Origin of the sequence: Micromonospora sp. NPDC047527 (assembly GCF_040643015.1) — a bacterium.
Lineage (GTDB): Bacteria > Actinomycetota > Actinomycetes > Mycobacteriales > Micromonosporaceae > Micromonospora.
This window is the reverse complement of sequence record NZ_JBEYTK010000005.1, coordinates 459,728-514,104: the sequence shown is the minus strand read 5'-3', so window position 1 is coordinate 514,104 and position 54,377 is coordinate 459,728. Positions and strand designations below refer to the sequence as shown.

The following is a 54,377-nucleotide window of genomic DNA, read 5'->3' as shown; positions in this document are numbered from 1 at the left end:
GCCGATGAAATCCTTGTTGGAGAGCGCCACCAGCACCGGCCAACCGGTTCCGGTCAACTCGTCCAGCCGACGGGTGATCTCCAGGGAGTGCCGGGTGTTCTTGCCGAAGTCGTGGGCCGGGTCGATGAGGATGCCGTCCGGACGTACCCCTGCCGCCACCGCACGCTCGGCGAGCCCGGTCACCGTCGCGACCACGTCGGCGACCACGTCGTCGAAGGCGGCCCGGTGTGGCCGGGTCCGCGGGACCAGCCCTCCGGCGTGTGAGCAGACCAGCCCGGCGCCGGTGCTCGCCGCCACCCGGGCCAGCGCCGGGTCAGCGCCCGACCAGGTGTCGTTGAGCAGGTCCGCGCCGGCCGCCACCGCCTCCGTCGCCACCTCGGCCCGCCAGGTGTCGATGGAGATCACCACCTCGGGGAACGCGGCTCGTACGGCGGCGATGGTGTCCACCGTGCGTCGGATCTCCTCGGCGACGTCCACCTCGGCGCCGGGGCCGGCCTTCACCCCGCCGATATCGATGATCTCCGCGCCCTCGTCCACCGCCCGCTCGACCGCGCGCAGCGCGCTGTCGAGGGCGAAGGTGGCGCCACGGTCGTAGAACGAGTCCGGCGTGCGGTTGACGATGGCCATCACGACCAGCTCACCGGGGGCGAACGTCCGCCCACCCAGCCGAAGTGCCCCGGCCATGCCGCCTCCTGAGATTCCGCACCACCGCCGCCGCGCCGGCCGCTCCCGACGCTAGCCGGTCGATCGACCGGTACGCGGGGCGGGCGTGGGCGTCGATTGTGATCGGGGTGTGGGGTCGCTCCGGGCCGGCGGTCGTGCCACGATCAGTGCATGGGTCAGCTTCTGCTCTACCTGGTTGTCGCGTTGACCGTCGCGGCGGTGGTGTTCGGCGTGACGGTGCTGGTCAGCGGCCGCGATCCCGGCCTGGTGCCCGCCGAGCCGGATTCGCAGGCCATGCCGCTGCCAGGCACCCGGCCGCTGCGCGAATCCGATGTGGGCGCGGTCCGCTTCGACACCGCGCTGCGCGGGTACCGGATGGCCCAGGTCGATCAGGTGCTGCACCGTGCCGCCTACGACATCGGCTACAAGTCCGAGCTGATCGGCGTGTTGGAGTCGGAGGTCGCCGCGTTGCGTGAGGGGCGCACCGACGACGCGGACGTGCTGCGCCAGGCCCGGGAGCAATCCGCCGCGGCGGTGCCGGGCACGGCCGAGGCGAGCGCTGACCTGACCCCGGTCGACGACGCGCCGTTGGCCGGCTCGACCGTGGCGGGCGCGGCGCCCGCCGCCACCTCGTCCACGGCGGAGGCCGACGGCGTGGCCCCCGCCGACGGGGTGGCCCCGGCCGGCTCGACCGAGGCGGGCCAGCCGCCCGCCGCCACCTCCTCGATGGCGGATGCCGACGGCGTGGCCCCGGCCGGCGACGGGACCCCGGCCGACGGCACCGAGCAGCGCGGCGCGGTGGTCCGGTCGGAGTCGGCGTGACCGACCCGCGGGGCGGTGGCGATCTTGGTGAGGTGGCCCAACCCGGTGCCGGTGAGGTCACGGCCACGGTGATCGTCGACGCCCCGGCGGCCCGGGTCTTCACCGCGTTGCTCGCCTGGGAACGGCAGTCCGACTGGATCCCGTTCACCCGGGTGCGGGTGATCGAGGGCGACGGGCGGGAGGGCAGCCGGATCGAGGCGGTGACCGCGCTCGGCCCGGCCGTGCTGCGTGACGAGATGCGGGTCGTCCGGGTCGACGAGCCCTACGAGATCGGCGTGGTGCACTGCGGCCAACTGCTGCGCGGCCCGGGCGTGCTGCGCTGCACCCAGCTCGACCGGTCCCGTACCCAGGTCGTCTGGCACGAGTGGTTCCACCTGCCCGGCGGCCGGGCCGGTCGGCTGGCCTGGCCGGTGCTCTGGCCCGGCTCCAAGTTCAGCCTCACCCAGGCGCTGAAGAGGTTCGCCCGTCTGGTCGAGCAGGGCCGGCTGCCCTGACCACACCCGGCGCGGGGGGCCTGGCCGGTGGCAAAGGGCTGTCGGTGTGATGCCCTAGCGTGTACGAGGTGACTGACCTGGTGATCGGTGCCGACGGGCTGGTTCGCTGCGCCTGGGGGTCGAGCACCCCCGACTACGCCACCTACCACGACACCGAGTGGGGTCGGCCGGTGCGCGGTGACGACGCGCTCTACGAGCGAATGACGCTGGAAGCGTTCCAGTCCGGCCTGTCCTGGCTGACCATCCTGCGCAAGCGCCCGGCGTTCCGGCTGGCCTTCGACGAGTTCCGGATTCCGACCGTCGCCAGCTACGACGACGGCGACGTGGCCCGGCTGCTCGCCGACGCGGGCATCGTCCGCAACCGGGCCAAGATCGAGGCGGCGATCGCCAACGCCCGCGCCGCGCTGGAGCTGCCCGACGGGCTGTCCGCGCTGCTCTGGTCGTTCGCCCCGGCACCCCGGTCGACCCGCCCCGCCTCGTTCGCCGAGGTCGCGGCGATCACCCCCGAGTCGACGGCGATGGCCAAGGCGCTCAAGAAGCGCGGCTTCCGGTTCGTCGGCCCGACCACCGCGTACGCGCTCATGCAGGCCACCGGGATGGTCGACGATCACATCGTCGGCTGTCACGTCCCGCTCGCAACGGCGGCGTGATGGGATGGCAGGCATGACGACCGAGACCGTGCACCGGGCCGGCGGGACGGGCCACGCTGACGGGGCTGGCACCTGGGCCGTGCTCCTGCCCGCCGAGCGTTACGAGGCCGAGCGACTCGTGCACCACGACACGCTGGAGCTGACCGGGCTGACCGACGTGGGCCGGCCGCGCCCGGGTGACCAGGTGGCGGTGCTGGCCGACGAGCCGCCCCGACTGGTGGCCCTCGGCCGGGTCACCGCGCCCGCCCAGCGGCACCGGGAGGACCCGGACGACCCGCAGTCCCCGGTCGAGCCCGGGACGCTCGTCGTGGCGTACACCCGGCGATCTTTCGACGAGCCGGTGCCGGCCGACCTGCTGGCGTTCGACGGGCCACTCACCGCCCTGGACCCGGCGGCCTTCCGGGCGCTGGCCGACCAGCTCGGCCCGCCCCCGGCGCGGCGCACCTGGCTGGTCAGCCTCGACCTGCCGATCGAGGCCGGCACGCCAGCCGAGGCGGTCCGGCTGTTCTGGTCCTACGTGCAGGACCTGGGGCCGCGTGAGCTGCCCGCGTTCGTGTCACCGTCCGGCGACGAGCTGGCCATGCAGGCGTTCGTGCTGGGCGCGGAGGCCAACCAGGACCCGGAGGAGGACGACTGACCGACGGGTTCAGCGTCCTTCGAAGACCGGCTTCTGCTTGGCCACGAACGCCAGGGTCGCCGCCCGGTGGTCCGCCGTGGCGCCGCAGATCGCCTGTGCCTGCGCCTCCGCCGCCAGGGCGTCGTCGAGGGTGCCGGCGTCGGCGATGGAGAGCTGCCGCTTGATGGCCCCGTACGCGACGGTGGGGCCGGCGGCGAGGCGGGCGGCCAGCTCCTGCGCGGCCGGCAGCACCTGCTCGTCGTCGTCCGTGAGGCGCGTGATCAGCCCCAGCCGGCAGGCCTCCTCGGCGCGGACCGGCTCGGCCAGCATCAGCAGCTCCACCGCCTTCGCGTGGCCGACCAGCCGGGGCAGCGTCCAGGATGCGCCGGTGTCGGCGGCGAGGCCGACCTTGGCGAAGGCCATCAGGAAGCTGGTGCTCGGGCCGCCGATCCTGATGTCGGCGAGGAAGGCCAGCGACGCGCCCGCCCCGGCGGCCATCCCCCGGACCGCGGCCACCACCGGCTTGGGCAGATTGGCCAACCGGGCGGCGATCGGGTTGTAGTGCATCCGTACGGTGTCCAGCGGCGGGCCGGCGGACTTCTCCAGGGTCGACACGTGCTCGCGCAGGTCCTGGCCGGCGCTGAACGCCCCACCCGCCCCGGCCAGCACGACCGCCCGGCAGGAGCGGTCGGTCTCCAGCTCGGCCAGCGTGTCCCGCAGGGCCTCCTTGAGCGCCAGGTCGAGCGCGTTCATGGCGTGCGGCCGGTTCAGCGTGAGGGTGACGACGGCGTCGGTCCGGTCGACGAGCAACGGTTCGGTCACTGTCTAACGACCCTTCTGTCGAACGATGCGGCTGCCGGCGTCGAGGCACTGCTCGACGTACCGGTCGGCGGCCGGACGCAGGCGGGCCGCGTGCCGGTCGAAGAAGCTGGCTGCGGCGGTGCCGGGCCAGCGCTCGGGGAGCAGCGCCGGGGGCAGCTGCGGGTCCCGGAACAGGAAGGTACGCCACGCGTGCACGAGCCGGAACCGGGCCGCGTACGCCTCCTCGTCGCTGCTGCGCACGGTGACCGTGGCGAGCAGAGGGCGCTGGTCGGCGACGAACCGTTCGTAGGCGTGGCCGATCTCGGTCAGGTTCCAGGCGCGGCGGACCACACCCATCGCGCCCGGGGTGCCGGAGAAGTGCGCGGCGGTGAACCGTTCGAACCGGATGCCGGCCTCGGCGAGCAGCAGGTCGACGTCCTCGGCGGGCCGGGTGGCCACCCAGGTCTGTTCGTCGAGGGTGCCGTAGCCGAGGAAGCTGAGGTTCGCCGCGAGGCGCTGTCGGTCCCGGCGGGAGCCCGGCGCCTCCAGGACGAGCAGATCGAACCGGCCGTCCCAGGTGACCCGGCCCGTCCGGTAGATCCGGGCCGCCGCCTCGTCGAGTCGCCGGGCGGCTTTTGGTGTGATCGAATATCCCGGTCCGGAGGCCAGTCGGAGCGGGTCGAGCCAGCCTTGACGCACCATCCGGGACACGGCGGTGCGAACGGCGGGCGGCGCGATTCCCAACGGTGCCAGTAGCTTGACCAGGGCGGCGACCGGTGCGCGGCCACCTCTCGGTCGGAGATGGTCGCCGTACAGGTCGAAGAGTGCCGACCGTGCCTGCATGACCGCACATTGTGACAGGCCTTCTCAAGATAAGCTAGATGCTGTTACATCAATGCTGCTCCGGTTTGGGTCCGGCGGTGTTCATCAGGGAAAATCGTTGGTCGACACCCCCGCGACCTTTGCGGGTGGCGTGACGAAGTGGCTGTGGGGCAACCCACCGACCCTGGTGTAGGTCTGAGGGGAGACAACATGGCGGCGATGAAGCCGCGGACGGGCGACGGTCCGCTGGAAGTCACCAAGGAGGGCCGGGGCATCGTCATGCGAGTCCCGCTGGAGGGCGGTGGCCGGCTCGTCGTCGAGATGACTCCCGACGAGGCCAATGCGCTCGGTGACGCGTTGAAGGCAGCCGCCGGCTGAGTGAGGAGCGCCCCGGGCGGCGTATGCCGCCCGGAACGCTCCCTGACCCTGAGCCACCGGCACCGCCGGTGGCTCAGGGTCTTCATCCGTGCGGACAGGCGGGTCCGGCTCCCGCTCCGCGACACTCCCTGGAGGTACGGTTCCGCGTGCTCGTCATCCGTCCGATCGCCGAGCCCGACGGGCTCGACGTCCTCGTTCTGCCCGTCCGCCCCTCCGATGCGGCGCCGGAGGGCGATGCCTCCGCAGTGCCGGTGCCCACCGCCGTGTCGCCACCGGACGGCACCGCCGAGGAGGCCGCCGCGCTGGTGCCGGTCGCCCGGCTGAGTGGCCGGGCCGGCGAGATCCGTACGCAACTGCGCCCCGGTCGCAGCCCTGGCCGGCTGCTCCTGCTCGGCATCGGTGACGGCAGCGAGTCGGCGTGGCGGTCCGCCGGCGCGGCCCTGGCCCGCTCCGCGGCAGATGAGACGCACATCACTATCGCGCTGCCGGCCGACGTGACGGCCGACGTGATTCGCGGGTTGACCGAGGGGCTGCTGCTCGCCTCGTACCGCTTCCGGCTGACCGACGCCGGCGACCCGCCCGCGCTGAGCGGCGTCGACCTGCTGCTCGCCGACCCGGCCGCGCACGACAGCACCGTGGCCACGGCCCGGACCACCGCGGCGATGACCTGCCTCGCCCGCGACCTCACCAACGCCCCCTCGTCGCAGAAGAACCCGCAGTGGTTCGTCGATCAGGTGATCTCCGCCACAGCCGATCTGCCCGACCTGCGCCTACGCGTTCGTGGCCCGGCCGAACTCGCTGCCGAGGGCTTCGGCGGGATCCTCGCGGTGGGCGGCGGCTCCGCCAGCGGCCCGCGCCTGGTCGAGCTGGACTGGCACCCGGCGGACGCGCGTACCCACGTGGTGCTGATCGGCAAGGGCATCACCTTCGACACCGGCGGCATCTCGATCAAGCCGGTGCCGGCGATGAAGCTCATGCGCAAGGACATGGCCGGTGCGGCCGCGGTCATCGCTGCCACCCTCGGCGCCGCTGCGCTGCGCCTGCCGGTCCGGGTCACCACCCTGACCCCGCTCGCCGAGAACATGGTCAGCGGCTCGGCGTTCCGCCCGGGTGACGTCATCCGGCATTACGGCGGCATGACCAGCGAGACGACCAACTCCGACGCCGAGGGCCGCCTGGTCCTCGCCGACGCGCTGACGTACGCGGTGCAGCAGCTCAAACCCGACCTGCTGATCGACCTGGCCACCCTCACCGGAGCCAACGCCGTCGCGTTGGGCAAGCGCACCGCCGCCCTGTACAGCGAGAACGACGAACTGGCCGTCGACGTGCTGGCCGCGATCGACGCGGCCGGCGAGGCGGCCTGGCGGATGCCCCTGCACACCGACTACGTCGAGTACCTGGGCAGCGAGATCGCCGACCTCTACAGCGCGCCCACCCAGGGCGCCGGATCGGTGCTCGCCGCGCTCTACCTGCGCGAGTTCACCGGTGAGCTGCGGGACCGCTGGCTACACCTGGACATGTCGGCCCCATCCTGGGCGGACGGCGATCACGCCGAGCTCACCCGAGGGGCGACCGGCTGGGGCGTACGTTCGCTGCTGCGCTGGCTGGCCAGCATCGACTGACCGCAGGGTCAGCAGTCAGCACTTCACGGCGGCGAGCACCCCGTGCCCGACCGGGAGCAGCGCGGGGATCCAGTGCTCCGACTCCCGGACCGCCTTGATCGTCTCGCGGACGGTCACCGTCTCCGCATCCCGGGCGGCCGGGTCAGCGATCCGGCCGCCGGCCAGCATCCCGTTGAGCGCGAGCACGCCGCCGGGGCGCAGCAGCCGCAGAGCCGCCTCCACGCAGGCATGGAACCCGGTCGCCTCGGCGTCGACGAACACGAGGTCGTACGCCCCGTCGGCGAGCCGGGGCAGGACGTCCAGCGCGCGACCGGTGATGATCCGGGTGCGGCCTGCGGCGAAGCCCGCCTCGGTGAAGATCCGACGGGCGATCCGCTGGTGCTCCACCTCCAGGTCGATGGTGGTGAGCACGCCGTCGGCGCGCATGCCGCGCAGCAGCCAGACACCGCTCACCCCGGTGCCGGTGCCGATCTCCACCACCGCGCGGGCATTGCCGGCGGCGGCGAGCAGCCGCAGCGCCGCGCCTGCGCCGGGGGTGACCGCGTCCAGACCCACCTCGTGGGCCAGGCTGCGGGCGGTGCGGAGCACGAGATCCTCGGTCACGTACGACTCGGCGAACTGCTGAGCCTGGGTCGTCGAACTGCCGGAACCGGCGACCGTGGCGATGGGGCACCTCCGGGCGGTGCGTGGTGCGGGGGCGGGTGGGCACTGTGAGCGTAGAGGCGACCGCCGAGAGGCGCAGCCGCGCCTCCGTCCCTTGCGATCACCGGCCGCAACCGCTGACTCCACCGCGCGCATCCGTGCAATCCTGGAAGCGGTATTCCGTGGGCCTCGACCGCGCCGAACCGTGGCCGGGCGACGCCGCGCGGGATCCGGGGACGGGACTGGGAGGCACCGACGTGACCGACGGCTGGGATTGGCGCCGGGGCGGTGAGACTCCGGCTCCGGCGCGACCGCCCGGGGCAGGGGCCCCTCCGGCGGGGTCGCCGGCCATGCCGGGGAGCGGCAACGTGCCCACAGCCGGGTCACCGCCAGCCGGGTCATCGCCCGGGGCGGGTGTGCCGTACGCCGGGTCGGCGCCGACCTGGCCGGCGCCGACCGCGAGCGGAACCGGTGCGGCCGGTGCCTCACCCTGGTGGTCCGACGCGCTCGGCGATCCGTGGCGCGACCCGGCGGCACCGGCCGCGGTGGTGGTGCCCGGGGTGGTGGCGCCCGGCACCGAGCCCGAGCCGGTCACCGACCCGGACGCTCCGGGCCGACCGACGCTGCGCCACCTGCTGCTCATCCCGTTGATCACCGCGCTGCTGGCCGGCACGCTGGGCGGCGCGTTGGGCTACGCGTTCGCGGTGCGCGGCGGCGCCGGCCCGACGGTGCTCGGCGCCGAGCCGGCAGAGCCGCCAGCGTTGGCCCAGCGCAAGCCGGAGTCGCTGGCCGGGGTCGCCGCACGGGTCCTGCCCAGCGTGGTCACCGTGCGGGTGAGCAGTCTCGGCGGCACCAGCGAGGGCTCGGGCTTCATCGCCAGCGCCGACGGGCACGTGATCACCAACGACCACGTGGTGGCCGGTGGCAGCGGCAAGGCCTCGGTGGTCTTCAACGACGGCACCACCGCGCCGGCGACCATCGTCGGTCAGGACCCGGAGTCGGACGTCGCGGTGATCAAGGTCAACCGGACCGGGCTGCGTCCGGTGGAGTTCGGCGACTCCGAGGCGCTGGCCGTCGGCGACCCGGTGCTGGCCATCGGCTCACCGCTCTCGCTGGCCAACACGGTCACCGCTGGCATCGTGAGCGCCCTGGACCGGACGATGCAGGCCGGTGAGCCGGGCGGCCCGGTGCGCTACTACGCGGCCATCCAGACCGACGCCGCGGTCAACCACGGCAACTCGGGCGGCCCACTGGTCGACGGCGCCGGACGGGTGGTGGGGGTCAACTCCACGATCAAGTCGTTGGTGGCCGAGGGGCAGGAGGCCGGCAACATCGGGCTCGCCTTCGCCATCCCGATCAACCAGGCCAAGCGGGTGACCCAGGACATCATCGGCACCGGCAAGGCCCGGCGTACGGTTATCGGTGCCCAGGTCGGTGGTCCGGGTGCGGGGACCGGTGGCGGCGTACGCCTGGCCGCCGTGGAACCGTCCGGGCCGGCGGCCGACGCCGGGTTGAAGGTCGGCGACGTGATCATGAAGCTCAACGGCCGGCCGATGACCGAGCCGACGGACCTGATCGCCCTGGTCCGCAAGTTCGCTCCCGGCTCGGTGGTGACGGTCGAGTACCGGCGCGGCACTGCCCGGCAGAACACCTCGGTCACCCTGGCCGCGGATGCCAAGTGAACAGCGGGTCACCCCTTACCCGAAAGTCGGCTCACGTGCGTAGTCTTGCTGCTGACGCCGATAGGAGGCCCGCGGAATGTTCGACAACCTGAACTGGTGGGAGATCGGTGCGCTGCTGCTCCTGGCGCTGTTGATCTTTGGTGACCGGTTGCCCGCTGTGATCAGCGATGGCCTGCGGATGGTCCGTAATCTGCGCAACATGGCCCGCAACGCCACCGGTGACCTCAGTCGGGAGTTGGGCACCGACATCCAGCTCGAGGATCTGCACCCGAAGGCCTTCATCCGGAAGCACCTCCTCAGCGAGGAGGACGAGGCGGCGATCCGCAAGCCGTTGCAGGGCGTCTACGACGACCTGCGCGCCGACGTCAGCGGCGTGCACAACGACTTGAAGGATGTGGCCAAGGCCGCGGACATCCGGTCGAACGGCTCCCGGCCCGGCACGGTCACCAGCACCCCGTCGGCGCCGGCCCCCCGGGTCAGCTACGACGACGCCACCTGACCCCGCCCCACGGCCCTCAGGCCAGCTGTGACGACGCGACCCTGACCCCGCCCACCGGCCCTCGGGCCGGCTGCGACGACACGGCCTGACCCGCCCCACGGCCTCGCCCACAGCCCAGCTGTGAAGATCCGGCCCCGCCGGCGCTCAGGCCAGCTATGGCGGCGCGGCCTGACACCGCCCCCCGGCCCTGGCCCTATGCCCAGCTGCGAAGGCGCGGCCTGATCCGACCCCATCGGGCCTCAGGCCAGATGCGCTGCCGCAGCCTGACCCCTCTCACCGGCTAAGGCGCCTCGGCCCGCCCCACCTAGGTCGCGTCCTTTGGAGCTGAATCGTTTGCGTCATCGTGTGTCGGTGTCGGTGTCGGTGTCGGTGCCGGTGCCGGGCGACGCTGATCGCTCCGTGTGCATCGTCACTGTCGAGGCCGGCTGACGGCCGGTGCGGTCCGCGCGAGTCCTCACCTCCGACCGAGCGAGTCCGCCTGGGTCGATCCGTTTACGACATCAGCTCCAAAGGACGACAACAAGGGGGACCCGACCCCGAGCGTGCAGGACCGGGTCCGTGCGGGACCCGGTCCGTGCGGGAGGCGGGATCGGATCCGTGCGGGACCCGGGTGAACCCGGGGCGTGGGTAATCCGGGCCGCGGGGAGCCCAGGCCATGCGGGACGGGGGCCGTAGGGAATGCGCGCGGGACCGGGGTCGTGGGAACCCGGGCGTGCCCGAACCCGGGCGTGCCCGAACCCGGGCGTGCCCGAACCCGGGCGTGCCCGAACCCCGGAGCGTGCCGGAACCCGGGCAGGCCCCTACCGAATTCGGCGGGTCGTGCTGGCTCAGCGGCCGGCGGGCTTGAGGCCGAGCGGCTTGCCGAGCAGCGACTCACGGCGCAGCGCGAGCCGGTCGGCGATTGTGCCGAGCGCCTGCGCGGCCGGGGACGTCGGCTCGGCCAGCACGATCGGGTTGCCGGCGTCGCCGCCCTCGCGGACCCGGGTGTCCAGCGGGATCTGCCCGAGCAGCGGCACCTGCGCGCCGATCGTCCGGCTCAGCGACTCGGCGACGACCGCGCCGCCGCCGGCACCGAAGACCTCCATGCGGGAGCCATCCGGCAGCTCAAGCCAGGACATGTTCTCGATGACGCCGACGACCCGCTGGTGGGTCTGCAGGGCGATCGCACCGGCCCGCTCCGCGACCTCGGCGGCTGCGGTCTGCGGGGTGGTGACGATCAGGATCTCCGAGTTGGGCAGCAACTGGGCCAGCGAGATGGCCACGTCGCCGGTGCCCGGGGGCAGGTCGAGCAGGAGCACGTCCAGGTCGCCCCAGTAGACGTCGGCCAGGAACTGCTGCAGCGCCCGGTGCAGCATCGGGCCACGCCACACCACGGCCGCGTTGCCCGAGGTGAACATGCCGATCGAGATCACCTTCACGCCGTGCGCCTGCGGCGGCATGATCATGTCTTCGACGCGGGTCGGCCGGGCGTCCGTGCCGAGCATCCGGGGCACCGAGTGGCCGTAGATGTCGGCGTCGACCACGCCGACGGAGAGCCCACGCGCGGCGAGCGCCGCCGCCAGGTTGACCGTCACGCTGGACTTGCCGACGCCACCCTTGCCGCTGGCCACCGCGTACACCCGGGTGCGAGAGCCCGGCTGGGCGAACGGGATGACCGGCTCCTCGCTGGCACCGCCGCCGCGCAGCTGCGACTGCAACGACTGCCGCTGCTCGGGGCTCATCACACCGAAGTCGATTTCCACGCCGGTGACACCGGGCACCGCGGCGACCGCGGCGGTGATGTCCGTACGCAGCTTGTCCTTGAGCGGGCAGCCGGCGACGGTGAGCAGCAGCTCGACCCGTACGACGCCGTCGGCGCCGATCGTGGCGGAGCGGACCATGCCCAACTCGGTGATGGGCCGGCGGATCTCCGGGTCGTTGACGGTGGCCAGGGCGGCCTGGATCGCGTCCTCGACGGTGCTGACGGGTGCTGACATGCCCGCAATGCTACGTCGCGGGGCATCCGTTCCGACCGCTGGCCGGGAACGGTGTGAGCCAATCGATGACCCGCCTCGACTGGCTGATCAACCGTCCTGGGAACGCGGGCCGGTGCCGTCGGACTGGGCGCCTCGGGGGAGGTCGCCGTCCAGGTCGTCGCGCGGCTCGTCGAGCCCCGCGCCGTCGGTCGCCCGCTGGGCGCGCCTCTCCTGCCGGCTGTCCTTCTCCTGCTGGCGGCGTTCCAGCCGCTGCCGGCGCTGCCCCGCCTCGTCCAGCTCCTCGGCCAGCCGGGTCAGCTCGGAGCGGAGGAAGTCGCGGGTCGCCACCTCGCCCAGCGCGATCCGCAGGGCGGCGATCTCCCGCGCCAGGTACTCGGTGTCCGCCTTCTGCGCGGTGGCCCGTCGCCGGTCCTCCTCCAGCGCCACCCGGTCCCGGTCGGCCTGCCGGTTCTGCGCCAGCAGGATCAGCGGTGCCGCGTAGCTGGCCTGCAACGACAGCACCAGCGTGAGGAACGTGAAGGTGTACGGGTCGAAGCGCATTTCGGCCGGGGCGAGGGTGTTCCAGGCGAACCAGATGGCGATCACCACCGTCATGACGACGATGAAGTTCGCGGTGCCCATGCCGCGGGCGATGCCCTCCGACCACCGGCCGAAGGCCTCCGCGTCGAACCGGGGCAGCTTGATCGCCCGGGGCTCGCGCGGCTGGTCGAGCCGCTCCGTCCGCCGCTGGTCAGCCATCGGTGCCGTCCAGCACCGCATCGGTGGCGCCCGGGACACCGAGGGCGTCCCGGTCCCGCCAGTCCCGGGGCAGCGAGTGGTCCAGCACGTCGTCGACGGTCACGGCGCCGACCAGCCGGTTGCTCCGGTCGATCACCGGCATCGCGACCAGGTCGTAGGTGGCCATCCGGCGGGTGATCTCCGGTAGTGGCGTGGTCGGGCGCAGCGGGTCGATGTCGTTGACCACCACCTTGCCCAGCAGGTCGGCAGGCGGTTCGCGCAGCAACGCCTGGAAGTGCACCATGCCCAGGTAGCGGCCGGTCGGGGTGTTCTGCGGTGCCCGGGTCACGAAGACCTGCGCGGCGACGGCGGGGGAGAGCTGCGGCTCCCGGATCCGGGCCAGCGCCTCGGCGACGGTGGCGTCCGGCGGCAGGATGACCGGCTCGGAGGTCATCACGCTGCCCGCCGTACCCGGCATGTACTTGAGCAACTGCCGCACCGGGTCGGCCTCGTCCGGCTCCATCAGGTCCAGAAGCACGTCCTGCTCCGGCGGCGGCAGTTCGTTGAGCAGGTCCGCCGCGTCGTCGGGGTCCATCTCCTCCAGCACGTCCGCGGCCCGCTCCCGGTCCAGCGCGGCGAGGATCTCCACCTGGTCGTGCTCCGGCAGTTCACTGAGTACGTCGGCCAGCCGCTCGTCGTTCAGCGCTGCCGCGACCTCGTTGCGCCGCGCGTCGGGCAGGTCCTGCAGGGCGTTGGCCAGGTCGGCCGGGCGCATGTCCTCCAGGACGGCGAGCAGATTCGCCGTACCCCGGTTGTCGGCGATGCCGCTGAGCCCGCGCACCCGGTCCCACTCGACCTGGTGCAGGTGGCCACGGCGGGTGAGCCGGCCGGTCTGCTCGCGGACCGCGACCCGGGTGAGTGACCACTCGCCGCCGCGGGCGCACTCCATCGCGACGTCCACCACCGTGCCGGGCTGGCCGCCCGGTTCGAGCTGTACCCGCCGGTCCAGCAGTTCCTGGAGCACCAGCAGCTCGTTCAGTCGCTTCTCGAAGCGCCGCAGGTTGAGGGTGCCGGAGCCGAGCACCACCGCGTCCGCGTCGATCGAGGTGATCCGGTTGATGGACAGGAAGATCCGCCGGCGCATCGGCATCTCCGCGACCAGACCCACGACCTCCGGGGGACGGGCGGTCGACCGCAGCCGGGCCACCGCGTCACGGACCCGGCCCACCTGGTCACCGTTCGGATCGAAAACGGCGACTCCGGCGAGGCGGGCGATGTAGATCCGGGTCGGCGTGCTCACGGGCACCAGCCTAAGCGCCTAGTGTTTAGCAACATGTCGACCTTGGCCTACGAGATCGTGGACGTCTTCACCGACCGCCCGTTCGCCGGCAACCCGCTGGCCGTGGTGTTCGGCGCGGAGGCGCTGGCCACCGAGCAGATGCAGGCGCTCGCGCTGGAGTTCAACCTCTCCGAAACGGTGTTCGTGCTGCCACCGACCCAGGTGGGCGCGACCTACCGGGCGCGCATCTTCACCCCGACCGAGGAGTTGCCGTTCGCCGGGCACCCCAGCGTCGGTGCGGCGGTCACCGCGAGCCGGCGCGGCATGTTCGGCGTGGGGCAGGTCACCCAGGAGTGCGGTGCCGGGGTGCTGCCGATCGAGGTGACCACCTCCGGCGCGACGCTCACCGGGGGGACTCCAACCCTCGGCCCCGAGTTGGAGCCGGAGCCGCTGTTGGAGATCGCCGGTCTGGTCGCCGGCGACCACGACCACAGCGGGCCGGCACCCCGGGTTGCCGGCTGCGGGCTGGAGTTCCCGTACCTGCCGGTGTTTCCAGATGCGGTGGCCCGGGCCCGGGTGAACCCGGCGGCTGCGGAGCGGTACGGGGTGGATCACGTGAGCGTCTTCTCCTGGGACGCCGCCACGCAAACCGCGCACGCCCGAGTTTTCGTGCCTGGGCTCGGTGTCCCGGAGGACCCGGCGACCGGTTCGGCGGCGCTCGGCCTCGGCGTCTGGTTGGTGGCGACCGGCCTGCTGCCGGGGGACGGGCTGTCCCACTACGCGGTGCGCCAGGGTGTGGAGATGAACCGTCCCTCCGCGCTGGCCTGCACGGTGACGGCGGCGAACGGCGTGGCGGTCGGCGCGACCGTCGCCGGCCAGGTGATGCCGGTGGCCCGGGGCGAGATCGCCGTACCGCCGTTCGTGGGCTGAGCGGCGCGCGGGCTTCGATGCGGGAGAATGCGGGTGTGACGGACGAGGATGCCACCGGTGGCACGCCGCTGGTCGACGAGGCGATGAAGAAGGCCGCCATGGCCTGGGTCAGCGTGTCCGGTGGGCCGGCGCTCGCGCTCTGGTGCGCCCCGCTGGAGGGCGCGCTCTTCGTGGTGAGCGGGCCGGGCGAGCAGGCCGCCCCGGGGTTGGCCGACGCCGCCGAGGCGCAGGTCACCCTGCGCGGCGACCACGGAGGTCGGATCGTCACCTGGCCGGCCCGGGTCACCAGGCTGTCGCCGGGCACCGAGGCGTGGGACACCACGGCGCCGCTGGTGGCCGGCAAGCGCCTGAACGCGCACGGCCCGACAGCCGACCTGGTGGCCCGGTGGGCCGCCGACGGCTGCGCGGTGAACCGACTCGCCCCGGCCGGTGCGCCGCTGTCCGGCGCCGATCTGCCGTCCGACGCGCAGGCCGAGCCGCCCCGGGAGACACCGGCGGTCCGCGCCACCCGCAAGCCGTTCCGCCTGCACCGGGTCCGCCGCCGCTGACCCGCCGGGCCGCTGACCATTGACCCCTGACCCGCCGGGCCGCTGACCGTTGACCTGTCGGCCCGTATCGGTCAGCCTGCCGGGCCGCCCACCCCGGCGACCCCGGTGGCGGCGCCCACACCCACGGCTTCGGTAGCGGCCCCCGCGAGGTCGGTGGCGCCCACGACGTCGAGCACCTCGCGCAGGCTGCCCAGCGTCGGGCCGCGCCAATCCCGGTCGGCGTTGAACACCATGTGCCCGGCCAGGTCGGGCGCGGCCAGCCGGACCGCGGTCATCCCGGCCCGCTCGGCGCCGGTCAGTTCCTGGCTGCCACCGTCGCCGACGTACAGGCAGTCGGCCGGTGTCAGTCCGAGCCGCTGGCAGGCGGTCAGGTAGAGCGCCGGGTCGGGCTTGCACCGTCCGACCTGCACGGAGAAGACCCGTACGTCGAGCAGTGGGGCGACCGGGAGTTGGGGCAGGAAAGCCGGCAGTTCGTGCGTACAGTCGCTGATCACGCCGGTGCGCAGGCCGCGGTGGCGCAGCGCCGCCAGCACCGGCACCGCGTCGGCCCGCAGCCGGGTGTCCGCGCGGACCGCCCGGTGCCGGGACGCCACGGCCGCCCGCACCGCATGGTCGCTGGGGTGTACGCCGGCCTGGGCGCAGACCCAGCGCATGGTCGCCTCCGCGTTGCCGAGACGACCGGTGGCCCGCTCGTAGAAGGTGCGGTTCAGCACCTCGTACAGCGTGTCGGTGGAGCAGCCGAGCAGTTTGGCGGTGCCGTGGTGCGCGGCGCCGCGCTGCACGGAGTGGGTCAGAGTGCCGAAGAAGTCGAACAGCACCGCCTGGTAGCTGGGCATGGGGTACGCCTCCGGGCGGTCTTCGGGTCGCTCGCGCGACGCTGCCTGATCGTAACGGAGCGCTGACCATCTGTATCGGTGGTGATCATGTGAAGATTGCTTCCCGTGCCCCATGCTTCGCACCGCCCGCCCCTGGACCCGCTGACCACCGGCGCGGTCGGTCTGGCCGTAGTCGCCGTGTCGTCGTCCGCGCCGCTGATCGCGTACGCGGCCGCCCCGGCGCTGGCCATCGCGTTCTGGCGCAACGTGCTGGCGGTGGCCGTGCTGAGCCCGTTCTCGCTGGCGCGACGTCGTGCCGAGTTCCGCGCACTGGTCGGGCGGGCGGGCCGACGGGAAGGGCTGTTCTGCGTCCTCTCCGGGGTCGCGCTGGCCGCGCACTTCGCCGCCTGGATGCCGAGCGTCCAGCTCACCTCGGTTGCCGCAGCCACCGCTCTGGTCGCCACCCAGCCGGTCTGGCAGGGGCTGATCGCCCGCGCCCAGGGTCGTCGGCTCCCACCGGTGGTCTGGGTCGGCATCGCGGTGACGGTGGGCGGCGCGGTGATCGCCACCGGCGCGGACGTGGGCATCTCCGCGAAGGCTGTCGTCGGCGACCTGCTGGCGGTGGCCGGTGGCGTGTTCGGCGCCGTCTACACCGCGTTCGGTGAGCGGGCTCGGGCCAGCATCAGCACCACCACCTACACGACCATCTGCTACGGCATCTGCGCGCTGATCCTGCTGATGATCTGCCTGCTCGGCGGGGTCCGGCTGACCGGCTTCGACGGACGCACCTGGCTGGCCATCCTGGCGCTGGTGGCCGGCGCCCAACTGCTCGGGCACTCGATGTTCAACTACGCCCTGCACCGGATCCCGGCGACCACGGTGAGCGTGCTGATCCTGCTGGAGGTGCCGGGCGCCGCCCTGCTGGCGTGGGTCTGGCTGGACCAGTCACCCCGCCCGTACGCGCTGCTGGGCATGTCGCTGCTGCTGGTCGGTGTGGCGGTGGTGGTGCTCGGTGGCCGCCGGAGCGCACCCACCGCGCTGCCGACCGACGCGACCCCGTTGAACGGCTGACGACGTTCCTAGACCTCGTTCACCTCGATGACTCGGGTGGTCGGGGCGGCTTGGCGGCCACGCTACCCATCGATGCCGACGGCCGTGGCGCTGGCCGCCCAGAGCCGGGCCGCGAGCTGCGGGTCGGCGGCCTTGCGGTACGGCCGGCGCAACCGACGGTTGTAGTAGTAGCCGCCGTCGACCAGCCGGGAGCGGTCCTGGTTGGCCAGCCAGACCAGCGTCTCGGCGGCCTTCTCCGGGCTGCGGAACGGCAGGACCCGCATGCCGAGGGCGACCAGCCGGCTGTCGTTGGCGAACCGTGTCCGCACCACGCCGGGGTGGAAGCTGTGCGCCGGGATGCCCGGCCAGCGACGGGCCGCCTCGGCGGTGAACAGGATGTTCGCCTGCTTGCTGGTGCCGTACGCGCCCATCGGCCGGTAGCCCCGCAGCGGCGCGTTCAGGTCGTCCGGGTCGAGCGCACCGAAGCGGTGGGCGCCGGAGGCGGTGACCACGATCCGGCCGACCCGGTCGGCGAGCAGATTGGTCAGCAGGAACGGGGCCAGGTGGTTGGCCTGGATCGACAGTTCGAAGCCGTCGACGGTGGTGAGTGGCTGGAGCGCGATCGCACCGGCGTTGTTGACCAGCACGTCGATCCGGTCGTACGCGTCGCGCAGCCCTTCGGCGAGCCGACGCACGTCGTCGAGCACCGCGAAGTCGGCCCGGAACAGCTCCGGGCGCTCACCCGAGTTTTCCCGTACCCGTTCCGCCGCAGCCTGTAGGCGGGCCGGGTCCCGCCCGACCAGCACCACCCGGTCACCACGGCACGCGAGGTGCACGGCGGCGGCCAACCCGATGCCGGAGCTGGCCCCGGTCACCACCACCAGTCGACGCTCAGTGAGATCTTCCACAGGTCCATTCACCCCGGTCATGGCGCGAGGTTACCGTGGCGTCACCACGCCCTTTGGGATCGTTAAGTTTCTCGGATCTGTCGTCAGGTGGCGTCGGCGTGCCCGCCGAACGCTGGAAGGAGTGCATCCATGGCCGTAGTCGGTCGTCCCCGCCGGTCCTGTCTCGCCGTACCGGGGTCCAGCGTCAAGATGCTCGGCAAGGCGCAGGGCCTCCCCGCCGACCAGGTCTTCCTCGACCTGGAGGACGCCGTCGCCCCGCTGGCCAAGCCGGATGCGCGCAAGAACATCGTGGCCGCGCTCAACGAGGGCGACTGGGCCGGCAAGACCCGCGTGGTGCGGGTCAACGACCTGACCACCCCGTGGACCTACCGGGATGTCATCGAGGTCGTCGAGGGTGCCGGCGCGAACCTGGACTGCATCATGCTGCCGAAGGTGCAGACCGCCGAGCAGGTGCACTGGCTGGATCTGCTGCTCACCCAGATTGAGAAGACGCTCGGCCTGGAGGTCGGCCGGATCGGCATCGAGGCGCAGATCGAGAACGCCGCCGGGCTGGTCAACGTGGACGCCATCGCGGGCGCCTCGCCCCGGGTGGAGACCATCATCTTCGGCCCGGCCGACTTCATGGCGTCGATCAACATGAAGTCGCTGGTGGTCGGCGCGCTGATCCCGGACTACCCGGGCGACCCGTACCACTACATCCTGATGCGGATCCTGATGGCCGCCCGGATGCACGACAAGCAGGCCATCGACGGCCCGTTCCTCCAGATCCGGGACGTGGACGGGTTCCGTGAGGTAGCCAAGCGCTCGGCGGCGCTGGGCTTCGACGGCAAGTGGGTGCTGCACCCGGGCCAGATCGACGCCGCCAACGAGGTCTACCAGCCGGCACAGGCCGACTACGACCACGCCGAGTTGATCCTCGACGCATACGAGCACTACACCTCGGAGGCCGGCGGCAAGCTCGGCGCGGTGATGCTCGGCGACGAGATGATCGACGAGGCGTCCCGCAAGATGGCGCTGGTGATCGCCGCAAAGGGCCGGGCCGCCGGGATGAGCCGTACCTCGTCGTTCACCCCACCGGCAGAGTGAGTGGCCGGGCCGGGTCGACCGCCGCCGGCTGTCGACCCGGCCCGACAGGCGGTGGTACGCCGACCCGCCGCCCTCTCAGTAGCTGCTGTCGCTGGCGGCGTCCATCGTGACCGCGAAGATGATGATGGCGATGTAGGCGCCGATGCCCAGCACCATCAGTGCGGTGAGGATCCAGCCGACGATGATGCCGGCCTTCGCCATGCCCTCGCCGCCCTCGCCGCTGGCACGGATCTGCTTCTGCGCCACGTGGCCCAGGATCGCCCCGATCGGGGAGGTGATGCCGCAGGATGTGACGCCGACCAGGGCCAGCACCAGCGACGCGATGGCCAACCCGTTGGTCTTGGGTGGTGCCGGGTAGCCGTAACCGGGGTACGACGGCGGATAGCCGGGCGGGGCGTACGCCATCGGCTGTCCCGGGTATGCCGGCTGCCCGGGCGGCGTCTGCCCACCGGCGTACGGGTCGACCGGCGCGTACGGGTCCGCGGGGCCGGGCTGGGTGGGCACCGGCTGACCGGCCACCAGGGTCGGGTCCGGCGGTGAACTCGACGGCTGAGCCGACCACGTGGGGTCGTTCCAGTCGCCGGGGGGCGGGGGATTGGTCATGCGTACTCTCCGTCGGCTCGGGTGCGCCGTCAGGGTAGCCAGAGGTGACCAAACCCGACGCCCCCGCTCCCGGGTGCCGCGTTGCCCGGGCCGGTCGCAACGGGCAGGATCCCTGGCATGGCAATCGACTCGCGCGCCGCGGACCGTTCCGGCAGTCGACCGAGACGGGACGTGAGCCGGCCGGGTGTGGCCCGACGCGGCCGTGCGGCCACGCCGGCCGGCGCTCCCGGCCCCGACGAGCCGGTCGCGCTACCCGACCCGGTGACCATGCGGCTCGACGGGAGGGTCGCCCTGGTGACGGGGGCGGGCAGCCCGGACGGCATCGGGTACGCGACGGCCCGGCGGCTCGCCGACCTGGGGGCGCGGGTGGCGATCGTCTCCACCACCCGGCGCATCCACGAGCGGGCCGGCGAGCTGGGGGTGACCGGCTTCGTCGCCGACCTGACCGACGAGTCGGAGGTCGGCGCGCTGGCCGACGCGGTCGCCGAGCAGTTGGGTGACGTCGAGGTGCTGGTCAACAACGCCGGCCTGGCGAGCCGGGCCAGCCAGGGGGTGCTGCGGCCGGTCGCGCAGTTGACCTACGACGAGTGGCGTGGCGAGATCGACCGCAACCTGTCGACCGCGTTCCTGTGCAGCCGGGCGTTCATCGGCGGGATGGCCGAGCGGGGCTGGGGGCGGATCGTCAACCTGGCGGCCACCGCGGGTCCGGTCAACGCCCTGCCCACCGAGGCCGCGTACGCGGCGGCGAAGGCCGGGGTGGTCGGGCTGACCCGGGCTCTGGCCATGGAGATGATCGCCGACGGGGTGACCGTGAACGCGGTGGCGCCCGGCACCATCTACACGGCGGCGTCCACGATGGCCGAGATCAAGCAGGGTCTGGGGACGCCGGTCGGTCGGCCGGGCACCCCGGACGAGGTCGCGGCGGCGATCAGTTTCCTCTGCTCACCGGCCGCCTCGTACATCACCGGGCAGATGCTGGTGGTGGACGGCGGCAACAGTGTCCGGGAGGCCCGCTTCCGCTGACCGACGCGGCCCATGCCGGTCGGTCAGTACCCGCCGCTGTTGCCGTTGCTGCCGATGATGACGAGGGCCAGCCAGCCGCAGCAGGCCAGCAGGGTCAGCCCTGTGAAGACGTACCCGAGGATCATTCCCCAGGTGGCGAGCTGGCCGCCCTCCTCGCCGCTGGTCTGGATCTGCCGCTTGGCCACGTGGCCGAGGACGGCGCCGGCCGGGGGAAACACGAAGGCGAACACCAGCGACAGGATCGCCAGCACGTTGGTAGGCCGGCCCGGTCCGGGCATCGGTGGTCCGTACTGGCCGTACGGGCCCTGCGGGGGGTACGGCGGCTGCTGACTCCAGTGCGCCGGCTGGTGCGGCCCCTGCTGCTCGTACGGTGGCGGCTCGTTCCCGGGTGGCCCGTACGGTGAGTGTTCCGGCTGCCCGAAGGCCGACTGGTCCGGTGGCGGTGGGTACGGCGTCTGGCCGGCCGGCGGCGGCGCGTACGGCGACTGGTCCCGGGGTGGCTCGTAGGGTGACGGCGGCGGTTCGTCTCCGGGCGGTCCCGACGGTGGCGGGTAGGTCACAGCCGTGCTCCTCCTGCCGGTGCCGGAAAAGTCCCTCTTGCCGGACGGTACCCGCAGCGGTGAACCTTTTCACAGCGGTTGTGTGGACTGGTCACCTTGGCCTCGCCGGCCCGGAGGCCGATACTGACCCAGCGTTCAGTTACCCACGAGTAGTGCGCTGATCCCCGGAGGCTGAGATGGCCAGACTCGCCCAGACGCCCGGCCTCACCGATGTGCAGCGGTCGATCCTGGAGACCGTCCGCGAGTTCGCCGACAAGGAGATCATCCCGCACGCCCAGCGGCTGGAGCACGCCGACGAGTACCCCACCGACATCCTCGACGGGATGCGCGAGATGGGGTTGTTCGGCCTCACCATCGACGAGGAGTACGGCGGGCTGGGCGAGTCGCTGCTCACCTACGCGCTGGTGGTGGAGCAGTTGTCCCGGGGCTGGATGTCGATCTCCGGCATCGTCAACACCCACTTCATCGTGGCGTACCTGATCTCCCAGCACGGCTCGGCCGAGCAGAAGGCCCGACTGCTGCCGAAGATGGCCACCGGCGAGGTGCGCGGCGCCTTCTCGATGTCCGAGCCGGAGACCGGCTCCGACGTGTCGGCGATCAAGTCCCGCGCGGTCCGCGACGGTGACAGTTACGTGCTCAACGGGCAGAAGATGTGGCTGACCAACGGGGCGTACTCCTCGGTGGTCGCCACCCTGGTCAAGACCGACACCGGCGCCGAGTCGGTGTACGGCAACATGAGCACCTTCCTGCTGGAGAAGGAGCCGGGCTTCGGCGAGACCGCCCCGGGTCTCACCATCCCCGGCAAGATCGACAAGATGGGCTACAAGGGCGTCGAGACCACCGAGATGGTGCTCGACGGCGTGACGGTGCCCGACTCGGCCATCCTGGGCGGCGCCGACAAGGTGGGCCGGGGCTTCTACCAGATGATGGACGGCATCGAGGTGGGCCGCGTCAACGTCGCCGCCCGCGCCTGCGGCATCTCCATCCGCGCCTTCGAGTTGGCCGTCGGCTATGCCCAGCAGCGCAAGACCTTCGGCCAGCCGCTCGCCAAGCACCAGGCGATCGCCTTCAAGCTCGCCGAGATGGGCACCAAGATCGAGGCCGCGCACGCTCTCATGGTCAACGCCGCCCGGCTCAAGGACGCCGGCCAGCGCAACGACGTCGAGGCCGGGATGGCCAAGCTGCTCGCCTCGGAATACTGCGCCGAGGTGGTGCAGGAGGCGTTCCGCATCCACGGCGGCTACGGCTACTCCAAGGAGTACGAGATCGAGCGCCTGATGCGGGAGGCCCCGTTCCTGCTCATCGGCGAAGGCACCTCGGAGATCCAGAAGACCATCATCAGCCGCGGCCTCCTCAAGGAATACAAGCTCTAACCCGCCCCACCCTCCCGCGATCTTGCACTTACTGCCCCGACATACCCGACATAAGGATCAAAGGGGTGACCGAAAGTGCAAGATCGCGGGGGTGTGTGGGGGGTGGGGGCTGGGTTAGGTGGGGCGGGTTAGGGCGTTTACGGCGCGTTCTACGGCCAGGCAGCGGTCCTCGACGTAGTCCATGCCGGCTTCCTCGGCGATTCGCCGCGCTTCGGTTGAGACGATGCCTAGCTGCAACCAGACCGCGGGGGCGCCGATCGTCGCCGCGTCGCGGACCACCTGCACGGCGTCGGCCGCTGGCCGGAACACGTTCACCAGGTCGACCGGGTGCGGGATGTCGGCGAGCGTCGGGTACGCCCGCTCTCCGAAGAGTTCGTCGACGGCCGGGTTGACCGGGATGATCCGCCAGCCGTGCCGCTGCATCTGCAACGGCACGCCATGCGCGGCCTTGTTGGGGTCTCGGGACGCGCCCACGACGGCGATCACGGCGGAGTCGGCGAGGATCTGCTGAGCGGTACGCACCCGCCGACTGTAGCTCTGGACCCGACTAGAGCAGGGTCAGCTGCTCGGCGGCCGGCGGTGCGGGCGGCTCGGGCAGGCTGCGGTTGTCGCCCTGCTCGGCGCGGTGCAGCCCGTGCCGGCGGGCCGCGATCCGCACCCGCGCGGTCAACTCCCGCTGGTACGCCTGCGGGGCGTACGCGCCGGCGCGGTAGAGCTCGCGGTATCGGGGCACGAGGTGCGGGTAGTCCCGGGCGAGCCAATGCGCGTACCACTCCCGAGCGCCGGGCCGCAGATGCAGGGCCAGCGGGGTCACGCTTGTCGCCCCGGCGGCGGCGATCGCCGACACGGTGGCGTCGATCGACTCGTCGCTGTCGCTCAGGCCGGGCAGGATCGGGGCCATCAGCACCCCGACGGAGAAGCCGGCGTCGGTGAGCGCCCGGACGGCGGCCAGCCGGCGGCGCGGGTGCGGTGTGCCCGGCTCGACGGCACGCCAGAGCTGCTCGTCGACGAAGCCCACCGAGTAGGAGATGCCGACCCTGGTCACCTCGGCGGCCTCGCGCAGCAGCGGCAGGTCGCGCAGGATCAGCGTGCCCTTGGTCAGAATCGAGAACGGGTTGGCGAAGTCCCGAAGCGCCGCGATGATCTGCGGCATCAGCCGGTAACGACCCTCGGCCCGCTGGTAGCAGTCCACGTTGGTGCCCATCGCCACGTGCGCGCCCCGCCATCTCGGCGCGGCCAACTCCCGTCGGACCAACTCGCCCGCGTTGACCTTGACGATCACCTTCCGGTCGAAGTCCGCCCCGGCGTCGAGATCGAGATAAGTGTGTGTATTTCTCGCGAAGCAGTAGACGCAAGCATGAGAGCAGCCCCGGTACGGGTTGACCGTCCACTCGAACGGGACGCGGGACTGACCGGGCACCCGGTTGAGGATGGATTTGGCCTGCACCTCGTAGAACGTCATGCCGGCGAACTCGGGGGTGTCGAAGGTGCGGACGACGGCGCCGGGCAGCGCCAGCGGCAGGGGTGGCGTCGCTGGCGCTGCCCGCTCGGGGTCTCCCTCAACCGGGGGAGCGGTGAGGTTGTCCCAGCGCATGGGCACTATTCGAACACGTGTACGAGCGCGGCGCAAGTGACCCGCCGGACACCCGTGCTCGATCTGCGGATCGGGAGGGGAGGATGGAGCCATGGAGAGGTCGACCTTCGTCTACGACGGGGACTGCGCGTTCTGCACACGGTGCGCGGAGTTCATCGAGCGCCGCATCCCCACCGGCGCGCGGGTGGTGCCCTGGCAGTTCGCCGATCTGGACGCGCTCGGCCTCACGGCCGCCGAGTGCGAGGAGGCCGTGCAATGGGTGGGCGCGGACGGCTCCCGTGCCGCCGGCCCGGACGCCATCGCGAAGCTGCTCGCCGCGAGCGGTCCGCTCTGGCGGGTGGCCGGCGCCGGGCTGCGGTTCCCTCCGGTACGCGCGGCGGCCTGGCCGACGTACCGCTGGGTGGCGCGCAACCGGCACCGGCTCCCCGGCGGCACGGCGGCCTGCTCGCTGCCGCAGGAGGCCCGGGAACGGCTCTACGGCCCGGCCGGTCGCCCGACCACCGGAGCCTGACCGCCGAGCGGCGTCGGCTCCGCACCGGCTCTTACCGGGGCCTGGTCGGGCGGCACCGGCTCGGTGTCGACGCCCGCCGGGTCCGGGGTGGCTGTCGCTGACCCGGGAGTCTCGCGGCCGACGAGCCGGCGCGCCCAGACCAGCGGGCGGACCCGCTCCAGCGGCAGGAAGCCGGTCATCGCGGCCAGGTGCGGCGCGAACGAGATGGTGATGGTCGCGATGGTCACCGCGTGGAACGAGTAGAAGAAGCCGACCATGGCGAGTCGCCAGCGGGCCGGCAGCAGGAAGATCGCCGGGCTGAGCAGCTCGAAGGCCACGATGCCGAACTGGGCGACAATCAGCAGGTACGGCACCTGGGCGATCAGGTCCGCCAGGTCGGTGCCGCGTCGGATGATGGCCCGGGCCAGCACCGAGCCGGTCAGCCAGTCCAGGCCGCCGAAGCGCAGCTTGGCAAAGGCGGCCAGGAAGTACGTGCAGATCACCGCGATCTGGGTGACCCGCAGCGCCCAGCCGCCGGCCTCGGTGCGGGTGGTGTCGCCGTGCCGGGCACGACCGGCGGTGGGCAGCACGGCGAGCGCGACGAGCAGGCCGAACCGGTCGTGGTCGACCTTTCCGTAGCTCATCGCGATGATCATCCACTCGAGGTACAGCGCGCAGACCGTCCAGCCGAGCAGCCGGGGCGCTCGACCGGTCGCGGCGAGCAGGGCCACGAGCAGCAGCACCCAGAAGACCACCGCCACCAGCGTCGGCGTCGGCGTCGGCAGCGGGAGGATCCGGCCGATCAGCAGCGGCTCGTACAACTCGCCGGGCACGCTGGCCCGGGTGCGTACCCAGGGGGTGAAGACCACCAGGTCGGCGGCGACGAAGAGGTAGATCAGAGTCCGGAAGGCGGCGATTCGGCCGCGCGGCACCGCCTCGGTCAGCCAGCGGCTCATCGGGTTGCCTGCCAGCGGACCACGGTCTCGTCGGTGTGCTTCCCGGTGGGTCGGCCGGCGTGGATGCCGTGCCAGCGGATGACGATGCGGACCTCGACCAGCGCGGGGGCGTCCGGGTGGCGTTCGGCGTACGCGTCGGCGACCTGGGTGAGCAGCGTCGGGTCGGCGACGTACCGGTCCTGCTGGCCCTCGATCTCGGCGCGGCGGATGCCTGTCGCGTTCTGGTCGAGGTCGATCACGGCGCCGGCGCTGTTCACCCCCTCGACGCGGGTGTCGGGGGCGGGCGCGTTCGGCGGGTTGGAGGTGGAGTACATCCGGAACGGGCCGAACGGGAAGTCATCGTCGCTGCCCCAGAAGGTGCCGACGATCAGCAGGACGAGGCCGAGTGCGGTCACGCCCAGCCGGGTCACGCGCCCGCGGGTGGTCAGTTTCTCCATCGGGTCGTGACGATACGGGATGTACCGACCGGGCTGGTTCCTACCGACGGCCAGTCCCGGCTGCCCGGGTGGTGATCATGGGAGGTGTGTCCGGGTACGACGAAGGCCGGGCCCGAACCGGGCCCGGCCTTTCGTGCCGTCGTAGGAGGACGACTCAGTGGTTGTGCTCGGCCAGCTGCTTACGGACGTCGTCCATGTCCAGCGCCTCGACCTGCTCGATCAGGTTCTCCAGCGCGGACTCGGGGAGGGCGCCCGGCTGGGAGAAGACGATGACGCCGTCCCGGATCGCCATGATCGTCGGGATCGAGCGAATGTCGAACTTCGCGCCCAGCTCCTGCTGAGCCTCGGTGTCGACCTTGCCGAAGACGATGTTCTGGTGCTTCTCCGAGGAGCGCTCGTACACCGGGGCGAACCGCTTGCACGGACCACACCAGTCGGCCCAGAAGTCGACCAGGACGATGCCGTCGCTGCCGGTCACCTCGTCGAAGTTCGTCGAGGTCAGCTCAACGGTTGCCATTGCACTCTCCGATCACCGCGGTTTACCTACGTCCCGTAGAACCAGGGCTGACCGTATCGAATTCCCGGGCGGTCGTACACGAAACGTGCTCCGGGGCTGCCGCAGGGGCCGTCCGGCGTCATCGACACACATCTGTTCATCTCTGTCCTGCTGATCGCAAATGCACGACGCACTTGCGTGACCTGCGGTGATGGGAGCGTTTCCAGAGAGATCCACGCGATCGAGCTCTACGAATCGGTAACTTGACCCTTGACAAGGACGTATCCGGCCTGCGGAGATCGCTGATCAACCCGCGTTTCGTCACTCACAGTATTGTTACAAAAAGATAAATGTGACCTCGATCTCTGTTGAAGCTACGCGACCGTAGGGCAGAATTCACCGCATCAGAGCGTGGGCGGCGGGTGCCGGGGAGGGCCCCGCCGCTCATTGCGTCTCCCCCTCCGTGCGAGTGACCGGTGTGACATTTCCGCCGGGGTCACGCCCCGCCGGCCGCCCTACTCGCCAGTAAGGCATGCTGTCCCGAACTCCATCGCCGCCCGTCGAAGGGGACCCAGGATGCAGTTCGGCCGCTACTACGAGGAGTTCGAGGTCGGCGCGGTCTACCGGCACTGGCCGGGCAAGACCGTCACCGAGTACGACGACCACCTCTTCTGTCTGCTCACCATGAACCACCACCCGCTGCACATGGACGCGCACTACGCCGAGACGTCCAGTCAGTTCAAGCGCAACGTCGTGGTCGGCAACTACATCTACTCGCTGCTGCTCGGCATGTCGGTGCCGGACGTCAGCGGCAAGGCCATCGCCAACCTGGAGGTCGAGTCGCTCCGGCACGTGGCGCCCACCTTCCACGGCGACACCATCTACGGCGAGACCACCGTGCTGGACAAGCGGGAGTCCGGCTCCAAGCCCGACCGGGGCGTGGTGTCGGTGGAGACGCGCGGCTACAACCAGGACGGCACCATGGTCTGCGTCTTTCGCCGCAAGGTCATGGTCCCCAAGCGGGAGTACGCGGCAAGCGCCGTCGCCGACGGAGTGGACCCGGAGCGGCCCAGCTTCCCCGAACCACGCTGAGCATCGAGGCGGAGCGTCTCCGCCGGCCACGGCACCTTTCCCCCGTATCAGCTTTTGCTGGGGAAAGAGGCCGTGTTCCCGTTTCGGGGCTTATGCTGACGCCGGAGGTCCGATGAGCCACTCCGTCGCCGGAGAGCCGCCCTCAGCCGGGCGCCGAGCCGCACCCTTGACCACCGCCGTCTACTCCGCGGCTGAGTGGGATCTGCTCACCAGCCTGCCCGGTCGGGTTCTCGTGGCCGCCGCCGCATCCGGCCCCGGCCGCCCGGAACGCGGGGTGGTGGCGGGCCTGGCCGGGCTCGACGCGGTGGCCGCCGGCCGTGGCTTCGACAGCGATCTGGTCCGTGCGGTCGTCGCCGCCATCTACGCCCGCCACGACGGCGCACCGGCACCCGCCGCACGCCTCACCGACCTGGTGGACCTGTTGGCCGCCTGTCGGGCCGCGGTCCGGGTCCTGCAACGGCGCGCGGACCCGGCCGACTCGGCCGCGTACCGCCAGTGGGTGCAGTCCGTCGCGGGCCGCGTCTGCCGGGTCGTGCCCGGCCCCGGCGGGCTCGCGGCGAGCCCGGCCGACCGGCGCTTCCTGGACCGGCTCGGTGGCGCGCTCGGGTTGGGCTGACCCGGCGGGCCCTCGCGGTGACCGCCGGGCGAGGGCCGTACCCTCTGATGACCGTGACCGACGACCAGCTTGAGGTGGGTGTAGGCCCCTGGACGGGTGACCCGCCCCAGGACCCGCGCTATGACCCGCAGTTGCTGGCCGAGGGGGACCGGCGCAACGTGGTCGACCGCTACCGCTACTGGCGGCACGAGGCGATCGTCGCCGACCTGGACCAGCACCGGCACGGCTTCCACGTCGCCATCGAGAACTGGCAGCACGACTTCAACATCGGCACCGTCGTCCGAAACGCCAACGCCTTCAACGCCGCCGAGGTGCACATCGTCGGCCGGCGACGGTGGAACCGGCGCGGCGCGATGGTGACCGACCGCTACCAGCACGTGCGGCACCACGAGACGATCGAGGCGTTCGTCGACTGGGCCGCCGGGCGACGGCTGCCGGTGGTCGGCATCGACAACCTGCCCGGCTCCCGGCCGCTGGAGACCGGCACCCTGCCGCGGGACTGCGTGCTCCTGTTCGGCCAGGAGGGGCCCGGCCTCTCCGAACCCGCCCGCGACGCGTGCGGCCAGCTCTACTCCATCGCCCAGTACGGCTCGACGCGGTCGATCAACGCGGGTGTGGCCAGCGGCATCGCCATGCACGCGTGGATCCGTACCCACGCCGGCCCGCCGCCGGACTGATCCGGCGCAATCGGACGTTCCGGCTTGACGCGCCGGTGCTGCGGGGTGACGGTGGGGATGTGAGTGTCGCGGTGAGTTGTCCGAGATGCGGGGGCCCGGTACGGGCGCCGGATCTGATGCACACCGAGTCGAGGTGCCTGCGCTGTGGCCCGGTGCCGCCGCTTCATGTGCCCGAGCACATCGGGGCGGAGATCGTGGCGAGCGTGGTCGAACGGATCACCGCGACCGCGACCGCGGGTCCACCGGGGACGCCGCTGTGGTGCCCGTGGCCCCTGCCGCCCGGCTGGACCCTCACCGGCGTGGCGTACGCCGGGGACGACCGCACCGGAGTGCGGGCGACGGCGGTGGCCTGCGCGGGCCCGGCGCCGCTCGGTGGTGGTCCGGCGGACCTGGTCTTCGTGGCCGAGGAGCCGGGCGTGGGCCTCGGCACCAGACTTGCCGGTCTGTCCGGCCCGGACCCGGGGCTGGAGCTGGTCGACGCGTTGGCCGACCCCGGGCCGGGGCATCCGGAGCACGTCGGGCAGGCCAGGATCCGCGTCGGTGGACACCCGACTCCACTGTGGTTGGTGAATTCGTCGACGGATCGAAGCGCGTACGCCGGCGAAGCTCGGGGAATGTGGCTGCATGCGATAGCCTGGCCGGCGAGTGCGGGTCACCTGCTCGCGGAAGAAGTCGTGTTACACGACCTGACCGAGTGGACTCCTCCCGAGCTCGTGTACGGCGCACCGTCCCCGTACCTACCCGGGAGGGCTTGACAACCCCTCCGGATTGACGGAGAACGGACGCAGATATTCACTGTACGACACCACACTGATACTCTGGGTGCCGCTGCGGTAATGGGACCCGGCGCCGCGCGAGAGGATGGCCCGCCATGGTCAAGAAGGTCCTCACCTGGGCCGGAATCGCATTCTTGATCTTCTTCGTCGCCTATCGGCCAAACTCTGCGGCTGATGTGTTCAAGTCGCTGGGCGGCGGGATCATGGACATCGCCCAGGGGTTCGGCGACTTCTTCACCAGCCTCGTCGCCTAGCCGCCGATGGGCAGCCCCTCCGGTCCACCCTTCGACCCGGACGACCCTGACCGGGAACGCCGCGAGCGCGACACCGAGCCGATCCCGCGGATCGACCCCGATGACGGCCCGGGCTACGGAGCTGGCCCTGGCCTGTCCGGCGGTCCGTCCCTTTCGGACGACGTCGGCTACGGCGACGGGCCCGGCTATGCCGGCGAAGGCCGGTCCAGTCGGGCCTGGATCCGTGATCCGGAGGCCAGCTACCAGCCGCCGCAGATCTCCGAGGACGAGCTGGCGGGGCTGCGTGCCGACGCGACCGGGGCGACTCCCCGGCGGGTGCTCCCGCTGGAGGACGAGCCCAGCTCGCTGGTCGCCCGTTACCTCTTCCCCACCGAGCGCTACCGGGGTGAGTGGAAGCGGCACTGGATCCACCTCACCACCCCGCTGTTGATCGGCATCGCGGCGACCTTCGTGCTCGGCTACCTGTCCGGCTTCCTCGCCGGAAAGAACGTGGGCGCGCTGACGACCATCGCCGTGCTGCTCTGGTTCGCGGTGATGGGTTGGGTGGCCTGGAAGGTCGCCGACTGGTGGTATGACCGTTTCATCCTGACCAACAAGCGGGTCATGGTGGTCAACGGCATCATCACCCGCCGGGTCGCCATGATGCCGTTGGTCCGGGTCACCGACATGAAGTACGAGCAGAGCCCGACCGGCCGTGCGCTCAACTACGGCACCTTCGTGCTGGAGTCCGCCGGCCAGGAGCAGGCGCTCCGCGAGATCAAGAATCTGCCCAACCCGAACGAGCTCTACCTGCGCGTCGTCGAAGAGATGTACGAGCCGCAGGCGGTCGAGGCGCGGCTCGGCAAGGAGGCCGACGAGGCCAAGGCCGACGACGGGGCGTGAAAGTTTTCGTCCGAACATCGGAGCAACTGCGCACCTTTCGTCATGGACCAGACCGCCTCTGACGTGGCACTCTGCCAGGACGGCTTTGGTGCGGAGGTGTGTGGTGGCGAGCAGGGACCCGTTGGAGGAGGAGTTTCGCGAGTTCGTCGCGGCTCGCTCCGCCGCCCTGCTCCGCACCGCCTACCTGCTCACCGGCGACTGGGCCACGGCCGAGGATCTGCTCCAGACGGCGCTGACCAAGACCTACCTCGCGTGGAAGCGGCTCGGCGGGATCGAGGCCGTCGAGCCGTACGCCCGACGTGTGATGGTCAACACGTCGACGAGTTGGTGGCGGCGCCGCTGGCACGGTGAACGCCCCACCGAGGTGCTGCCCGAACGGGCCGGCGTCGACGAGATCGAGCAGCAACTCGACCGCGACCTGCTCTGGCGACACCTCAGGGAGCTGCCCAACCGGCAGCGGGCGGTGCTCGTGCTGCGGTACTACGAGGACATGTCGGAGGCCCAGACCGCCGCGATACTGGACATCTCGCCCGGCACCGTGAAGAGCCAGGCATCCCGCGCGTTGGGCACGCTGCGCCGACGGATGGGCGCCGCCATGCCGGACCTGTTCGGTGACGCCGCCCGGCCGGACCAGGCCGCCAAGCCTGCCGCCACGGGCCGGGCGCCCCTCGCCGGCACCGCCGGTCGCGGCGCGGGCACCCCGAGCAGGCAGGCCCCAGCCGCCGCGACGGCCCGCCCCCGGCCTGCGGCCGAGCGTGCCGTGCCCCGCCCGACCGCCCTGCCGGTCGAACTGCCCACCGCCCCGGCGGCCGTGCCCGTCGGCACCGGCCCCGGAGACCGGCAGTGAGTGCATTCCCGCGCTCGTCCGACAACCTGAACGGCGGGCCGGGGCGTCCTTACCAGGTGCGACGTGACGAGCTGGAAGGTGCGGTGCGGGAGACCCTCTCGCACCAGGTCGCCGTCGCCCGCCCACTGAGCGCTGACCCGGCCGGCCAGGTTATCCGTCGGGCGAACCGGATCCGGCGGCGGCGGGCCGGGGTCGGTCTCGCCCTCGGAGTGGTCACCACCGTGCTGATCAGCGCCGGCATGGCGCAGCTCGCCAGCGACACCGGCCGGCAGGGCACACCCATCGTCGTGATCGGCGACCCGGACCCCTCGGGTCGGCCGATCCCGTCGGCCACCGTCGAGGCCCCCACACCCACGCCCGGAACGTCCGCCGGCCGGCTCCTCGCCGGGGTCCTGATCAGCGCCGAGGGGACGCGGCTCACGCTGCCGACCGTCGGGCCGGCCGAGCGTGCGCGCCCACTGCCGAGCGGTGGGGGTCTGCTGGTGGTCGGCGCGGAGACCACCGCTGGCCGCTCCCTCTGGGTCACCCAGAACGACGGGCTGGTGCAGGTGCTGCTGGCCGGTGCGGGCCAGATCGTCCTGGCGCCCGACGGCCACCAGGTCGCCTGGCGCGACGGCGACGACCTGCTGACGGCGGGCGTGGTCGGCACGCAGCTCATCGGGACGGTGCGTATTCCGGTGCCGGCCGGCGCGGAACCAGTCCAGTTCGTCGGCGGCAGCGTCCTGGTTCGGCTCGACCCGGCCAGCCCGGGCCACGTCCTGTGGCGGCCCGGCGCCGAGGAGCTGACGACGGTCTCCGAGCGCGGCACCCTGAACGTCTACGGCACGTTGCCCGACGGCCGGCTCATCGCCCAGGTCGCCACGACCGAGTCGCCCGGGGCATGCCTGGCGGTGCTCGACCCGAAGCGTGACCTGAAACGGGTCCGCACCGGCTGCGGCCCGCAGCTGAGCCTGGACGGCGTCGGCGGTGTCTCCACCGACGGGCGGTGGCTGCTGGTGAACGGGTCGGTCGGCGAGGCCGACCGTGCGCTCCTGGTCGACCTGCACCGGCTCGGGCCGGCGCTGACCGCCGCGCCGGCCGGGCCTCCGGCGACCGGTGCGATCGCCTGGACGACCGAATCGGCCGCCTCGTACGTCGACAGCGCCGGCAACCTGGTCCGGGTCGACGTCAAACGGGTGCGGGCCGGAGAGCCCGCCGACGTGAAACCCGTGCCCGGCCTGCAACCCGGCGACCGACCCGTCCTGGTCACCGGGCCCTGACCGGCACCGCCCAGACCGCGCTCCTCGGTCCTCGGTAGCGTCGGGCGGTGACCTCGCCTACCGGCCCCGCGCCGCGAATCGACCTGCACACCCACTCGACGGCCAGCGACGGCACTCTGACCCCGGCCGAGCTGGTCCGCGCCGCCGCCGACGCGGGGCTGGACGTCCTGGCGATCACCGACCACGACACCACCGCCGGCTGGGCGCCGGCGCTGCGGGCACTGCCCCCCGGGCTGCGCCTGGTCCGGGGCGCGGAACTGTCCTGCCGCTGGTCCGGCGTGCGTCCGGAGGTGCCGCTGCACCTGCTGGCCTACCTGTTCGATCCGGACCACCCGGAGCTGGTCGCCGAGCTGACCCGGGTGCGGGCCGCCCGCGAGGAGCGCGGCGAACGGATCGTGGCGCTGCTGCGCGCCGACGGCATCGACGTGACCTGGCCCGAGATCCTCTCCGGTGCGGCCGGAGGCACGGTGGGACGTCCGCACATCGCGCAGGCGCTGATCCGGGCCGGCCTGGTCGGCAGCACCCGGGAGGCGTTCGGCCCCGACTGGCTGGGCGAGCGGTACCGGCTGCCGAAGGAGGACATCGACGTCTTCCGGGCGATCCGGCTGGTCCGGGCGGCCGGCGGCGTACCGGTCTTCGCCCATCCGCGCGCCACCCGGCGCGGCCGGGTCGTGCCCGACGAGCTGATCGCCGAGCTGGCTGCCGCCGGCCTGGCCGGGCTGGAAGCCGACCACGAGGACCACAGCCCGGCCGAGCGGGCACACGTACGGGCGCTCGCCGCCGACCTGGATTTGTTCGTCACCGGCTCATCGGACTTCCACGGCACCCACAAGACCGTCCAGCTCGGCGCGTTCAGCACCGGTGTCGAGGCGTACGAGCGGATCGTGGCCGCCGGGGTGACCGAGGTCGCTTCCGGCTGATCCCAAATTCGGCCGGCTGCGGCACGGCTAGGTTGATCGCGTGGATCTGAAGCTGTTCGGCGAGGTGTTCGTGACCCTGCTGGTGATCACCGACCCGCCGGGCATGATGCCGATCTTCCTGGCGCTGACCGGCCCGCTGCCCGCCCGGGACCGCAACCGGGCGGCGTGGCAGGCCGTCGCGCTGGCGCTCGGCGTGATCGTGATCTTCGCGGTGGCCGGGCAGACCCTGCTCGACTACCTGCACGTGGACCTGCCCGCCCTGCAGGCCGCGGGCGGCCTGCTGCTCGTGCTTGTCGCACTGGAACTGCTCACCGGCAAGGCCGACGACCCCAGCCAACAGACCACCTCGAACATCGCGCTGGTGCCCCTGGGCACCCCACTGCTGGCCGGCCCGGGCGCCATCGTGGCGACGATGCTCTTCGTCCAGCAGGCCGACGGGTGGGGCGATTTCAGCGCCATCGGCGCGGCGATCCTCGCCGTGATGGTCGCGGTCTGGATCGTGCTGCGCTTCTCCGGCGGCATCGTGAAGATCCTGCGCCCGGGCGGCATCGAGGTGCTGACCCGGATCGCCGGCCTGCTGCTGGCCGCGATCGCCGTGCAGCTCATCGCCGACGCGGTGGCCGCCTTCGTCAGGCAGTACGTGAACATGGTCTGACCGGGACACCCGGATGTCGGGGGTGGATGGCAGGATCGCAGGCGTGCGACGAGCCTCTTCAGCCGGACGACCCGCCGCGGGCGGCCGAGCCCCTCAGCAGCGCCCCGGTGGTGCCGAGCAGCTCGGCTTCGAGGGCATGCCGGAACGGTTGTTCGTCTGCACCCCGAGCAAACTCGGCGCGTACGCGGACTGCCCCCGCCGCTACCGCTACTCCTACGTCGACCGGCCCACGCCGCAGAAGGGCCCGCCGTGGGCACACAACTCGCTGGGCGCCAGCGTGCACACCGCCCTGAAGAACTGGTATGCGCTGCCCGCCGACCGGCGCCGCCCCGAGGCCCTGGCCGCGCTGCTCAAGGGCACCTGGGTTCGTGAGGGCTACCGCGACGACGAGCAGGAGCGGGCCGCCTACCGGCGGGCGTTGGGCTGGCTGGAGGCATACGTCGAGACGCTGGAGCCGGATGCCGACCCGCTCGGCGTGGAGCGGGTGGTGGCCGTCAAGACCGCGGTTCTCGCGTTCAACGGCCGGGCCGACCGCATCGACTCCCGCCCCGGGCCGGAGGGCCCGGAGCTGGTCATCGTCGACTACAAGACCGGTCGCACCGGGCTCGACTCGGACGACGCCCGGGGCTCGCAGGCGCTGGCGCTCTACGCGTACGCGGCCGAGCGGGTGTTCCGCCGGCCGTGCCGACGGGTGGAGCTGCACCACCTGCCGACCGGCACGGTCGCCGGCCACGACCACACCGTCGAGTCGCTGGCCCGGCAGTTGACCCGTGCGGAGGAGACGGCCCGCGACATCATGGCCGCCGAGCGGGCGGTCGCGGCCGGCGGCGATGCCGACGAGGCGTTTCCGGTGGCACCCGGCCCGCGCTGCGGCTGGTGCGACTTCCGCCGACACTGCCCGACCGGGGCACAGGCGCCGGGCAAGGAACCGTGGGCGGCCGTGGACCGCCCCACCGACAGCTGACCGACGGGCGGCCGGTCACAAACCGATTCGCCGCCGGCTGACCGTCGGGCGGCGGACACAGACCGGCCGCCGACGGCCGGCACCCGGCGTGAGGGGCAGGTCAGCCGGCCAGCGGCGCAGTGGCGTGGCGCGCAGCCCGCTCCTTGGCGGCCTGCGACAACGGCCCCTCCAGATAGCGGCGGGGCACCGCGCCGAGCGCCAGCCGCAGGGCGCGCACGGTCAGATCCGCCGACAGCGCGGTGGTGGGCAGCCCCAGCCCGCCGTACATCCGGTGAGCCCACGCCGGCAGCAGAGCCAGCGCGGTGCCGGCGATGCCGAGGTACGCCCAGCGCGGTGGGCCCAGGGTGAGCCCCAGCCGGGCCGGCAGGCTCAGCTTCCACGGCAGCGGCGGGGCGGTGAGGAAGAGCGCCGTCTCGGCCGCCTCCCGGGTCATCCGCAGCTCCGGCCGCACCGCGCGGTAGTACGCCTCCACCTCGGCGGCCGTACCCGGGACCGTGGCCGGATCCAAGCCGACGAGAGCGGCCGAGCGGCGCTGCTCGGTGTAGTAGCCGTCCACCTCGTCGTCGGTGAGCGGCAGGCCCGCCCGTCGAGCGGTGCTGAGGAACGACTCGACCTCGGTGACGTGCACCCAGCGCAGCAGGTCCGGTTCGTCGACGCGGAACTCCTCGCCGGTGAGCTGGTCGGTGGCCCGCATCCGGGCGTGCAGCCGGCGTAGCCGCGCCCCGGCCGCCTCCGCCTCGGCGGTGGTCCCGTAGACGGTGGTCGCCACGTAGGTGGCGGTGCGGACGAGGCGTCCCCAGGCGTCGGTGCGGTAGTTGCTGTTCTGCGCGACCCCGGCCATGGCTCGGGGGTGCAACGCCTGGAGGTAGAGCGAGCGCAGGCCGGCGACGATCAGGATCGGCTCCTCGTGCACCTTCCACGTGACCGAACCCGGACCGAAGAGGCCGAGGTCATCGGAGTCCACCGACCAAGAGTGCCACGGTCTGCCCGACCGCGCCGGTGGGCGGACGGGTCAGCTGTCGGCGGAGCGGCGGGACTGGCAGGCCGGGCAGAGACCCCAGAAGGTGACTTCCGCCTCGTCGACCTCGAAGGCGTGCGCGACGCCCGGCTGCAGGCAGGGGGCGCTGCCCACCGCGCAGTCGATGTCGGCGATCTCGCCACAGCCCCGGCAGACCACGTGGTGGTGGTTGTCGCCGGCGCGTGCCTCGTACCGGGCGGGACTGCCGGCCGGCTCGATTCGGCGGGAGAGGCCGGCCCGGGACAGCGCCCCCAACACGTCGTAGACCGCCTGGGTGGAGACCGAGTCGAGGCGTTCGCGGACCCGCCGCGTGATCTCGTCGACCTCCAGGTGACCGCCGCCCGCGAGCACGTCGAGCACCGCGAGGCGCGGTCGGGTGACCCGTAGGCCCTTCGATCGCAGCAGCTCCTCAGCACCGGACATGCGCCAATGACAGCACGCGCGGCCGGCATCGACAACCGTCCTCCCGCCGCCGTGGCCACGAACACAGCCCGGACAACCCGACCCGGTACCGGGCTGCGCTGAACCCGATGGCGGCTGCGCGCGTGTCTCCGGGGGAGAGCCCGGGAAACGATCGGCGATCCGTACGCTGGCGGTCCCGTGATTGTGATGCCCCTGGAGGAGCCGATGTTCGAGGAGATCCTGGGTCTACCGGCTCACGTCCTCGTGGTCCACGCGGTGGTCGTCTTCGTGCCGCTGCTGGCGGTGCTGGCCATCGGGTACGTGGGGTTGCCGCGCTGGCGGCACCGGCTGGACTGGGCGCTGGGCATCCTCGCCGTGATCGCGCCGGTGACCGCCTTCGTGGCCGTCGAGTCGGGGGAGGCCTTCACCGATGCCCTGGTCGCCAAGGGCTACCAGGGCCAGATTCTCAACCAGATCTTCGAGCACTCCCGATACGGCGACATCCTGTTCCGGATCGTGGTGCCGCTCGGGATTGTGGCCATCCTGCTGCTCGTGGCGACCAGCGGGCACCGCCGGGTGCCACGGCTGTCGACCCTGGTGACACCGGTGCTCGCGGTGGCGGTCGTCGCGCTGTCCATCGCGGCTCTGGTCTACGTCTACCTGACCGGCCACTCGGGTGCCGTGGCCGTCTGGGGCACCACCCTCTGACCGGCCCGCCGCGGCGGTGGCCGTCGGGTGATCAGAAGATGATCCGCGAGCAGAGCAGGCAGACGAGGAACACCAGCACGACGGCGGCCGCCGCGCCGAAGCCGTAGGTGACCCGCTGCGAACGCTGCTCGGCGACGTCCAGGTCGGCCATGTCCTGCGGAGGCAGCCGTCGGGGCGGCGCCGGCTGCAAATGGACCGGGGGACGCCAGCCAGCCGGGGGTGGCACGCTCGGGGGCGGGCCCGGGTACGCGCTCGGGGAGGCGGTGGCGGGCGCGGCGGGGGGTTGGTCCGCCTTTTCGCCGTCACCGGCCCCGGGGCGCCGCCAGTAGTCGTCCGGGGTGCTGCCACCGCTGGGGGTCGTCACGCCGTCCGACGCTACCAACGTGGCCGGCGGCCCGGTCGCTTCTGACCGGCGCGCCCCGCCGGCCCGGTTGCTTCTGGCCGGCGTGCCCCGTACGGTCGGGTTGCTTCTGGCCGGCGCGTGCCTCTGCTGGCGGACGGTTCGCTGCCGTCGGCTGCGCTAGTCTTGCCGCTCGTGAGCACCGAGGACCCCGGCACGCCTGGCGCGCGCGGCGACGATGACCGCACCGTCGACCTGAGCGACGACTTCGTGGTGCTGCCCGAGCAGACCTCGGACGACACCGACGTGGGCTGGGGCGAGCGGACCAGCGGCAACGACGACTGGCTCCTCGCCCAGCGCCCCCCACACTGGGACTGACCCCGCGCCCTTCCACCAGAGCCGCTGAGGCGCTGCCCGGCCGACCGTGGGCGGCGCGGCGCGAGGGCTGAGCGCCCTCTTGCCCCGGGCATCGTTCCCGATGCGGGGACGGCAGGCGAAGAGCAACGCGATTACGGTCAGGCGCGCACGACTATCGCGAATCGGCTCCCCTCGGGCAGCCCGACCGCGCGTTGTGCCTGGTCAGGACGGAGCGCCAGATACAGAGCGGCGGTCCCGTCGGTCGCGCCGGCACCCAACACGTCCAGGACCAGCGCCCGGGGAGCCAGCAGGGTGGCCTCGACGGCGTCCGCCCCGCCCGGCGGCGCAGCCAGTAGGTCGACCCGGGCACCGGGCCGGACGACCGCCAGGGCGGCAGGCTCGGCCAGCCGGATCGGCACCCCGACCGCGCCGCTGGGCAGCGGTAGCGGCCCCGGGGACGGCTGCGCACCGTCGGCCGCCGCGCCCGTGCCGGTCTGGCTCTGGCCGGTCTGTCCTGCGCCGGTCTGGCCCTGGCCCGTGTCGGTCTGCCCTGCGCCGGTCCGGCCCTGGCCGGTCTGCCCGTGCCCGTTGTCGGCCCGGCCCTGACCTGTGTCGGTCGGCCCGCTCGCCGAGAGTGGCCCAGTGTCAGCTGCGCCGGAGCGCGCCGGGGACCGTCCGGCGGCACCGGTCGGCGGGCAGTCGGTCGGGGTGTGCAGGATGGCAGCGGCCAGGCCGAGCAGCACGGCGACCAGCCCGGCACGGAGCAGGGTGCGACCGCCGGGCAGGGCCAGCCGACGTAGTGGGCGCAGCGCCCGTGCCGAGCCCGGATCGCGGGTCGTCATCTGCCGCCTCCCGTCCGGGTGCCGCAGTGACACCCGTGGACGGCAGATTAGGCCGATCGTGGCCGGCAGATCCGCCCGTACGTGGGTGCCTGTGGACAACCGGCCGGCCTGTGGATAACCGTCCACCGGCCGGCCGGGCCTGCTATGGCACGAGAGGCAGCGCGGGCGTTGATCGACTCGGGTTCCTGGAAACCGGGCGATCAGACCGGTACGGACAGGCCGAGTTCCAGGAAGCCGAGCGGATGACGGTGGTCGGCGCCAGCGCGAGATGGTCCCAGGGTCAGGTGGGTCAGGAAGCGGAGCTGCCCGCGGGGGCCTTGCCGCCGCTCGACGACGACCCAGAGGACGACGAAGACCCGGACGACCCGGACGACGGCGACCCGGACGACGACGACCCGGACGAGGACGAGCCAGCGGACGAACCGGACGAGGTGCTCGACGAGCCGGAATCCCCACCCGAGGACGAGGAGGACGACGAGGACGACTCGGACTTGGCCGCCGTGGCGCCGGCCGATGCCTCGGAACCGGACGCGCGGGAGTCGGTGCGGTAGAAGCCCGAGCCCTTGAAGACGATGCCGACCGAGTTGAAGACCTTGCGCAGCCGCCCCTGGCACGTCGGGCACTCGGTCAGCGGCTCGTCAGAGAAGGACTGCACCGCCTCGAGCTGGTGACCGCACGCGGTGCAGGCGTACTGGTAGGTGGGCACGTTCTCCTCCGGTATCTGGCTCGGCCAGTTGGCACTCGACGTATTCGAGTGCCAATGGTGCGTCATGCGCCCCGGGTTCGTCCAGCGGACGTGTGGGGCGCGACACCCTGCGCCGTACCCGGGCCGTCATCAAGCGTACGCACCCCGTCGGAGGGGGTGACGACCGCGCGGACCGGACGGTCGTGCGCCTCGGCGGGCAGGGCCTCGACCAGCTCACCGTCATGCAGTGGCACCACGGTCAGCGTGGCCGCCGGCACCCGTGCCAGCACCCGGTCGTACGAGCCGCCGCCCCGGCCCAGTCGCCGGCCGCGCCGGTCGACGGCCAGCGCCGGTACGACCACCAGCTCCGCCTCGGTCACCGCGGCCAACCCGAGCCGCGGACCGGCCGGCTCGCGGAGGCCCCGACCGGCCGCCACCAGAGCGTCCGGTCCGGTGTACGCCGCCCAGTCCAGATCCAGATCGGCGCGGAGCACCGGCAGCAGCAGCTCGGCGTCGGCCGGCAGCGCGTCCCGCAGCACCTCCGGCAGGTCGCCGCCGCCCGGCTCGGAGCCGACCGGCACGTACGCCGTCATCCGGCGGGGCCGCAGGCGGCGTACCAGCGCGATCAGCTCGGCCTGGACGCGCCCGGCGGCGGCGGCCCGCGTCGAACCGGGCAGGGCCCGGCGGCGGGCGAGCAGCTCGATGCGGGCTTCCCGCTTGGACACACGGGCCACTTCCGCTTCATCAGAAAATTCCGTCATGCAACACTCCTGACGCAACACCACTCCCACGGTCGCACTGTGTCAGCATCGCAAGCAACGGCGTCGGACTTCCGGGGGGAACCGAGTGACGCTACGCGGACGGTTGACAGCGGCCTTCCTCGTGGTGGTGCTCGGGCCAGTCCTGCTCGGGGCCTTCTTCGTCGCCTCCACCGTCGCGGCCGTCGACCACAGGCGGTCCACCGAGCGCCTCGCGGTCGCCGTGTCCACCGTGCGTACCTCGATCGACGCCCTCTGCCAGCAGTTGCGTGCCACGGCCGACGCGGTCGCCCTCACCGGTGACCCGGCCGTCGCCGCCCGCCAGCTGATCGGCCGAGGGCTGGCCGCCGCCGTTCTGATCACCGACGTGACCGGCCGGGTCACGTACGCCTCGCCCGGCGCGCCGTCGACCCCCTGGCGGGACTGCTCCACGCCGACCGCAGCCTCGCCCGGCCCGGTCCGCGCGCTGGCCGTCCGGGTCGACCTGCACGACCGGACCGGCGCGATGCTGGGCACGGTCTCCGCCGCGCAGCTGGTCGACCCGGCGTTCGTGGCCCGGCTGGCGGCGGTGACCGGGGTGGCGGTCACCCTGCTCGACGGGGGCGTGAGCGCCGGCCGCTTCACCCACACCACCGAGTCCCGCGAGGTACGCGACGCGGTGCTGGCCGCCGCCAACGGCACCGACGGCGAACGGGTCACCGAGACCTCCGACGGCCGGTACGTGCGGCGCATCGGGCCGTCCAGCGGGCAGCCACTGCCGCTGGTGCTCTCGGTGCCCAGCGAGCGGCCACCGGGTCTGCCCGCCACGCTGGCCGGCGTGGTCGTGCTGGCCGGGCTGCTCGCCGTGCTGGCCGCCTGGCGACTCGCCCGGGTGACCACCCGGCCGCTGGTGGAGCTGGCCAGCGCCGTGGACCGGGTGACGCAGGGCGATCTGACCGCCCGGGTGCCGGTGCGCAGCCGCGACGAGCTGGGCCGCCTGGCCGCCGCGTTCAACCGGATGACCCGGGAGACCGGGTCGTACGTCGCGGCGCTCACCAGCAGCCGCGACCAGTTACGCGGGCACCTGACGGTGCTCGGCGACACCTTGGCCAGCACCCATGACCTGCAACGCATTCTGCGGGTGATCCTGCACAGCGCCATCGCGGCCACCGGGGCGCGGGCTGGCGCGGTGCTGCTGGTGGAGGCTGGCGGGGTGCTCGTCGCACAGTGCAGCGAAGGGCTCGACGGGCGCTTGCCGGAGGGGGATCCGGGCGGCCCGGAGACCCTGCGGGTGCCGGTGGGCGTCGGTGTGGTCGGCGCGGTGGCGGCCACCGGCGTGCCGCAGCGGGGTCGCGTGGAGGCGACCGAGACCCCGACGGGGGAGCCACTCTGCCGCACCTACGTCGCGGTGCCGTTCGCCACCCCGGGCGGCGGGGCCGCAGCCACCTCGGGCGGCGGGGCCACCCCCGGCGGCGGGGCCACGACCTCGGGGGCCACGACCTCCGGGGCTGCGACAGTCCCGGGTGGGCCGGCGGTGGACGCTGACGAGGCCGGCGAGGCGGCGGCGCTCGGGGTGCTGGCCCTCTACGACCGGCTGGGCGCCGACGAGTTCGACGACGACGACCTCGTCACCCTGCGCACTTTCGCCGGCCACGCGGCCGTGGCGGTGGACAACGTCCGGGTGCACGAGGAGGCGCAGCGGCTCTCCCTCACCGACCCGCTCACCGGGTTGTGGAACTACCGCTACCTGCGCGAGTCGATCCGACGGGAGGTGGAACGGGCCAGCCGGTTCGGTCGGATGCTCAGCGTGCTCGCCCTCGACCTGGACCGCTTCAAGGACGTCAACGACACGTACGGGCACGCGGCGGGGGACACCGTGCTGGCCGAGTTCGCCCAGCGCGTACGCGGCGAGATCCGCGAGGTGGACCTCGCCTTCCGGCAGGGCGGCGAGGAGTTCGTGGTGCTCCTGCCGGAGACCGACGCCCGGGGCGCGGCGATCGTCGCGGAACGGCTGGGCGCGGCGGTACGGGAGACACCTGTCGTCGTCGAGGGGTACGCCGGGCCGATCGTGGTGACCGTGTCGGTGGGCATCGCCGTCTACCCGCACCACGGCAGCACCGGCGCGGAGGTGCTGGAGGCCGCCGACGACGCCCTCTACGCGGCCAAGGCGGCGGGTCGGGACACCTGTCGCATGGCCGAGGTCCGCCCCGACGTGCCGATGTGCGAGATCCCGGTGCAGGCGGGGGCCGTCAGCCCACTCGACGGGCTGCCGCGCGCCGGCCGGCCCGTGCAGGTCCAACGGGAGCCGGGCGGGCCCGCCCGGTCGGAGTCGGCTGTGGGCGTACCCGAGTCGAACCCGCCAGGGCCGGCGGACGCCCGGCCGGAGTCGGTGGACGACCCGGCGACCACCGAGGGGGAAGGCGCGCGGGCTGGCCCGGACGTCGGGCGGCCAGGGCCCGGCGGCGGCGCGTCTTCTGGGCCACACCCGCCGCGGCAGAGCCGTGGCCGATAGTCTCGCGGCATGTCGGAGCACTCAGCGAACCCTTCACCGACGGTCGCCGCAACCGGCCGTCCCCTGGCGGTCAAGGCCGTCATCCCGGCCGCCGGACTGGCCACCCGTTTCCTGCCGGCCACCAAGGCGGTGCCCAAGGAACTGCTGCCGGTAGTGGACCGGCCGGTGCTGCAGTACATCGTCGAGGAGGCCACCCAGGCCGGCATCGGTGACGTGTTGCTGATCACCGGTCGGGGTAAGACGTCGATGGTGGACCACTTCGACCGTCGCCCCGACCTGGAGACCAGGCTGGAGGAGAAGGGCGACGCCGAGCGGCTGGCGGCCGTGCGTCGGCCCAGTGAGCTGGCCGAGATCTACACCGTCCGGCAGCCGGAGCAGCTCGGGCTCGGTCACGCCGTCGGGTACGCCGAGTCCCACGTCGGCGACCAGCCCTTCGCGGTGCTGCTCGGCGACGAGTTCGTCAAGCCGTCCGAGCCGCTGCTGCCGGCCATGCTGGAACTGCAGGCCCGTACCGGCGGGGTGGTGCTCGCCTTCTTCGAGGTCGACCCGGCCGACACCAAGCGGTACGGCATCGCCTCCGTCGAGCCGGCCGAGTCGGAGCTGAGCGACATCGGCGAGGTCGTCAAGGTGACCGGCATGGTGGAGAAGCCGCAGCCGGAGGACGCGCCGAGCAACCTCGCCGTGCTCGGCCGGTACGTGCTGCCGGGGAAGATTTTCGACGCGATCCGGCGGACAAAGCCGGGCAGCGGCGGCGAGATCCAGCTGACCGACGCCATGGAGCTGCTGCGCACCGAGGGCACACCGGTGCACGCGATCGTCTACCGAGGCACCCGATACGACACCGGCATGCCGTTGGGCTACCTGCAGACGGTCGTGCAGATCGCCGCCGAGCGCGAGGATCTCGGCACCGAGTTCCGTTCCTGGCTGGCCGACTTCGTCCGGGCCGACGCGGCAGGCGGATCTGGTACATGACAGCTACGGCCGACGCCGAGGCGGCCGCGAACGAGTTGACGCCGCTCGCCGACTACCTGGGCAGCGTGCTGCGCAGGTTACGAGCGCTGCCGCCACTCGACCTCGACCTCACCCAGGCGCACGGCAACGTCCTCGCCGAGGACGTCGTCGCGCCGCACGCCTTCCCGGCCTTCGACCAGGCGGCCGTGGACGGTTACGCGGCCCGCTGGGAGGACATTTCCGGAGGGGGCCGGGGGCCGAGCTACGTCCCGGCCCCCTCCGGCACGCCCGGCGGTCGGACGATCCGGCTCAACGTCGTCGGCGACCTGGGCGCGGCGAGCTGGCGACCCGTGCGGCTCACCCCGGGCTCGTGCTTCTCGGTGGCCGCCGGTGCGCCGCTGCCGATCGCCGCCGACGTCGTGGTCCCGGTGGAGTGGACCGACCAGGGCATGGCCGCCGTGGAGATCTTCCGCACCCCCAAGCGGGGGTACGGGGTCCGCCGCGCCGGTGAGGAGTTGCCCGCCGGCACCCTGCTCGCCCGAGCCGGCACGTACGTCTCCCCGGCGTTGGTCGCGGTCTTCGCCGCCACCGGCATCGGGCACGTGGTGGTGCGGCCCAGTCCACGGGTGGTCATCGTGGCCACCGGCGACGAACTGGTCGACGTGGGCCGGGGCAGCCAGCCCGGGCAGGTGGTGGACGCCAACTCACACGCGTTGACCGCCGCCGCCGCCGAGGTGGGCGCCCTGGCGTACCGGGTGGGCATCTGCGACGACGACCCGGAAGGGCTGCGCGGGCTGCTGGAGGACCAGACCCTGCGCGCCGACCTGATCATCACCACCGGGGGGACCGGCACCGGGCCCGGCGACATGGTGCGCCGCATCCTGTCCCGGCGTGAGGGCGGCCGGGCCGGCCCGGTCACCTTCACCGACGTGGCGCTCTATCCGGGCACCGCGCTCGGCTTCGGCACCGTCGGCGCCGAGGAGGTGCCGGTGGTCTGCCTGCCCGGCGACCCCGGCGCGGCGCTGATCGGCTTCGAGGTGCTGGCCCGCCCCGCGATCCAACTACTCGCCGGCGCCGAGCCGGTGTTCCGGCCCAGCGTTCGGGCGCACCTGCTGGAGACCGTGTCGTCACCGGGTGGGCTGCGCGAGTTCCGGCCCGCGCACGTCGCCGAGCGGCGCGGCGGCGGGTACACGGTGCAACCGCTCAGCGGCGGCCCGTTCACGCTCTCCGGGCTGGCCGAGGCGAACGGGCTGCTGGTGCTCGGCGAGCGGGTCACCTCCGCGGCCGCCGGCTCCACCGTGGACGTTCTGCTGCTCGACCGCCGTCGGTGACGGCTCTGCGCGGTCCCCGGTTCATCGCGGGTCCACTTGCGCACCACACGGTCCCGCGCGGGAGACTGTGCGGGTGAGTCTCTTCGGACCCGCGCGGGCACCCGGCTGGCCGGCGGTGCTGGCCGACGGCCCGGTGCTGCTGCGGCCCTACCGGCGCTCCGACGCTGCGGCGTGGTCAGAGGTACGGCGGGCCAACAAGGCCTGGCTGGCACCCTGGGAGTCGTCGCTGCCCGGCGGTTGGGACGAGCTGAACTCGCCTGCCGCGTTCCGCTGGGTGCACCGCGACCAGCGACGGTCGGCCCGTGAGGGCGAGGGTATGCCGTTCGCGGTCTGTCTGCGGGAGGCCGACCGGGAGCGCCTGGTCGGGCACCTCAACGTGGGCAGCATCGTCCGGCGCGCCTTCTGCTCCGGGTACGTCGGCTACTGGGTGGACGCCCGGGTCGCCGGGCAGGGCGTGATCCCGACGGCCCTCGCACTCGCCGTGGACCACGCCTTCGGGCCGGGCGGGCTGCACCGGGTGGAGGTCAACATCCGGCCGGAGAACCGACCGTCCCGGCGGGTGGTGGAGAAACTCGGCTTCCGCGAGGAGTCGTACCACGTGCGCTACATGCACATCGACGGTGCCTGGCGAGACCACATCGGATACGCGATGACGAGCGAGGAGATCGCCGCCGAGGGCGGTCTGTTGGCCCGCTGGCATCGGGTACGCGCCAGTGCGCGGTGAGCCGTCCCACGCACGGGATCGGCGCGGCGCGGTGGCATCCCGGTCGGCGCGCCGTAACCTCAAGTAACTGCAAGCTGCGGCAAGCGCCCCCCGTCCGGACGATCTACGCACCCAGGCACGATTGGTGGAAGATCCTGCGGTCCGGTGGCGGTTGCTCCGAATTCGGTGACGGGAGGGGTGAGGGTGCCGACCTCGGTGCTCCTCGCCGTCCTCGCCGCCGCCGGCCTGCTCGCCCTGGCCCCGGCGTTGGTTCGCCGGTACGACGCCACCGAGCGGCTGGTGGCGGAGCGGGCGCAGTCGACGGCGCGGGTGCTCCAGCGCCGCCGACGGCGCCGCACTGTGCCCGGGCGGCGACCCGTCCACCCGCCGCGCTCCCTTGTCGTCACCCTCAGTGAGGATTCGGCTACGGGGAAGCTGACCGCGCCGGTCTCGGCACCCCCGGCGGCGCGCCGCTCCAACCGGCTGCGCGCCGTGCCGCCGGCCCCGAAGCGGTCCCGCCGCCGTCCGCCGCCGCGCCGACAGCACACCCCCGCCGTGTACCGTCGCCGCCGCGTGCTCGCCGCCCTGCTGCTGCTCAACTTCGTCGAGCTGATCGGCGTCCTGTTCGTCAGCCCCGGCTTCTGGATCAGCTTCTCGGTCACCTTCCTGCTGTTGGCCATGTACGTCGTCCACCTGCGGGGTCAGGCCCTGGCCGGTCGTCGCCGACGCCGCGCCCGAGCCCGGGAGGCGGCCTGGTTGGCCGCCCGCCAGGCCGAGGTCCGCCGGGAACAGGCTCGCCGTGCCGCGGCCCGCCGGGAGGCGCAACGCCGCCTTGCCGCCCAACGCGAGGGGGTACGCCGAGCCGCCATGGGTCTCGACCGACCCGGAGACCTGCCGGCGGCCGTCAACGGCGGCTCGGTCTCGTACCGGCGCTCGGGCGGGCTACGTGGCCGCCCCTACGAGGCCGGCAGAGGCGCCTGACCGCTGGTCTTGCCGCGCCCGCTGGTCTTGCGGTGCCCGCTGGTCTTGCGGTGCCCGCTGGTCTTGCCGCGCCCGCTGGTCTTGCGGCGCCCGTCGGTCTTGCCGGGTCCGTCGGTCTTGCGGCGCCCGCCGGGGCTCGGCGGGCTTGGGGCGCTTGCCGGGCTTGATCCACTCCATGTCGCCGATCTGGGGGTGTCCCCGGCGGAGGATGCCGCCACATCGGCGATACGGAGTGGATCAAGGTTTCGCGCAGGCGACGGCGGGTTGGTCGACTCGGGTTCGCGGGAGGTGGGGCGACGATGTGTCTCGGATGTCCTATCTTCGACCAAATCGAATTGATCGTGGCTCCGGTGGCCTGATGCACGATCTTGGTGTTGGTCTGCAGCAACGGGGCGCGGCGGCGCTGGAGCGCGGCGCCGAGGGCGGGTGGGTGTCGTCGTGGCGCTGGCGTCAGCGCGGCACCGGGGGCGGATTCGCGGTGGGGGCCGGCGACCTGTTAGCCTTGCTGCCGGCCCGCCCGGTGTAAGTCGGGTGGGACCGAAGCCGGTTCGCCGGTGGGGGGCTGTGGCGCAGACTGGTAGCGCACCTCGTTCGCATCGAGGGGGTCAGGGGTTCAAATCCCCTCAGCTCCACCCCAGGTCAAAGGCCGTTTCCGCTCGTCGGAGACGGCCTTTTTCGATCTCGCGGACAGGGCAGACGGACAGCACCCGGTAGCGCAGCGCTCGGGTGTGCCGACCCGGAGACGCCAGCGATGAACAGCATTCCGACGCGGAGCCGGCCTCGTAGCAGGCCGGGAGACGCCGATGTCGATCGAGTCGCTCATCGGACTTGCCGCAACCTTGGGGCGTGCCCAGGTGTGCATCTGTCATCAGTTGATGCCCGGAGCGCTCGGGCCGACACGGGGAGCACAGAATGACGCACACCGCTCGACGCAGGATGCTCGCCGGCACCGTAGCCGGACTGCTGGCCACATCCCTCGCCGCCGTCGTGTCCGGGACGGCCACCGCCGCACCCGCGGCCGCCCGCGCCTGCACGATCAGTACGCTGCCGTACCCGGCCGACACCTACCGCGCCGACGCGAACGCCATCGACCCGTCGGGTCGCTTCGTCGTCGGGGCCGCCCTGCGGGTCCGTGACAGCGGCAACCAGGAGCTGCTGCTGATCTGGGACGGGCAGCGGCTCACCGAGATCGAGTCCCCCGGCATGGTCGACGCCGTCGACGTCAACACCCGCGGTGTCGTGGTCGGCAACGGCTGGGCCGAGAGCGGCATCGGCCGTCCGTGGACGTACCGCGACGGCCGGTTCGAGCAGTTGCCGGTGGTGCCGTCGAGTGGCATCTTCGTCTCCGCGATCAACGAGGCCGGCGACATCGTCGGCTACGGCTCGGACATCGTCGCCGGGGAGTACGTCGCGCTGCGCTGGCCGGCCGCCCGGCCCGGCACGGTCGAGGTGCTCGACGCTCCGGTGAACGCGACGCCGAGTGGAATCACGGCGAACGGGACCATCGTCGGTTCTGCCGGGGAATTTGGCAGCTGGACCGGTTGGATCCGCCGGCCGAATGGCCGGATCGGCGCGCTCACCGCCCCGGGTGCTCAGTCGACTGTGGTCGGCGCGGCGGCGGGCCACTGGGCGATCGGCCGGGTCAACCTGGGCGGCACCAGCCCGGTCATGGTGCGGTGGGATCTCCGAAACGGCTCGTACACGACGCTCGACCAGCGGTTGACGCTCGGCGACGACGTCAACGCCAGCGGGGTCGTGGTGGGCGGTGAACGGGTCGCGCGCGGTGCCAGCTCCCGGGTCCTGCCCGGTGGTGGGGACAGGGTGACAATCGGCGCTCGTTCCATCTCCGACACGGGCACCATCGTCGGCTTCCGCAACGCCGACCGGGTAACCCCGGTGCGCTGGACCGGCTGCTGACACCCCGGCATCTCACCCTGCGTGGGGCCGGCCCCGACGGGCCGGCCCCGCGTCACCACGTCAGGGCTTCCAGGTGCCGGCGGCCTTGAACCGGTGCTGGTACTCCAACACGCCGTTGGTGTCGGGCACGTTGAACACGAGGGTGCCAGTGCGGGTGGTGCCGACGGGCAGGTCGGTGCCGGACGGCATCGACTTGCCGCAGCCGGAGAGGACCCCGGCGATCGAGCTGGTCTTGGTGCCGTCGGCGGCGATCCACCAGAAGTACAGCGGGTTGATCGAGCCGGTGCCCTGCACGACCGACACGGTCACGTCGGCGATCACGTACGTGCCCTTGCTGGGCTTGAGGCCGCTCGCCCGGCAGGGTTCGGTGGAGGTGCTGAACCGGTCCACGGTGATCTTCATGACGCCTCGGTCGTCGTCCATCTGCAGGGTGCGTCCGGCGGGCATGTTCTGGGCTGCCTCGCCGAAAGCCGGGTTGGTCGACGACGGGTTGGGCGCCGACCGCCCAGTGCCGCCGGTCGTGCCCGGGGTGGGCAGGGCGTCGGTCACCTCGTTCGCGACACGGTTCGCGCCGACGACCACCGCCACGATGCCGCCCGCGCAGCACAGCAGGGCGAGCACGGCCGCGGTGACCGCGATGATCAGCACGGTCTTGGAGTTCTTCGCGGGCGGCTGCACGGTGGGCGGGTAACCCGGCCCTCCCGGCGTCGGATACGCCCCTCCGGCCGGTGGGTAACCCGCTGCTCCGGGTGGTGGGTAACCCGCTGCTCCGGGCGGTGGGTAACCTGCTGCTCCGGGCGGTGGGTACGCCCCGCCCGGCGGCGGGTAGCCGCCGTCCGCGACCGGCGGCTGCGACCAGGGCTGATCCGGGGCGGCCGGGTACGGCGCATGGGCGTAGGGCGGCTGCGGTTCGTTGGCGTACGGCGGCTGCGGCGCGGTCGGCGGTGTCCACTGACCCGGTACGCCCGACTGCGGTGCTCCGGACACCGGCGGCACCGACACCGGCGGCTGCGGCGGGTTCCCCTGCGCCGACCACGGGTTGGGCTGTGCGGGTGTCTGCGGGACCGTCGGGTCGGCGGCGAACTGCGGCTGCGGTGTCGCGGGGAACGGCTGGGCGGGCGGCTCCGGGTTCGGCTGTTGGGGGTCCTGCGGCCCGCTGGGGGGCTGGGGGTGGGTCAACGTACTCCTTGGCGCCTCGGCACGTGCGGTTCAGGGAACCCGGCGACGCTACCGTGCGTTGTCGATCGCCCGATCGTCGCGCTGGATCCGTCCCGCAGTGGCGACGGAACGGCCAGTGTGGACGCCGAGCAGACCCGGCGGGTCAGTGGAGCGTGAGGACGGCGGCGGTCCGGACCAGCCCGTCGGCGACCACGAACCGGCCGGTGATCGTGGCCGGCGGATCGACGACGCCGGCCGCGTCCACCCGGGCCGGTGCGATCCGGGCGGTGAACGTGCCGGCGTCCGGGTCGATGTCGAGGTGGGCGTCGTGGAAGTCCAACCAACTGCCGACGATCGGGTACCACACCTTGTAGACGGTCTCCTTGGCGCTGAAGTACACGACCGGCCAGGAGATGTCGGCGGGCAGCCGAGCGCAGTTCTCCTCCTCCTCGGGCAGCAGCACGAGTCGGCGTACCCCCGCATTGATTTCGCGGTGCCGCTCGGCGTCCATGCCGACGGACCGGAGGTCGGTGGCGTGCGCGGCGGCGGCGGCGCAGTAGCCGCTGGTGTGGGTGATGGTGCCGACGACGCCGGCCGGCCAGACCGGCGCCCGATCGGCGGCGGCCGGCACGGCCGTCGCCGGCAGGCCGAGGCCGGCCATTGCCCGGCGGGCGCACACCCGGCCGGCCGTGAAGTCCCGGCGACGGGTCTGCACCGCCCGCTCACCGAGGCACGCCTGCTCGGCGGCGAGCAGTTCCCCGGCCCAGTCGTCCGGCCCGGCGACGGCCACGGCGACCGTTGTCGGCAGCAGGTCACGCATCGGTGTCGCCTACCTATCGGTAGAAACGGGCATGGATCGCCGACATCCGGCCGACGGTCAACTTTCTGACTCCCACGAGGGGAGAACGTACCGCAAAGATGTACCACTGGAGGGACGCGTCGTTCCATCCCTGATGGCTCCGGGGGGACCACCATCAACGCTGGCCGGACATAGGCGGCCACCAGTCCCGTGGACAGCTGGAGAGGACCTGCGATGACCGATGGTGCGGAACGGCCGGGGGGACGGGCTGACGACCACGCCCCGAAGACCCCGGGCTGGACGTGCGGCTCCTGCGGTGAGGAGTGGCCGTGCGCGACGAAGCGCAGCCGTCTGCTCGCGGAATATGGAGGTGACCGGGCGATGCTCAGTGTCTATCTGGGCTCGTGTCTCGCCGCCGCCACGGAGGACCTGCGCGCCGCCCCGGTCATGTCCCTGCAGGATCGTTTCATCGGCTGGTTGCCGCGCCGCCGCTGACCGTCGGTGATCCGGCGGCCCTGCCCTGGGGCGGGGCCGCCGGCTCACCGGGTGGGGTTCAGGCGCGCCGGGGCCGCCGGGTCAGGGCGAAGCCGAACACGCCCGCCACCGCGGCGAGCACGCCGCCCACGCCGGTCCAGATCCAGCGCGAGCCGAGATCCGGCAGCCAGCCCGTCAGCGAGTCACCGTCGTCGTCGGCCTCCGGGTCCACCGGGGGTACGGCGGTGAGCACGGTGCCCGCCTGGGTGTTCGGCACCAGCGGCGTGGCCAGCTCACCGTCGTCGGCCGACGAGCCCCGATCGGCGATGACGCCGACCAGCAGGTCCACGTCGATGGGCGCGCCGAGGTCCGGCTCCGGCAGGTCGACCACGGATAGCCGGATGACGTACGCGCCGGGGAGTGGGTCGGCCGACCACGGCTCCGCCCAGGGCCGCACCTCGCGCAGCGTGCAGCCCAGCGCCACGCTCGTCGCCTTCCCGTCCACCGTCGGGGTCTGCGCCCCGGCGGTGCAGGCCTGCCGCCGACGCAGCCCGTCGAAGACGTCGACGGTCCAGGTGGAGGCGCCGCCGCGTGCCTTCGGGAAGGTGACGGTGGCAGTGATCTCGTGCACCTGACCGGCCGTCGCCGGGAACGACCAGTACAGGTGGTCGCCGACCGAGGCGTCCACCCGTACCGGCTGCCCGGCGGTGATCGGGGTGGCGGTGAGGAACGAGGTGCCGGCCCGGGTCACCGGCGTGGCGCCCGGCGACGGCGTGGGGGCGGCGGCGGCCGTCGCGGGCAGCAGCACGGCCCCGCCGGCGGCGAGCAGCGCGGCCAGCGGCCGGAACAGTGCGGTACGCATCAGTTCTCCCTCCAGGTGGCGACCCACCAGCGGGTGAGCAGGCCGGCGAGCAGACCGGTGAGCAGGCCGGCGACCGTGAGCAGGGCTAGCAGCACCCAGCCCCGGCCAAGGTCGGGCCCGTCCGGGGCGGGCGCGGCGGTGACCACGTCGATGGTCAGTTCCACCGGCATGCCGGGGGTCGCGGCCGTTCCCGGGCGGGGGGCGAACGAGTTGCTCACCACCAGGCAGACGGTGGTGGGCTCGATGACAGGCGCCGGGGTCTGATCGGTCTCGGCCGCGTCCTCGTCGTCGGCGGTGGCCGACCAGCGCAGCCCGGCGGAGAGCACGTCGGCGCGTCCGCTGCCGGCGTCCGTTCCGCGGACGAGTTCCCGGCCGTCGGCGGCGGTGGCCCGCAGCAGCACCCCGTAGTCCCGGTTCACCGGCCGGTCCAGCGCCATGCTCACCGAGGCGCGCAGCTCCTGCCCGGGGCGTACCGGCACCCGGTAGTAGCGGTGCTCGGAGAACGCCTCCCGGTCCGCGTAGACCCCGGGGGCGAGCAGTGGGGCCGAGTCGCACGCGTTCGTGCCGCCGACGACGGTCGGTGCCCGGGTGTGGGTGTCGGCGGCCCGCTCGATGAGCTGCTTGATCCGGCCGGTCAGCTCCTCGGCGCTCTGCGCGGCGGTGTAGGTGCCGCCGGTCGCGCTGGCGATGCAGAGCAACTGCCGGCGGACCTTCTCGTCGGGCGCCAGGCCGAGGGTGTCGACGACCAGGCTGGTGCCCTGCGCCGCCAGTTCCCGGGCCACCTCGCAGGGGTCCGGCGGGGCGCAGGTGTCCTCCCCGTCGGTGATCAGCACGATCCGTCGGGTGGTGGAGCCGGTGCCCAGATCCTGCGCGGCGGAGCGCAGCGCGAGCCCGACCGGGGTGAACCCGGTCGGCCGGAGTGTCGCCACCGCCTCCTTGGCCTGGGCGCGGTCCACCGGCCCGACCGGCACGATCTGTTGGGTGTCCTGGCAGCCGACCTTCTTGTCCTTGCCCCGGTAGGTCGCGCCGAGCACCCGGATGCCGAGCTGTGTCTCCTCCGGCAGCGCGTCCACCACCTCGTTGAACGCCTGCTGGGCGACGGAGATCCGGCTGCGTCCGTCGATGTCGGCGGCGCGCATCGAGCCGCTGACGTCGAGTACGAGTTCGACCCGGGGTGGCTCGGCCACCGGCTCCTCGTCGGCCGCCGCCGGGACCGGCCCGGTCAGCGCGGTGGTCGCCAGCAGTCCGATGAGGACGGCCGCCGATCGTCTGAAGTTGATCACGGCCGCAGTGTAGTGAGATCCACTTTGGATGATCATCCGGGTGGCTGGCTCCGGCGATCGTCCAGGCGGCCCCGGCGATACGCCCCGGACCAGACCGGGGGCAGCCCGGCCGAGGTCGTGGTCTCGCCCCGCAGGGCGGGTCGGTCAGGCGGACGCGTCGAGCAGGGCGACCAGCCGTTTTGGCGCGACCTCCCGGTACGCGTCCCGGCACAACTCGTCGATCTCGGTCCAGTCGACCGCGCCGTCGAGCCGTACGCCGAGCCAGCCCCGGCCGCCCACATAGGGCGGACGGAAGAAGCGGGCCGGGTCGGCGGCGATCAGCTCCGCCTGGGCGCCCGGCGGGGCCGCGCACCAGAGGTGGGCGAAGTCGTTCTGGTGATGCCCGTCGGCGTGCAGGGTGACGAAGACGGTCTTGTCCCGGATGAACCAGGTCGGTGACCCGTGGCTGAGTCGCTCGGTCGCCTCGGGTAGGGCAAGGCAGATCTCGCGGACCCGGCTCAACAACTCCACGGCACCCCGTCTCCCGTCACCATCGCCAGACCCGGCACGGCGAGCCGGGTCGGGGCCCGCAGCGGCGCGCGGCATCGAAGTGGCCCGACGAGGCGCTGGGTCCACGGCGGGGTCACCCTGGGTCAACTATCGAAGGAAAGGACCGGACGCGGTTGGAATCGTCGGAAATCTGACCCAAGTTGACCCGTTGTGCCGGTGGTGTGGGGTGGTTAAGCTCTCCATGCGCGCCCCAATCGCCCGCTTCCCCCGTGGCAGGCGATCGGGGCGCGCGTCTTTGTCGAACGGGCCCGCACGCTTCAAGCGTGCGGGCCCGTCTCCGTCGCGCTGTGCGGC

62 protein-coding genes, 1 tRNA gene and 1 pseudogene (1 of these 64 cut by a window edge) are annotated in these 54,377 nt (G+C 72.7%); 37 read left to right on the top strand and 27 right to left on the bottom strand.

Annotated elements, in window-relative coordinates; genetic code table 11:
* On the bottom strand, nt 1–684 hold the 5' portion of the coding sequence (gene folP, locus ABZ808_RS22115; protein WP_357009502.1) for a dihydropteroate synthase. Its footprint begins 186 nt before the window's first position; the window shows 684 of its 870 coding nt (coding positions 1–684); its start codon is at nt 682–684; its stop codon lies beyond the left edge, outside the window.
* Nucleotides 685–834: 150 nt separating this feature from the next.
* On the opposite strand from folP, the gene ABZ808_RS22110 reads away from it, so the two are divergent.
* The 4 genes from ABZ808_RS22110 (at nt 835) to ABZ808_RS22095 (ending at nt 3,266) form a co-directional block, all read left to right on the top strand.
* Nucleotides 835–1,485, top strand: coding sequence for a DivIVA domain-containing protein (locus ABZ808_RS22110; protein WP_357009500.1), 651 nt, complete (start codon nt 835–837; stop codon nt 1,483–1,485).
* Nucleotides 1,482–1,979, top strand: a complete 498-nt coding sequence (locus ABZ808_RS22105) for an SRPBCC family protein (RefSeq protein WP_357009497.1) — start codon at nt 1,482–1,484, stop codon at nt 1,977–1,979. The genes ABZ808_RS22110 and ABZ808_RS22105 overlap by 4 nt, the downstream gene beginning before the upstream one ends.
* 68 nt (nt 1,980–2,047) lie before the next feature.
* Nucleotides 2,048–2,629, top strand: coding sequence for a DNA-3-methyladenine glycosylase I (locus tag ABZ808_RS22100; RefSeq protein WP_357009494.1), 582 nt, complete (start codon nt 2,048–2,050; stop codon nt 2,627–2,629).
* Between the two features lie 13 nt (nt 2,630–2,642).
* Nucleotides 2,643–3,266, top strand: a complete 624-nt coding sequence (locus tag ABZ808_RS22095; protein WP_357009491.1) for a hypothetical protein — start codon at nt 2,643–2,645, stop codon at nt 3,264–3,266.
* 9 nt (nt 3,267–3,275) lie between these two features.
* Here ABZ808_RS22095 and ABZ808_RS22090 read toward each other — a convergent pair whose 3' ends face one another.
* Together ABZ808_RS22090 and ABZ808_RS22085 are read right to left on the bottom strand one after the other, a co-directional pair.
* Nucleotides 3,276–4,067, bottom strand: a complete 792-nt coding sequence (locus tag ABZ808_RS22090) for an enoyl-CoA hydratase-related protein (RefSeq protein ID WP_357009488.1) — start codon at nt 4,065–4,067, stop codon at nt 3,276–3,278.
* A 3-nt stretch (nt 4,068–4,070) separates the two neighbouring features.
* Nucleotides 4,071–4,889, bottom strand: a complete 819-nt coding sequence (locus ABZ808_RS22085; protein ID WP_357009486.1) for a PaaX family transcriptional regulator C-terminal domain-containing protein — start codon at nt 4,887–4,889, stop codon at nt 4,071–4,073.
* Between the two features lie 189 nt (nt 4,890–5,078).
* Between ABZ808_RS22085 and ABZ808_RS22080 the strand changes: the two genes are divergently transcribed.
* Both ABZ808_RS22080 and ABZ808_RS22075 read left to right on the top strand, forming a co-directional pair.
* Nucleotides 5,079–5,246, top strand: coding sequence for a DUF3117 domain-containing protein (locus ABZ808_RS22080; protein WP_007455245.1), 168 nt, complete (start codon nt 5,079–5,081; stop codon nt 5,244–5,246).
* 146 nt (nt 5,247–5,392) lie between these two features.
* Nucleotides 5,393–6,868: a leucyl aminopeptidase family protein gene (locus ABZ808_RS22075; RefSeq protein ID WP_357009484.1), complete on the top strand. Its 1,476-nt coding sequence runs from the start codon at nt 5,393–5,395 to the stop codon at nt 6,866–6,868.
* 15 nt (nt 6,869–6,883) lie between these two features.
* On the opposite strand, the gene ABZ808_RS22070 is transcribed toward ABZ808_RS22075, so the two are convergent.
* On the bottom strand, nt 6,884–7,471 hold the full coding sequence (locus tag ABZ808_RS22070) for an O-methyltransferase (RefSeq protein ID WP_357009481.1): 588 nt from the start codon (nt 7,469–7,471) through the stop codon (nt 6,884–6,886).
* Between the two features lie 296 nt (nt 7,472–7,767).
* Between ABZ808_RS22070 and ABZ808_RS22065 the strand changes: the two genes are divergently transcribed.
* Both ABZ808_RS22065 and ABZ808_RS22060 read left to right on the top strand, forming a co-directional pair.
* Complete coding sequence (locus ABZ808_RS22065; protein WP_357009479.1) at nt 7,768–9,192, top strand: trypsin-like peptidase domain-containing protein; 1,425 nt, start codon at nt 7,768–7,770, stop codon at nt 9,190–9,192.
* 76 nt (nt 9,193–9,268) lie between these two features.
* Nucleotides 9,269–9,691: a preprotein translocase subunit TatB gene (locus ABZ808_RS22060; protein ID WP_357009476.1), complete on the top strand. Its 423-nt coding sequence runs from the start codon at nt 9,269–9,271 to the stop codon at nt 9,689–9,691.
* Nucleotides 9,692–10,518: 827 nt separating this feature from the next.
* Here the strand turns inward: ABZ808_RS22060 and ABZ808_RS22055 are convergent.
* The 3 genes from ABZ808_RS22055 to ABZ808_RS22045 form a co-directional block, all read right to left on the bottom strand.
* Complete coding sequence (locus ABZ808_RS22055; protein ID WP_357009473.1) at nt 10,519–11,667, bottom strand: Mrp/NBP35 family ATP-binding protein; 1,149 nt, start codon at nt 11,665–11,667, stop codon at nt 10,519–10,521.
* An 87-nt stretch (nt 11,668–11,754) separates the two neighbouring features.
* Entirely contained in the window at nt 11,755–12,405 is a 651-nt protein-coding gene (locus ABZ808_RS22050) for a DUF1003 domain-containing protein (protein WP_357009470.1), read from the bottom strand.
* Entirely contained in the window at nt 12,398–13,684 is a 1,287-nt protein-coding gene (locus ABZ808_RS22045; protein ID WP_357009467.1) for a CBS domain-containing protein, read from the bottom strand. The genes ABZ808_RS22050 and ABZ808_RS22045 overlap by 8 nt, the downstream gene beginning before the upstream one ends.
* A 33-nt stretch (nt 13,685–13,717) precedes the next feature.
* On the opposite strand from ABZ808_RS22045, the gene ABZ808_RS22040 reads away from it, so the two are divergent.
* Both ABZ808_RS22040 and ABZ808_RS22035 read left to right on the top strand, forming a co-directional pair.
* Entirely contained in the window at nt 13,718–14,593 is an 876-nt protein-coding gene (locus ABZ808_RS22040; protein WP_357009464.1) for a PhzF family phenazine biosynthesis protein, read from the top strand.
* Between the two features lie 17 nt (nt 14,594–14,610).
* Nucleotides 14,611–15,141, top strand: a complete 531-nt coding sequence (locus ABZ808_RS22035; RefSeq protein ID WP_357009461.1) for a hypothetical protein — start codon at nt 14,611–14,613, stop codon at nt 15,139–15,141.
* 71 nt (nt 15,142–15,212) lie between these two features.
* On the opposite strand, the gene ABZ808_RS22030 is transcribed toward ABZ808_RS22035, so the two are convergent.
* On the bottom strand, nt 15,213–15,977 hold the full coding sequence (locus tag ABZ808_RS22030; protein ID WP_357009458.1) for an HAD family hydrolase: 765 nt from the start codon (nt 15,975–15,977) through the stop codon (nt 15,213–15,215).
* A gap of 105 nt (nt 15,978–16,082) precedes the next feature.
* Here ABZ808_RS22030 and ABZ808_RS22025 point away from each other — a divergent pair, with 105 nt between their 5' ends.
* Nucleotides 16,083–17,027 carry a DMT family transporter gene (locus ABZ808_RS22025; RefSeq protein ID WP_357009455.1) on the top strand — a complete coding sequence of 315 codons (945 nt, stop codon included), beginning with the start codon at nt 16,083–16,085 and terminating at the stop codon, nt 17,025–17,027.
* Between the two features lie 62 nt (nt 17,028–17,089).
* Here ABZ808_RS22025 and ABZ808_RS22020 read toward each other — a convergent pair whose 3' ends face one another.
* The gene (locus tag ABZ808_RS22020; protein ID WP_357009452.1) at nt 17,090–17,914 is read right to left on the bottom strand and encodes an SDR family NAD(P)-dependent oxidoreductase; all 825 of its coding nucleotides are present in this window, start codon (nt 17,912–17,914) and stop codon (nt 17,090–17,092) included.
* A gap of 129 nt (nt 17,915–18,043) precedes the next feature.
* Between ABZ808_RS22020 and ABZ808_RS22015 the strand changes: the two genes are divergently transcribed.
* The gene (locus tag ABZ808_RS22015; protein WP_357009448.1) at nt 18,044–19,000 is read left to right on the top strand and encodes a CoA ester lyase; all 957 of its coding nucleotides are present in this window, start codon (nt 18,044–18,046) and stop codon (nt 18,998–19,000) included.
* A gap of 75 nt (nt 19,001–19,075) precedes the next feature.
* On the opposite strand, the gene ABZ808_RS22010 is transcribed toward ABZ808_RS22015, so the two are convergent.
* Nucleotides 19,076–19,603, bottom strand: coding sequence for a DUF4190 domain-containing protein (locus tag ABZ808_RS22010; RefSeq protein ID WP_357009445.1), 528 nt, complete (start codon nt 19,601–19,603; stop codon nt 19,076–19,078).
* 186 nt (nt 19,604–19,789) lie between these two features.
* Here ABZ808_RS22010 and ABZ808_RS22005 point away from each other — a divergent pair, with 186 nt between their 5' ends.
* Nucleotides 19,790–20,626, top strand: coding sequence for an SDR family NAD(P)-dependent oxidoreductase (locus ABZ808_RS22005; RefSeq protein WP_357009594.1), 837 nt, complete (start codon nt 19,790–19,792; stop codon nt 20,624–20,626).
* Between the two features lie 23 nt (nt 20,627–20,649).
* Here ABZ808_RS22005 and ABZ808_RS22000 read toward each other — a convergent pair whose 3' ends face one another.
* Entirely contained in the window at nt 20,650–21,186 is a 537-nt protein-coding gene (locus tag ABZ808_RS22000; protein WP_357009442.1) for a DUF4190 domain-containing protein, read from the bottom strand.
* Between the two features lie 176 nt (nt 21,187–21,362).
* Between ABZ808_RS22000 and ABZ808_RS21995 the strand changes: the two genes are divergently transcribed.
* Nucleotides 21,363–22,559 carry an acyl-CoA dehydrogenase family protein gene (locus ABZ808_RS21995; RefSeq protein WP_357009439.1) on the top strand — a complete coding sequence of 399 codons (1,197 nt, stop codon included), beginning with the start codon at nt 21,363–21,365 and terminating at the stop codon, nt 22,557–22,559.
* Nucleotides 22,560–22,673: 114 nt separating this feature from the next.
* On the opposite strand, the gene ABZ808_RS21990 is transcribed toward ABZ808_RS21995, so the two are convergent.
* Nucleotides 22,674–23,081 (bottom strand): CoA-binding protein, encoded by a 408-nt coding sequence (locus ABZ808_RS21990; protein WP_357009436.1) that lies wholly within the window; start codon nt 23,079–23,081, stop codon nt 22,674–22,676.
* A 25-nt stretch (nt 23,082–23,106) separates the two neighbouring features.
* Nucleotides 23,107–24,153, bottom strand: a complete 1,047-nt coding sequence (locus ABZ808_RS21985; RefSeq protein WP_357009433.1) for an Rv2578c family radical SAM protein — start codon at nt 24,151–24,153, stop codon at nt 23,107–23,109.
* A gap of 91 nt (nt 24,154–24,244) precedes the next feature.
* Between ABZ808_RS21985 and ABZ808_RS21980 the strand changes: the two genes are divergently transcribed.
* Complete coding sequence (locus ABZ808_RS21980) at nt 24,245–24,664, top strand: DUF393 domain-containing protein (RefSeq protein WP_357009430.1); 420 nt, start codon at nt 24,245–24,247, stop codon at nt 24,662–24,664.
* On the opposite strand, the gene ABZ808_RS21975 is transcribed toward ABZ808_RS21980, so the two are convergent.
* From ABZ808_RS21975 to trxA, 3 genes are all read right to left on the bottom strand, one after another.
* Nucleotides 24,628–25,599, bottom strand: coding sequence for an HTTM domain-containing protein (locus ABZ808_RS21975; RefSeq protein ID WP_357009427.1), 972 nt, complete (start codon nt 25,597–25,599; stop codon nt 24,628–24,630). The genes ABZ808_RS21980 and ABZ808_RS21975 overlap by 37 nt on opposite strands.
* A complete protein-coding gene (locus ABZ808_RS21970) occupies nt 25,596–26,036 on the bottom strand; it encodes a hypothetical protein (RefSeq protein WP_357009424.1) in 441 nt (146 codons plus the stop codon). Before ABZ808_RS21970 ends, ABZ808_RS21975 begins: the two co-directional genes overlap by 4 nt.
* A gap of 154 nt (nt 26,037–26,190) precedes the next feature.
* On the bottom strand, nt 26,191–26,553 hold the full coding sequence (gene trxA, locus ABZ808_RS21965; RefSeq protein ID WP_357009421.1) for a thioredoxin: 363 nt from the start codon (nt 26,551–26,553) through the stop codon (nt 26,191–26,193).
* Nucleotides 26,554–27,108: 555 nt separating this feature from the next.
* Here trxA and ABZ808_RS21960 point away from each other — a divergent pair.
* The 11 genes from ABZ808_RS21960 (at nt 27,109) to ABZ808_RS21910 (ending at nt 35,474) form a co-directional block, all read left to right on the top strand.
* Nucleotides 27,109–27,624: a MaoC family dehydratase gene (locus ABZ808_RS21960; RefSeq protein WP_357009418.1), complete on the top strand. Its 516-nt coding sequence runs from the start codon at nt 27,109–27,111 to the stop codon at nt 27,622–27,624.
* A gap of 112 nt (nt 27,625–27,736) precedes the next feature.
* Nucleotides 27,737–28,240: a hypothetical protein gene (locus ABZ808_RS21955; RefSeq protein ID WP_357009415.1), complete on the top strand. Its 504-nt coding sequence runs from the start codon at nt 27,737–27,739 to the stop codon at nt 28,238–28,240.
* A 53-nt stretch (nt 28,241–28,293) separates the two neighbouring features.
* Complete coding sequence (locus tag ABZ808_RS21950; protein ID WP_357009411.1) at nt 28,294–28,917, top strand: RNA methyltransferase; 624 nt, start codon at nt 28,294–28,296, stop codon at nt 28,915–28,917.
* A gap of 35 nt (nt 28,918–28,952) precedes the next feature.
* Nucleotides 28,953–29,672 (top strand): DUF6758 family protein, encoded by a 720-nt coding sequence (locus tag ABZ808_RS21945; protein ID WP_357009592.1) that lies wholly within the window; start codon nt 28,953–28,955, stop codon nt 29,670–29,672.
* 116 nt (nt 29,673–29,788) lie between these two features.
* Nucleotides 29,789–29,947, top strand: a complete 159-nt coding sequence (locus ABZ808_RS21940; RefSeq protein ID WP_007455302.1) for a hypothetical protein — start codon at nt 29,789–29,791, stop codon at nt 29,945–29,947.
* Nucleotides 29,948–29,953: 6 nt separating this feature from the next.
* Nucleotides 29,954–30,829 carry a PH domain-containing protein gene (locus ABZ808_RS21935; protein ID WP_357009409.1) on the top strand — a complete coding sequence of 292 codons (876 nt, stop codon included), beginning with the start codon at nt 29,954–29,956 and terminating at the stop codon, nt 30,827–30,829.
* Nucleotides 30,830–30,932: 103 nt separating this feature from the next.
* Nucleotides 30,933–31,676, top strand: a complete 744-nt coding sequence (locus ABZ808_RS21930) for a SigE family RNA polymerase sigma factor (protein WP_357009406.1) — start codon at nt 30,933–30,935, stop codon at nt 31,674–31,676.
* On the top strand, nt 31,673–32,935 hold the full coding sequence (locus ABZ808_RS21925) for a hypothetical protein (protein ID WP_357009403.1): 1,263 nt from the start codon (nt 31,673–31,675) through the stop codon (nt 32,933–32,935). The genes ABZ808_RS21930 and ABZ808_RS21925 overlap by 4 nt, the downstream gene beginning before the upstream one ends.
* A gap of 47 nt (nt 32,936–32,982) precedes the next feature.
* Entirely contained in the window at nt 32,983–33,855 is an 873-nt protein-coding gene (locus ABZ808_RS21920) for a PHP domain-containing protein (protein ID WP_357009399.1), read from the top strand.
* A gap of 40 nt (nt 33,856–33,895) precedes the next feature.
* A complete protein-coding gene (locus ABZ808_RS21915) occupies nt 33,896–34,510 on the top strand; it encodes a MarC family protein (protein ID WP_357009396.1) in 615 nt (204 codons plus the stop codon).
* A gap of 136 nt (nt 34,511–34,646) precedes the next feature.
* Nucleotides 34,647–35,474, top strand: a complete 828-nt coding sequence (locus tag ABZ808_RS21910) for a PD-(D/E)XK nuclease family protein (protein WP_357009590.1) — start codon at nt 34,647–34,649, stop codon at nt 35,472–35,474.
* A gap of 100 nt (nt 35,475–35,574) precedes the next feature.
* On the opposite strand, the gene ABZ808_RS21905 is transcribed toward ABZ808_RS21910, so the two are convergent.
* Both ABZ808_RS21905 and ABZ808_RS21900 read right to left on the bottom strand, forming a co-directional pair.
* Nucleotides 35,575–36,438: an oxygenase MpaB family protein gene (locus tag ABZ808_RS21905; RefSeq protein ID WP_357009393.1), complete on the bottom strand. Its 864-nt coding sequence runs from the start codon at nt 36,436–36,438 to the stop codon at nt 35,575–35,577.
* A 48-nt stretch (nt 36,439–36,486) separates the two neighbouring features.
* Complete coding sequence (locus ABZ808_RS21900; protein WP_357009391.1) at nt 36,487–36,915, bottom strand: Fur family transcriptional regulator; 429 nt, start codon at nt 36,913–36,915, stop codon at nt 36,487–36,489.
* A gap of 204 nt (nt 36,916–37,119) precedes the next feature.
* On the opposite strand from ABZ808_RS21900, the gene ABZ808_RS21895 reads away from it, so the two are divergent.
* The gene (locus ABZ808_RS21895; RefSeq protein WP_357009587.1) at nt 37,120–37,602 is read left to right on the top strand and encodes a DUF2231 domain-containing protein; all 483 of its coding nucleotides are present in this window, start codon (nt 37,120–37,122) and stop codon (nt 37,600–37,602) included.
* A 31-nt stretch (nt 37,603–37,633) separates the two neighbouring features.
* Here the strand turns inward: ABZ808_RS21895 and ABZ808_RS21890 are convergent, their stop codons facing one another.
* On the bottom strand, nt 37,634–37,966 hold the full coding sequence (locus ABZ808_RS21890; protein ID WP_357009388.1) for a hypothetical protein: 333 nt from the start codon (nt 37,964–37,966) through the stop codon (nt 37,634–37,636).
* Nucleotides 37,967–38,137: 171 nt separating this feature from the next.
* Between ABZ808_RS21890 and ABZ808_RS21885 the strand changes: the two genes are divergently transcribed.
* Complete coding sequence (locus tag ABZ808_RS21885) at nt 38,138–38,320, top strand: hypothetical protein (RefSeq protein ID WP_357009386.1); 183 nt, start codon at nt 38,138–38,140, stop codon at nt 38,318–38,320.
* Between the two features lie 137 nt (nt 38,321–38,457).
* Here the strand turns inward: ABZ808_RS21885 and ABZ808_RS21880 are convergent, their stop codons facing one another.
* On the bottom strand, nt 38,458–39,141 hold the full coding sequence (locus ABZ808_RS21880; RefSeq protein WP_357009384.1) for a flagellar biosynthesis protein FlgA: 684 nt from the start codon (nt 39,139–39,141) through the stop codon (nt 38,458–38,460).
* Nucleotides 39,142–39,383: 242 nt separating this feature from the next.
* On the opposite strand from ABZ808_RS21880, the gene ABZ808_RS21875 reads away from it, so the two are divergent.
* Nucleotides 39,384–39,692, top strand: a complete 309-nt coding sequence (locus ABZ808_RS21875) for a hypothetical protein (RefSeq protein ID WP_357009597.1) — start codon at nt 39,384–39,386, stop codon at nt 39,690–39,692.
* 14 nt (nt 39,693–39,706) lie between these two features.
* Here the strand turns inward: ABZ808_RS21875 and ABZ808_RS21870 are convergent.
* Together ABZ808_RS21870 and ABZ808_RS21865 are read right to left on the bottom strand one after the other, a co-directional pair.
* A pseudogene (locus ABZ808_RS21870) lies at nt 39,707–39,913 on the bottom strand (FmdB family zinc ribbon protein); the annotation flags it as partial.
* Nucleotides 39,910–40,587, bottom strand: coding sequence for a 5-formyltetrahydrofolate cyclo-ligase (locus ABZ808_RS21865; protein WP_357009381.1), 678 nt, complete (start codon nt 40,585–40,587; stop codon nt 39,910–39,912). The gene ABZ808_RS21865 and the pseudogene ABZ808_RS21870, both read right to left, overlap by 4 nt.
* Before the next feature lie 85 nt (nt 40,588–40,672).
* Here ABZ808_RS21865 and ABZ808_RS21860 point away from each other — a divergent pair, with 85 nt between their 5' ends.
* The 7 genes from ABZ808_RS21860 to ABZ808_RS21830 all read left to right on the top strand — a co-directional run bounded on the left by ABZ808_RS21860 (nt 40,673) and on the right by ABZ808_RS21830 (nt 48,958).
* A complete protein-coding gene (locus tag ABZ808_RS21860) occupies nt 40,673–43,075 on the top strand; it encodes a diguanylate cyclase (protein WP_357009378.1) in 2,403 nt (800 codons plus the stop codon).
* Nucleotides 43,076–43,084: 9 nt separating this feature from the next.
* Entirely contained in the window at nt 43,085–44,047 is a 963-nt protein-coding gene (locus tag ABZ808_RS21855; RefSeq protein WP_357009376.1) for a UTP--glucose-1-phosphate uridylyltransferase, read from the top strand.
* The gene (gene glp, locus ABZ808_RS21850) at nt 44,044–45,357 is read left to right on the top strand and encodes a gephyrin-like molybdotransferase Glp (protein ID WP_357009374.1); all 1,314 of its coding nucleotides are present in this window, start codon (nt 44,044–44,046) and stop codon (nt 45,355–45,357) included. Before ABZ808_RS21855 ends, glp begins: the two co-directional genes overlap by 4 nt.
* Nucleotides 45,358–45,430: 73 nt before the next feature.
* The gene (locus tag ABZ808_RS21845) at nt 45,431–46,081 is read left to right on the top strand and encodes a GNAT family protein (RefSeq protein ID WP_357009372.1); all 651 of its coding nucleotides are present in this window, start codon (nt 45,431–45,433) and stop codon (nt 46,079–46,081) included.
* 177 nt (nt 46,082–46,258) lie between these two features.
* Entirely contained in the window at nt 46,259–47,041 is a 783-nt protein-coding gene (locus ABZ808_RS21840; RefSeq protein WP_357009369.1) for a hypothetical protein, read from the top strand.
* 558 nt (nt 47,042–47,599) lie between these two features.
* A tRNA-Ala gene (locus tag ABZ808_RS21835) sits at nt 47,600–47,673 on the top strand.
* Nucleotides 47,674–47,953: 280 nt separating this feature from the next.
* Nucleotides 47,954–48,958 (top strand): hypothetical protein, encoded by a 1,005-nt coding sequence (locus ABZ808_RS21830; RefSeq protein ID WP_357009366.1) that lies wholly within the window; start codon nt 47,954–47,956, stop codon nt 48,956–48,958.
* Nucleotides 48,959–49,018: 60 nt separating this feature from the next.
* Here ABZ808_RS21830 and ABZ808_RS21825 read toward each other — a convergent pair whose 3' ends face one another.
* Together ABZ808_RS21825 and ABZ808_RS21820 are read right to left on the bottom strand one after the other, a co-directional pair.
* Complete coding sequence (locus ABZ808_RS21825) at nt 49,019–50,137, bottom strand: hypothetical protein (protein ID WP_357009363.1); 1,119 nt, start codon at nt 50,135–50,137, stop codon at nt 49,019–49,021.
* 142 nt (nt 50,138–50,279) lie between these two features.
* Nucleotides 50,280–50,936 (bottom strand): 4'-phosphopantetheinyl transferase superfamily protein, encoded by a 657-nt coding sequence (locus ABZ808_RS21820; RefSeq protein WP_357009360.1) that lies wholly within the window; start codon nt 50,934–50,936, stop codon nt 50,280–50,282.
* A 213-nt stretch (nt 50,937–51,149) separates the two neighbouring features.
* On the opposite strand from ABZ808_RS21820, the gene ABZ808_RS21815 reads away from it, so the two are divergent.
* Nucleotides 51,150–51,410 carry a hypothetical protein gene (locus ABZ808_RS21815; RefSeq protein WP_357009357.1) on the top strand — a complete coding sequence of 87 codons (261 nt, stop codon included), beginning with the start codon at nt 51,150–51,152 and terminating at the stop codon, nt 51,408–51,410.
* A 58-nt stretch (nt 51,411–51,468) separates the two neighbouring features.
* Here the strand turns inward: ABZ808_RS21815 and ABZ808_RS21810 are convergent, their stop codons facing one another.
* From ABZ808_RS21810 to ABZ808_RS21800, 3 genes are all read right to left on the bottom strand, one after another.
* Nucleotides 51,469–52,251, bottom strand: a complete 783-nt coding sequence (locus ABZ808_RS21810; protein WP_357009354.1) for a peptidase — start codon at nt 52,249–52,251, stop codon at nt 51,469–51,471.
* A complete protein-coding gene (locus ABZ808_RS21805) occupies nt 52,251–53,534 on the bottom strand; it encodes a VWA domain-containing protein (RefSeq protein ID WP_357009351.1) in 1,284 nt (427 codons plus the stop codon). Before ABZ808_RS21805 ends, ABZ808_RS21810 begins: the two co-directional genes overlap by 1 nt.
* A gap of 144 nt (nt 53,535–53,678) precedes the next feature.
* On the bottom strand, nt 53,679–54,044 hold the full coding sequence (locus tag ABZ808_RS21800) for an MmcQ/YjbR family DNA-binding protein (RefSeq protein ID WP_357009348.1): 366 nt from the start codon (nt 54,042–54,044) through the stop codon (nt 53,679–53,681).
* Nucleotides 54,045–54,377: the final 333 nt, after the last annotated feature.

Bases quoted from the DNA above. Each gene is read 5' to 3' on its own strand.
- ABZ808_RS22110 (WP_357009500.1), top strand. From the start codon at position 835: ATGGGTCAGCTTCTGCTCTACCTGGTTGTCGCGTTGACCGTCGCGGCG.
- ABZ808_RS22095 (WP_357009491.1), top strand. From the start codon at position 2,643: ATGACGACCGAGACCGTGCACCGGGCCGGCGGGACGGGCCACGCTGAC.
- ABZ808_RS22085 (WP_357009486.1), bottom strand. From the start codon at position 4,889: ATGCAGGCACGGTCGGCACTCTTCGACCTGTACGGCGACCATCTCCGA.
- ABZ808_RS22080 (WP_007455245.1), top strand. From the start codon at position 5,079: ATGGCGGCGATGAAGCCGCGGACGGGCGACGGTCCGCTGGAAGTCACC.
- ABZ808_RS22060 (WP_357009476.1), top strand. From the start codon at position 9,269: ATGTTCGACAACCTGAACTGGTGGGAGATCGGTGCGCTGCTGCTCCTG.
- ABZ808_RS22055 (WP_357009473.1), bottom strand. From the start codon at position 11,667: ATGTCAGCACCCGTCAGCACCGTCGAGGACGCGATCCAGGCCGCCCTG.
- ABZ808_RS22050 (WP_357009470.1), bottom strand. From the start codon at position 12,405: ATGGCTGACCAGCGGCGGACGGAGCGGCTCGACCAGCCGCGCGAGCCC.
- ABZ808_RS22040 (WP_357009464.1), top strand. From the start codon at position 13,718: ATGTCGACCTTGGCCTACGAGATCGTGGACGTCTTCACCGACCGCCCG.
- ABZ808_RS22035 (WP_357009461.1), top strand. From the start codon at position 14,611: ATGCGGGAGAATGCGGGTGTGACGGACGAGGATGCCACCGGTGGCACG.
- ABZ808_RS22030 (WP_357009458.1), bottom strand. From the start codon at position 15,977: ATGCCCAGCTACCAGGCGGTGCTGTTCGACTTCTTCGGCACTCTGACC.
- ABZ808_RS22015 (WP_357009448.1), top strand. From the start codon at position 18,044: ATGGCCGTAGTCGGTCGTCCCCGCCGGTCCTGTCTCGCCGTACCGGGG.
- ABZ808_RS22010 (WP_357009445.1), bottom strand. From the start codon at position 19,603: ATGACCAATCCCCCGCCCCCCGGCGACTGGAACGACCCCACGTGGTCG.
- ABZ808_RS21995 (WP_357009439.1), top strand. From the start codon at position 21,363: ATGGCCAGACTCGCCCAGACGCCCGGCCTCACCGATGTGCAGCGGTCG.
- ABZ808_RS21985 (WP_357009433.1), bottom strand. From the start codon at position 24,153: ATGCGCTGGGACAACCTCACCGCTCCCCCGGTTGAGGGAGACCCCGAG.
- ABZ808_RS21980 (WP_357009430.1), top strand. From the start codon at position 24,245: ATGGAGAGGTCGACCTTCGTCTACGACGGGGACTGCGCGTTCTGCACA.
- ABZ808_RS21975 (WP_357009427.1), bottom strand. From the start codon at position 25,599: ATGAGCCGCTGGCTGACCGAGGCGGTGCCGCGCGGCCGAATCGCCGCC.
- ABZ808_RS21970 (WP_357009424.1), bottom strand. From the start codon at position 26,036: ATGGAGAAACTGACCACCCGCGGGCGCGTGACCCGGCTGGGCGTGACC.
- trxA (WP_357009421.1), bottom strand. From the start codon at position 26,553: ATGGCAACCGTTGAGCTGACCTCGACGAACTTCGACGAGGTGACCGGC.
- ABZ808_RS21960 (WP_357009418.1), top strand. From the start codon at position 27,109: ATGCAGTTCGGCCGCTACTACGAGGAGTTCGAGGTCGGCGCGGTCTAC.
- ABZ808_RS21955 (WP_357009415.1), top strand. From the start codon at position 27,737: ATGAGCCACTCCGTCGCCGGAGAGCCGCCCTCAGCCGGGCGCCGAGCC.
- ABZ808_RS21940 (WP_007455302.1), top strand. From the start codon at position 29,789: ATGGTCAAGAAGGTCCTCACCTGGGCCGGAATCGCATTCTTGATCTTC.
- ABZ808_RS21935 (WP_357009409.1), top strand. From the start codon at position 29,954: ATGGGCAGCCCCTCCGGTCCACCCTTCGACCCGGACGACCCTGACCGG.
- ABZ808_RS21910 (WP_357009590.1), top strand. From the start codon at position 34,647: ATGCCGGAACGGTTGTTCGTCTGCACCCCGAGCAAACTCGGCGCGTAC.
- ABZ808_RS21900 (WP_357009391.1), bottom strand. From the start codon at position 36,915: ATGTCCGGTGCTGAGGAGCTGCTGCGATCGAAGGGCCTACGGGTCACC.
- ABZ808_RS21895 (WP_357009587.1), top strand. From the start codon at position 37,120: ATGTTCGAGGAGATCCTGGGTCTACCGGCTCACGTCCTCGTGGTCCAC.
- ABZ808_RS21880 (WP_357009384.1), bottom strand. From the start codon at position 39,141: ATGACGACCCGCGATCCGGGCTCGGCACGGGCGCTGCGCCCACTACGT.
- ABZ808_RS21875 (WP_357009597.1), top strand. From the start codon at position 39,384: ATGACGGTGGTCGGCGCCAGCGCGAGATGGTCCCAGGGTCAGGTGGGT.
- ABZ808_RS21865 (WP_357009381.1), bottom strand. From the start codon at position 40,587: ATGACGGAATTTTCTGATGAAGCGGAAGTGGCCCGTGTGTCCAAGCGG.
- ABZ808_RS21855 (WP_357009376.1), top strand. From the start codon at position 43,085: ATGTCGGAGCACTCAGCGAACCCTTCACCGACGGTCGCCGCAACCGGC.
- glp (WP_357009374.1), top strand. From the start codon at position 44,044: ATGACAGCTACGGCCGACGCCGAGGCGGCCGCGAACGAGTTGACGCCG.
- ABZ808_RS21830 (WP_357009366.1), top strand. From the start codon at position 47,954: ATGACGCACACCGCTCGACGCAGGATGCTCGCCGGCACCGTAGCCGGA.
- ABZ808_RS21820 (WP_357009360.1), bottom strand. From the start codon at position 50,936: ATGCGTGACCTGCTGCCGACAACGGTCGCCGTGGCCGTCGCCGGGCCG.
- ABZ808_RS21815 (WP_357009357.1), top strand. From the start codon at position 51,150: ATGACCGATGGTGCGGAACGGCCGGGGGGACGGGCTGACGACCACGCC.
- ABZ808_RS21810 (WP_357009354.1), bottom strand. From the start codon at position 52,251: ATGCGTACCGCACTGTTCCGGCCGCTGGCCGCGCTGCTCGCCGCCGGC.